Consider the following 56,129-nt stretch of genomic DNA (forward strand, 5'->3'; position numbering starts at 1 on the left):
GTGATCGAGGTGGAGGATTCCGGAGTGGGCATTCCGGAGGAACAGCTGCCGCAGATCTTCGACAAGTTTTTCCGTGCCGACCATGGCAAGGAAAGCATCAAGGGGGTGGGGCTGGGTCTGCACCTGGTAAAAAAGATCGTCGATCTGCACGAGGGCAGCATCACGGTGAGGAGCCAGGTGGGCGTGTCCACGACCTTCATCCTGGCCTTGCCGCTGCGTCCCGCCTTCGACTGACCGCCTCCCGGCAGGCCCGCGATCTCAGGCCGCGCCGGACTTGCCGTCCAGGTTGGCGGGCTTGCCGCGCATCGTGCGCAGGCGCAGCGCCAGCCAGGCCAGCGCCACGGTGCCGAGCAGGCCGACGACCAGCACGGGCGCGAGCGGAATGGCGGGGCCTTCGTCGTCGCGCGGCGGGTGTGCGAGCCGGGCGTCGAGCTTGAGGCGCAGCGGACCGGGGCGCGCTGCCGCCTTCATTTCCGCGCCGGCGGGACCGCGCAGCAGCTGCTGGGTCTGCGGATCGTTGAGCAGGGTCGCGAGGCGGGCGTTCAGGTCGTCCGCTTCCTTTGCAAGACGCTTTTCCGCGGCCAGTGCCTGGTCGAGTGCCTGGCGCAGCTCCGGGGAGGCCGGCCGGCGGCGCGCCGCATCCGCGGGACCCGGTTCTGGTGCCGGCGCGGGCGAATCGGAAAGCGGGAGCGTTGGAGAGTTGTCAGGCATCGGACTTAATCACTGGCAAGAATGTACGTCGTGGCAGATCCGCCCCGGTTGTTGCATGCCGTCATCGCATTGAGGCGATGGCGATGCGGCGGGTTTCCGGCAGGCGTTCGTCCGCGATGTGCGCCGCCAGCCGCGTGGCGAGGCAGAGCAGGGTCAGGGTTGGCGGCAAGCCCCATTCTCCCGGGATGACCGACGCGTCGCAGAGGTAGAGGCCGGGCGTGGCTGTCCGCAGGTCAGTGTCCACGACTTCGCCGATGGGGGCGCTGCCGCCGGGATGGGCCGCGAAATGCCAGGTGCGGAAGATCCGCCGCGCCCCGGCCTGCCTGAGGATGGCCTCGGCCAGCGCCACGCCCTTCCTGAATTTTTCCTTGTCGTCGGCGTGCAGCCGCTTGTTCACCCAGTGCGGACCGATGCGCCCGCCGATGCGGTCGCGGATCTTGACCATGATGGTCAGCGTGCGCGCGTGGGCTGAGTGCGAAAGAAGGTCGAGCCGCCCCACCTGCAGCGCGAATGCACGGTACATCGCCAGCGGCAGGCTCATGTCAGAAAGCATGACACCGTCCTGCGCGAGATGCAGGCCGGCCGCCATCGGCACCTCGGCGCCGCCGTCATGCATGTCGTCCACGCTGCCCATGACGGCGATCACCGGATCGCTGAAATGCGTGCCGTTGCCCGCCGGCAGGCCGGATCTCCGCAGCAGCCGCGGGCTGCCGATGCCGCCGCCGGCCAGGATCACGGTGCCGGCCCGGGCGACGCGCCGGCGGCCCGCCTGCATGAATGCAACGCCGCAGGCGCGGCCGTCTTCCACGATGACACGTTCCGCGCGGGCGCCCGTAAGCACGCGTGCGCCCGCCTGTGCTGCTTCTTCCGCCAGGTTGCGCGCGGTCCATTTCGCGCCGGTCGGACAACCGTACACGCAGCGCCAGCAACCCGCCTGGCACTTGTCGGCGTATATCGTCTTGTCCAGCTTGCGCCAGGGCAGGTCCATGCCGAGCGCGGCCTGCATGATGCGCCGCGCAGCGGGACCGACCAAGGCGTCTGGCAGGGGCGCGAGCGGCACCTGCCGCTTCACGTCTTCCAGCGCCGGCCGGAGGTCGATGCCCAGCCTGTCGAACATCGGCAGGGGCGGGGACAGGGCGGTGGCGAAGTTGATCGCCGAACTGCCGCCCGCGGTGAGACCGCGCACCAGCAGCGAGCCATCGAGGTTGAAGAATGCGCCCTTACCCGGGATGGCGGCCATGCCGGCCATCTGCAGCAGGCTGCCCTTGAACGGCGCCGCGCCGCCTTGTTCCAGCAGCAGCACGCGCCGGCCGCGCCGGGCGAGTTCGCGCGCCACCATCGCGCCGCCCGGCCCGGTGCCGACAACGATCGCCTCCATGGCATCGCCGTCCGGAAAGGATTGAGCTTCGTTGTTCAGCATGTGCAACCTCGCGATCTGCTTGCGCCACGTCAGCGACGGCCAGGGCAAATCCGTCAAAAGTACAAGTATTCACCGCAAAAGTGAATTCCAAAAAGCTTCGCCAGGACCGAACATGGTGCCACTGACATCCTCGAACAGGCAGGAGACCGCATGAAAACCAAGGTTGCGATCATTGGCGCCGGGCCGTCCGGGCTGCTGCTCGGCCAGCTGTTGCAGCGCCAGGGCATTGATAATGTCATTCTCGAAGCGAAAACGCCAGAGTACGTGCTCAGCCGCATCCGCGCCGGCGTGCTCGAACAGGGAACGACCGACCTGCTGCGCGAAGCTGGCGCCGGCGAGCGCATGGATCGGGAGGGCCATGTGCACGAAGGCTTCAGCCTGTCGTTCAATGGCCGCCGCGAGCGCATTGACCTCAAGGAACTGACGGGCGGCAAGACGGTGATGGTCTACGGCCAGACCGAAGTGACGCGCGACCTGATGGCGGCGCGCGAAGCCGCTGGCGGCCTGACGGTGTACGAGGCCGAGAACGTGCAGCCGCTCGACTTCCACGGCGACAGTCCGCGCGTCCGCTATACAAGGGATGGGGAAACGCACGAACTGGAATGCGAATACATCGCCGGCTGCGACGGTTTCCACGGCGTGACGCGCAAGTCGGTGCCCAAGGAAGCCATCACCTGCTTCGAGCGCGTCTATCCTTTCGGCTGGCTCGGCATCCTGTCGCGCACGCCGCCGGTAGCGCCGGAACTCATCTATGCCAACCATGAACGCGGCTTTGCCCTGTGCAGCATGCGCTCCGACATGCTGAGCCGCTACTACGTGCAATGTTCGCTTGCCGAACGCGTCGAGGACTGGTCGGACGAGCGCTTCTGGGAAGAATTGAAGTCCCGTCTGCCGGAGGACGTGGTCGCCAACCTCGTCACCGGGCCGTCGATCGAGAAGAGCATTGCCCCGCTGCGCAGCTTCGTCGCCGAGCCGATGAAGTTCGGCAGGATGTTCCTCGTCGGCGATGCCGCGCACATCGTGCCGCCGACCGGCGCCAAGGGGCTCAACCTTGCCGCCAGCGACGTGTACACCTTGTACCACCTGCTCCGCAAGCGCTACCAGGAAAACCGCGAGGCGCTGCTCGACCGGTATTCCGAGCTTTGCCTGCGCCGCATCTGGAAGGCGGAACGCTTCTCCTGGTGGATGACCTCGATCCTGCACAAGCTCGACGACGATGCCTTCGGCCGCCGCATCCAGATGGCGGACCTGGAATACTTCACCGGCTCGCATGCCGGCCGCACGACCATTGCCGAGAACTATGTCGGCCTGCCCTATGAAAGGATAGAGTGACGCCAGCGCAAAGCCGTGCGGTCACCGAACAGCCCGCCACCGCCGGCCGATGTTTGCAGCTATGATTGGAGCACGCGCTTTCCCCGCTGAAAGCCGCAACGAAGAAGAAACACATCAATGGAGACAACCATGAGCATCAAGAAGGTACTCGCATCCCTTGCCGCCGTCGGCACGATGAGCTTGACGGCAACCGTGGCGTACGCCGAAGACACCATCAAGGTCGGCCTCGTCGCCCCTTTCTCCGGACCCTTCGCCGACTACGGCCGGCAGATGGAAGGCGGCATCAAGGCCTACATGAAGGAACATGGCGACAAGGTCGCCGGCAAGAAGATCGAGATCATCACCAAGGACACCACGGGCCCGGTGCCGGAAGTCGCCAAGCGCCTCGCCCAGGAACTCGTGGTCCGCGACAAGGTGGATTTCCTCGCGGGCTTCGGACTCACGCCTGAAGCCCTGGCCGTGGCCCCGATCGCCGAGCAGGCGAAGAAGCCGATGATCATCATGAACGCGGCGACCTCGGTGATCACCACCAAGTCGAACTACATCGCCCGCTTCTCCATGACGCTGCCGCAGATCTCCGGCCCGATGGCGACCTGGGCGGTGAAGAACGGCATCAAGCGCGTGGTCACGCTGGTGGCCGACTACGGCCCCGGCATCGACGCCGAAACCACCTTCAAGACCCACTTCATCGGCGGCGGCGGACAAGTGCTCGAATCGATCCGCGTGCCGCTGCGCAACCCCGAGTTCGCACCCTTCATCCAGCGCATCAAGGACGCCAAGCCGGAAGCCGTCTTCATCTTCGTTCCCGCGGGCGAGCAGGGCATCGCCTTCATGAAAGGCTACCGCGAGCGCGGCCTGGCCGAAGCCGGCATCAAGGTCATCGCCACCGGCGACCTGACCGACGACCACGTGCTGCAGGCCATGGGCGATCCGGTGCTCGGCGTGATCACCAGCTTCCATTATTCCGCCGCGCACAACTCGCCGGAGAACAAGACCTTCCTGAAGAGCTACGCCGATGCCAACCCGAACGGCGGCCGTCCCAACTTCATGTCGGTCGCGGCGTATGACGGCATGCATGCAATTTACGAGGTGGCGAAGAAGCTCAATGGCAAGATCGAAGGCGACAAGGCGATGGCCGTCATCAAAGGCATGAAGATCAACAGCCCGCGCGGTCCGGTGATGATCGATCCGGCTACGCGGGATATCGTGCAGACGGTTTACATCCGCAAGGTGGAGAAGGTGAATGGAGAGTTGTTCAACGTCGAGTTCGACAAGTTTGCGGATGTGAAGGATCCGGGGAAGTAAGGGGCATTGCGGGATGGCGTTCCCGCTTGCCTTTGTCATTCGAGGTTATCTCTGTCATCCCCGCGAAGGCGGGGGTCCCATTTCCACGACGGTTGCGTACGCCTCTCCGGTGACCCGGTTGCGCTTCCCACTCCGTGGGGGCTTGCCGGGACTGGCCCCGGCGGGCCACTCACTTCTCTTGTCTCGCCAAGAGAAGTAAGCAAGAGAAGGCGACCCTGCTGCCGTCGCCCCTGCGGGGTTCCCGAAAGGGAGGACGGCCAAGCGGGAAGCGTGGAAACTCGCCTTCGGCTCAGACAGCCACGCTTCTTTTTCCGCTTGGCCGTCCTCCCTTTCGGCGACGTCAGAAGGGACACGGCAGGCTCGCCTTCGGCATTGCGCTCGTCGCAGCGCGCCTATCTCTGTCATTCCCGGGCAGGCGGGAATCTCATTTCGGCCGTCCGGAGAAACGCACAATAAACCCCGCAACGCAGAAACGCCTTCACGCCACCGCCACCAGACGATTCAGCCCCTCCGCATCATTCATCAAACTCGCGCTGTCGGAATCATGCACGATCCGCCCGCGATCCAGCACAATCGCGCGTTCGGTCATCGACAGTGCCAGCCGCGCATGCTGTTCCACCACGATCACCGCCATGCCGCTGGTGGCGATCAGCTTGCGGATGACGCGCACCAGTTCCTGCACGATGATCGGCGCAAGGCCTTCCATCGGTTCGTCCAGCAGCAGCAGGCTGGGATTGACCATCAGCGCCCGTGCAATGGCGAGCATCTGCTGTTCGCCGCCGGAGAGCTGGTTGCCCATGTTGCTGCGCCGCTCCTCGAGGCGCGGAAAAATCTCGTAGACCTTTTTCAGCGTCCACTCGCCGGGACGGGCGACGACGGTGAGGTGTTCCTCCACCGTCAGCGAAGGGAACATGTAGCGTTCCTGCGGCACCCAGCCGAGGCCCGCATGGGCGCGCTCATGGGTGTCGAGGCGCAGCAGGTCCTTGCCCCGCCAGTGGATGCTGCCGCGATGCAGGCGGGTAAGGCCCATGAGGCTGACGATGAGGCTGGTCTTGCCGACGCCATTGCGGCCGAGCAGCGCGAGGCTGCCGCCTTCCTGCAGCGAAAATGAAATGTCTTCCAGGACCACCGAGTCGCCGTAGCCGGCGGTGACATGCTCGACCCGCAGCAGTTCAGACATGCTCCGCCTCCCCCAGGTAAACTTCCTTCACGCGCGGATCGGCCGCGATCTCGGCCGGCGTGCCTTCAGTGAGAACCTTGCCGCCGACCAGCACCGTGATGCGTTCGGCAAAGCGGAACACCAGGCCCATGTCATGTTCGATGAAGAGAATGGTGACGTCGCGCGGCAACTGGGAAATCACGTCGAAGAGTTCGCGGCTTTCGGCGGATGGAATGCCGGCGGCCGGCTCGTCGAGGAGCAGGACCTTCGGCTTGGTCGCCAGCGCCAGTGCGATCTCGACAAGGCGCTGCTTGCCATAAGGCAGGTTGCTGGTGCGGGTGTTGGCATCCTGCGCGAGCTTGAGCAGGTGCAGCAGGTGCATGGCTTCCTCGATGGCGGCGGTCTGTTGCGCTACCGTGCGGGTCCAGGTGAAATGCGTCCCTTCGCGCTCCGAGATGGACAGCATGACCGATTCCAGCACCGTCAGGCCGCCGAACAGGGTATTGATCTGGAAGGTGCGCGTCATGCCGCGCTTGACCCGCTTGTGCTGCGGCAGCGCCGTGATGTCGTCGTCGCCGAAATAGACCTTGCCGCTGGTGGGCGGCAGGGCGCCGGTCAGCAGGTTGATGAAGGTGGTCTTGCCCGCGCCGTTCGGCCCGATCAGGGCATGGCGCGCGCCTGGCTGGAAGCGCAGGGTGATGTCGCTGTTCGCCTTGAAGGCGCCCCATTGCTTGGACAAGCCCTCGGTACGCAAGGTGGTGTTCATGGCTGTTCTCCCCGTGATTCCTGACTGGCCTTCCTGCCCTTGAGCCGGTCAGCCACCTTCTCCGCAACGCCAAGGATGCCGCCCTTGCCGAACATCACCACGATCACCAGGAACAGGCCGATCCAGAATTGCCAGTAGGCGGGGTTGAGCCCGGACAGGTAATCCTGCGCGAGCATGAACACCAGCGCCCCGACCAGCGCGCCATAGAGCCGTCCCGTGCCGCCGAGCACCAGCATGATGATCAGCTCCGCGCTGCGGGAAAAGCCGAGCGAATCCAGGCCGACGAACTGCGTGGTCTGGGCCAGCAGGGCGCCCGCCGCGCCCGCGATCGCCGCGCCCGCGGTGAACGCCGCCACCAGCCGCGCGTTGACGTCGGCGCCGATGGCGGGCATGCGTTTCGCACCCTCCCGGATGCCGGTCAGGCTCATGCCGAACGGCGACTTCACCAGCCTGCGCATCGCGACGAAGATCACGAACAGCACCGCCAGGCTGTAGAAATAGGCGGTCTGGCCGGCGAGGTCGAACTCGAACACGCCGAGCAGCTTGTCCATGGTGACGCCGGACAAGCCGTCCACGCCGCCCGTGATGAAGGCGGCCTTGTTCGCGGCTTCGTAGGTCATCAGCCCGATGCCGAGCGTGACCATCAGGCGCGTCAGGTCATGTCCGCGCACCACCAGGAAGCTGGCGACGAAGCCGAACAGGCCGGCCGCGGCCGTGGCCAGCAGCAGCCCGCTGACCGGCTCGCCCCAGCCATGCGCCGCGAGCAGGCCGGCGGCGTAGGCGCCGACGCCGAAGTAGGCGGCGTGGCCGAGCGACACGATGCCCGCATAGCCGAGGATGAGGTCGAGCGAGAGGGCGAACAGCCCGACGATCATGACCTGGCTGCCCAGGACGAGGTAGCCGGGAAAGAGAAAATAGATGGCAAGCGGCGCGAGCCAGAACACGATCTCCGCAGGCCGCCAGCGGTCGTTCGGAAGACGCGGCACAATGCGTGCAGGCATGCCCGCCTGCGCGGACGATGCCGGGCCGTCCGCCGCCCGTGGTGTGCTTGTCGCCTGTTTCATGTGCGCCTCCCGAGCAGGCCTGCGGGGAAGAGCAGCAGCAGGACCACCATCAATACGTAGATCACGAAGGCGCCGACGTCCGGCACGTAGTACTTGCCGGCCACGTCGAAGATGCCGAGGATGAGCGCGGCGAACAGCGGGCCGCGTATCGTGCCGGCGCCGCCGACCGCAACCACCAGCAGGAAGTAGACCATGTACTTGATGGGAAAGGTCGGGTCCAGGCCGAGCACGTCGATGCCGAGTCCGCCGCCGAGGCCAGCCAAGCCGGAGCCGAGCGCGAAGGTCAGGCTGAACACGCGGTTGACGTTGATGCCCAGGCCCGCCGATGCGACCTGGTTGTCCACCGAGGCGCGGATCTGGGCGCCGAAGCGCGTGCGTTCCAGCAGGTAGCCGAGCGCGCCGGTAATGATGACCACCACGGCAATCATGAACAGCCGGTACGATCCGAGGTCGAGCCCGAGCAGGGAGACTTGTCCGCGCAGCCAGTCGGGCAGCTGCACCGGCTGCTGCTGCGGCCCGAAGACATAGGTGGCGGCGGCCACCGCCATGAAGGTCAGGCCGATGGAGAACAGCACCTGGTCGAGGTGGCTGGCCTTGTAGAGGCGGCGGTAGAGCGTGCGTTCCAGGACCAGGCCCAGCACCGCGCTCGCCACGAAGGCCAGCGGCAGGGTGAGCAGGAAGGGCAGTCCCATCCGGGTCATCAGCGTGACACAGGCATAGCCGCCGACCATCGCGAACGCGCCATGCGCGAGGTTGACGAAATTCATCAGTCCCATCGTCACCGACAGGCCGACGCTGATGAGGAAGAGCAGGCTGCCATAGGCGAGCCCGTCGAAGAGGACGCCGATCAGGTTGCCGATCATGGCCGCCCCGGCTGGAACTGGTTCATGCGGTGGTCTCCAAAGTGAATGCGGTCGGACGGTCTTGCGCCGTCTTGAAGCTGGCTGGGAAATCAGGTCTTGGGGGCTTCGTCCATCTGGCGGAACACTTCCTCCGCCATGTGGAAGGCGGAGTTGGCCGCCGGCACGCCGCAGTAGATCGCGGCCTGCAGCAGGACTTCCTTGATCTCGTCGCGGGTGACGCCATTGTTGGCCGCCGCGCGAAGATGCAGCCGCAGTTCCGCTTCCCGGTTCAGGGCAACCATCGCCATGATGGTGAGCAGGCTGCGGGTATGGCGCGGCAGGCCGGGCCGGGTCCAGATCTCGCCCCAGGCATAGCGCGTGATCAGGTCCTGGAATTCGCCGTTGAGCGGGTTCAGGTTTTGCTGCGTGCGGTCGACATGGGCGTTGCCCAGCACCGCTCGGCGCACTTCCATGCCCTTGGCATGGCGTTCGCGTTCATCCATTCTTGTCTCCTTGCTCAAGGAAGCGGGTCAGCGCGGCGGTGAACATGTCGGCCTGTTCCCAGTTGGAGAGATGGGCGGCATCCAGTTCCACGTAGGCGGCGCCCTTGATCTGCCCGGCGAGCCAGCGGCCGTCTGCGGCGGGCGTGGCCAGATCATGCGTGCCCGCGATCACGAGCGCCGGATTGGCGATCGTTGCCGCCTCGCCGCGCTGGTCCATGTCGCGCACGGCGGCGCAATTGCCGACATACCCCTGCGGGTCGGTCTCGAGCAGCATGCGCCGCACCCGCTCGACCTCTTCCGGCGCGCGCTGCCGATAGGCGGGCGTGAACCAGCGTTCGATGACGGCCGGCACGATGGCTGCCATGCCTTCGTTCCTGACCTTGTCGATGCGTGCATTCCAGAGTTCCGGCGGTCCGATGTGGGCCGAGGTGTTGCACAGCACGAGGCGGTCGATGCGCGCACCGGCGTGGATGCCGAGCCAGATGCCCGTCATGCCGCCCATCGAGAGGCCGCAGAAATGCGCGCGTTCGATGCCGAGGTGATCCATCAGGGCCAGGACGTCACGGCCGAGTTGCTCCACGGCGAAGTCCTGCGCGGGAATGCCGGACTGGCCGTGTCCCCGCGTGTCATAGCGCAGCACGCGGAAGCGCTCGCGCAGCGCGGGCAGCTGCGGCTGCCACATGTCCATCGTCGTGCCCAGCGAATTCGACAGGATGAGCCATGGCGCACCCTCGCGTCCTTCGATGTCGTAATGCAGCCGGATGCCTGCCAGGTCGAGAAAAGGCATGGTGTCATCGCTCCTTATTGTCTGCGGCATGTGAGGACTGTCTCGCCAGCACGCGGTCGGTGAAGGCGGCAGCCTGGCCTAGGTATTGCGCCGGGTCGAGCAGGCGGTCCAGGTCGCCGGCGGCAATGATGTCCTTCAGGGCAGGCTCGCGGCCCAGGGCGTCCTTCAGGTCGAGTCCGTCCGCGACCGCGCGGCGGCAAGCCGCTTCGACCAGTTTGTGCGCCTCCATCCTGCCCATGCGGGCGCCGAGCGCCAGGGTGACGGCTTCCGCCATCACCAGTCCATGGGTGATGTCGACGTTGGCGCGCATGCGTGCGGCGTCGACCGACAGGCCGGCCATCGTGTCGGCCATTTGCGCCAGCGCACCGGCCGTCAGCTGCAGGATCTCGGGCAGGCTGTCCCATTCCGCCTGCCAGCCGCCGAGTGCCCGTTCATGCTCCTGGACCATGCCCGACAGCACGGTCGCCACCAGGCCGGGAACGCGCGCGGCGGCGGTCAGCGCTGCGGCGCAGGCGACCGGGTTGCGCTTGTGCGGCATGGTGGAAGAGCCGCCACGTCCTTGCGCTGCCGGTTCTGAGGCTTCCGCCACGTCCGTCTGCATCAGCAGGGAAACGTCCCGCGCCATCTTGCCGAGCGAGCCGGTCAGCATGCCGGCAATGGCCGCCACCTCGGCGATGCGGTCGCGCTGGGTATGCCATGGCATGGCGGGCAAGGCGAGTTGCAGCCGGTCGGCCAGGGCTTGCGCGACCCGCAGGCCTTCGCCGCCCAGGCTGGCGAGCGTGCCGGCCGCGCCGCCGAACTGCAGCGCGAGCACGCGGGCTCGCAAGGCGGAAAATCGTTCCTGGTGCCGCTGCACGCCGTCCAGCCAGCCCGCCGCCTTCAAGCCGAAGGTGGCCGGCAAGGCATGCTGCATCCAGGTGCGTCCGATCATGGTGGTATCGCGATGCGCCTGGGCAAGGGCAGCCAGGGCATCGCCAAGCCGGCGCAAATCCTGGTCGATCAGGTCCAGCGCTTGGCGAAGTTGCAGCACCAGGCCGGTGTCGATCGCGTCCTGGCTGGTCGCGCCCCAATGCACGTACTTGGCGGCTTCCTTGTCATGCGCGGCGACATCCGCGGTGAGTTGCTTGACCAGGGGAATGGCCAGGTTGCCGGCGGACGCGGCGGCGCGTCCGAGCGCGGGAAGGTTCAGGTGTTCCTGCCTGCAGCGCGCGGCGATCGGTTCCGCCGCGCTTGCGGGGATCACGCCGCATGCCGCTTCCGCATGTGCCAGCGCCGCCTCGAAGTCCAGCATGCCCTGCACGCAGGCTTCGGCGGAAAAGACGGCCCGCATGGCATCCGTGGAGAACATCGGGCCGGTGAGGCTGGAAAGCGGCGTGCTTGTCATGGATGGAGTGTCCGGGGTTGGCGTCGGCTTCTTTATACCCGTTCGATCACCATTGCGATACCCTGGCCGACGCCGATGCACATGGTGCACAGTGCGAAGCGGCCGCCGCTTCGATGAAGCTGGTACATCGCGGTGGTGACGAGGCGCGCGCCGCTCATGCCGAGCGGATGGCCGAGCGCGATGGCGCCGCCGTTCGGATTGACGCGCGCGTCGTCGTCAGGCACGCCGAGTTCGCGCAGCACCGCGAGGCCTTGCGCCGCGAAGGCTTCGTTGAGTTCGATGACGTCCATCTGGTCGATGCGCATGCCGAGCTGGTTCAGCAGCTTCTGCGTCGCCGGCGCCGGGCCGATGCCCATCACGCGCGGCGCGACGCCCGCGGTCGCCATGCCGACGATCCTTGCCTTGGGAGTCAGGCCGTGCCTGGCGGCGGTCTGTTCGTCGGCGAGGATAAGCGCGCAGGCGCCGTCGTTCACGCCCGAGGCATTGCCCGCGGTGACAGTGCCGTCCGGCCGCACCACGCCCTTGAGCTTCGCCAGCGCCTCCATGCTGGTGGCGCGCGGGTGTTCGTCCTTCTCGACCACGATCGGGTCGCCTTTCTTCTGCAGGATGCTGACCGGCGTGATTTCCTCGGCCAGCGTGCCGTTCGCCTGCGCCGCCGATGCCTTGTTCTGGCTCGCCATGGCGAACCGGTCCTGGTCCTCGCGGCTGATCTTGTAGTCGCTTGCCACGTTCTCCGCGGTCTCGGGCATGGAGTCCACGCCGTAGGCGGCCTTCATCTGCGGGTTGACGAAGCGCCAGCCGATGGTGGTGTCGAAGATGGCGGCATTGCGTGAAAACGCGTTGTCGGCCTTGCCCATCACGAAGGGCGCGCGGGTCATGGATTCGACGCCGCCTGCGATCATGAGGCCCGCTTCGCCCGCCTTGATGGCGCGGGCCGCGGTGCCGACCGCGTCCATGCCGGAACCGCAGAGGCGGTTCACGGTCGAGCCGCCGATCTGCAGCGGCAGGCCCGCCAGCAGCAGCGCCATGCGCGCGACGTTGCGGTTGTCTTCGCCGGCCTGGTTGGCGCAGCCATAGATCACATCCTGTACCGCTTCCCAGTCCACCTTGCCGTTGCGCTGCATGAGGGCGCGCAGGGGAATCGCGCCGAGGTCGTCCGCGCGCACGTCCCTGAGGGCGCCGCCGTAGCGGCCGATGGGGGTGCGGATGGCATCGCAAATGAAGGCTTGGGTCATGGTCTTGTCCTTTGGTGGTTCTTAGCTGTTGTCGGGGTTTGCCGCGCTGGCATCGATCAGGGTCACGCCGCTCAGGCGCTGCAGTTCGGCGAAGCCGAGTCCGGGAACGATCTCCCGCACGGCGAGGCCGTCCGCGGTCACGTCCAGCACCGCAAGGTCGGTATAGATGCGGTTGACGCAGCCGATGCCGGTCAGGGGATAGGTGCAGCGCTCGACGATCTTGCTTTCGCCGCTCTTGGTCAGGTGCTCCATCATCACGAATACCTGCTTGGCGCCGACGGCGAGGTCCATCGCGCCGCCGACCGCCGGGATCGCGTCCGGCGCGCCGGTATGCCAGTTGGCGAGGTCGCCGGTCACGGACACCTGGAAGGCGCCGAGCACGCAGATGTCCAGGTGGCCGCCGCGCATCATCGCGAAGGAGTCGGCATGGTGGAAGTAAGACGCGCCGGGCAGGGCGGTCACCGGCTGCTTGCCAGCGTTGATCAGGTCTTCGTCTTCCTCGCCGGCGGCCGGCGCGGGGCCCATGCCCAGCAGGCCGTTCTCGGTGTGCAGCAGGATTTCCTTGTCCCTCGGCAGGTGGTTGGCCACCAGCGTCGGCAGGCCGATGCCGAGGTTGACGATGGCGCCTTCCTCGATGTCGCGGGCGACGCGCGCCGCCATCTGGTCGCGGGTAAGCTTGTTCATGGGCGCTGCTCCAGTCCTTCTTGTCTTGCCTGCTTGCCGATCGTGACCACCCGCTGCACGAAGATGCCGGGCGTGACGATGGTTTCGGGATCGAGTTCGCCGAGGCCGACGACATCGTTCACCTGGGCGATGGTGCACTTGGCCGCCATCGCCATGATGGGTCCGAAGTTGCGTGCCGTCTTGCGGTAGACCAGGTTGCCCCAGCGGTCGGCGCGCAGCGCCTTGATCAGGGCGTAGTCGGCGTGGATGGGCAGTTCGAACACATAGTGCTTGCCATCGATCTCGCGGGTTTCCTTGCCCTGCGCCAGCAGCGTGCCGTAGCCGGTCGGACTGAAGAAGCCGCCGATGCCGGCGCCGGCGGCGCGGATGCGCTCGGCGAGATTGCCTTGCGGGGTCAGTTCGAGTTCGATCTCGCCGGCGCGGTAGAGGCCGTCGAACACCCAGGAGTCGACCTGTCGCGGGAAGGAGCAGATGATCTTGCGCACCCGCCTGGCCTTGAGCAGGGCGGCGAGCCCGGTGTCGCCGTTGCCGGCATTGTTGTTCACGATGGTCAGGTCGCGCGCGCCCTGGGCGATCAGGGCATCGATGAGTTCGGAGGGCATGCCGGCGTTGCCGAAGCCGCCGATCATGACGGTGGCGCCATCGTGGATGTCAGCCAGCGCGTCTTCCAGCGAGGCGCTTATCTTGTTGATCACGGCAATCCTTTTCGATTGAACGGGAAGATCATGAATGTGCTTGTTCGCTTACCGAACATGGCTTCCCTTTCGGGATTGACCGTGTGCGATTAACGCACTATTGTTCGGAATGCATGGTGCCGACCAGTGTAGCGAGCGCGAAATTGCAGCGTCAAGCCGGTGTCCGGGATTCTGTGCGATCACCGAACAATTTCCGGAGTGTTGCAATGCCGCCTTCCGTCGAGCAAGAAGAGAACGATCAGCGCAATGGCAGGAAGGCGGGGCGCAAGGCCGGCATGACGATCGCCGAGGAAATCGGCGCGCTGGCCGATCCCGATTTCATGACCTCGCTGGCGCGCGGTCTGGCCGTCATCCGCGCATTCAGCGACCAGCGCCGCAGCCTGACCATCGCGCAGATCAGCCACAAGACCGGCATTCCCCGCGCGGCGGTGCGGCGTTGCCTTCATACCCTGCGACAGCTGGGTTACGCGGATGCGGAAGCGAATCACTTTTCCCTCAAGCCCAAGGTGCTCACGCTGGGGTACTCCTATCTATCCTCCACGCCGCTGACCGTCTCCGCCTTGCCCTTCCTCAACCAGATCAGCCGCACGCTGAATGAATCCTGCTCGCTGGCGGTGCTGGATGACAACGAAATTCTGTACGTCGCCCGGTCCGCGACCTCGCGCATCATGTCCGTGGCCCTGAACACGGGCAGCCGCCTGCCGGCGTATTGCACTTCGCTCGGGCGAGCCATCCTCGCCTACCTGCCGGAAGACGTGCTTGACGATTACCTTTCCCGCGTGGAATTGAAGGCCTACACCAACAAGACGATCGTTTCCACCGCCCGGCTGCGGGAGATCCTGGCCGAGGTGCGGGAAAAGGGGTATGCCCTCGTCGAGGAAGAACTGGAGATAGGCCTGCGCTCGATCGCGGTGCCGGTGCGCGGCGCGTCCGGGGAAGTGGTTGCCGCGCTCAACGTCGGCGCGCAGGCTGCGCGGGTCACGAGTCGCCAGATGCGCGACGACATCTGCCCGGTGCTGCTGCGCGGCGCGCAAGAGCTGGCCGTCCTGCTTCCATAACCGGAAGTGATGACATTGCGGGCGATATTTCAATTTACATGCGTTTTCTTGAAGAATACAGTGCGACTTGAGACGAACTCCGGCGCGGCAACCCGTTATCTCGCGCCGGCCAACCGGCATGAATCCACACGAACGGAAGACCATGAGCGATCAATACGAATTCCTGCAGCGCGACCGCGGCGTGCACCCGCCGGCCTATGCGCCGGACTACAAGACCAGCGTGCTGCGCTCGCCGCAGAACGCCCTGATCTCGATCGAGAACACACTGTCCGAGCTGACCGGCCCGGCATTCTCGCGCGACGAACTGGGCCCGCTGGACAACGACCTCATCATGAACTACGCGAAGGATGGCTTGCCGATCGGCGAACGCATCGTGGTGCATGGATTCGTGCTGGATGAAAACGGCCAGCCGGTGCGCAACGCCTTGGTCGAGGTCTGGCAAGCCAATGCAGGCGGTCGTTACCGCCACAAGAAGGACCAGTACCTGGCGCCGATCGATCCGAACTTCGGCGGCTGCGGCCGCACGATGACCGACGACAATGGCTATTACTTCTACCGCACCATCAAGCCGGGACCTTATCCCTGGCGCAACCGCATCAACGACTGGCGTCCGGCGCACATCCACTACTCCATCTCGGGTGATGGCTGGGCGCAGCGCCTGATCACGCAGATGTATTTCGAGGGCGATCCGCTGATCGCGACCTGCCCGATCGTGCGCACGATCAAGGACGAGGAAGCGGTGCGCAGCCTGATTGCGCCGCTCGACCGTTCCTCGGCGATCCAGCTCGACAGCCTCGCCTACCGATTCGACATCGTCCTGCGCGGCAAGCGCGCCACGTTGTTCGAGAACCGCCTCCAGGGAGCACGATAATGCTGAAGGTCAACCAGTTGAGCCAACTCCGCGAAACCACGTCGCAGACCGCCGGCCCGTACGTGCATATCGGCCTGGCGCCGAAGTTCGCGGGCTTCGACATCTTTGAAAACAACTTCGACAACGTGGTGGCGGGGCCGGAAGCGAAGGGGCAGCGCATCCGCATCGAAGGCCGCGTGATCGATGGCTCTGGCACGCCGCTGCGCGACGTGCTCATCGAATGCTGGCAGGCGAATGCCGCCGGCAAGTACCGCCATCCCGCCGACCGCCAGGACAAGGACGTCGATCCGGCATTCCGCGGCTGGGGCCGGGCCTGCTCCGATTTCGAAAGTGGCGTCTTCACCTTCGAGACCATCAAGCCAGGCGCGGTGGAAGGCCGCAACGGCAGCGTCATGGCGCCGCACGTGAACCTGTGGATCGTGGCGCGCGGCATCAACATCGGCCTGAACACGCGCATGTATTTCTCGGACGAGCGCGCGGCGAATGCCGCCGATCCCATCCTCAACATGATCGAGTGGGAAGTCCGGCGCCAGACCCTCATCGGGCAACGCGCGGAATCCGGCGCGCAGGAAGGCGCGGCGGTGTACCGCTTCGACATCCACCTGCAGGGACCGCAGGAAACCGTATTCTTCGACATCTGAACTGCCCATCGGGAGCGCATCATGGAACATCCGGCCGCCTTTCAGGTCATTCGCGTCATCCAGCACGAGCACCAGTCGCTGGCGGCGGTCATCAAGGGCATGCGCCATTTCGTGCGCGTGATCGCCGAGGGCGGAAAGGCGCCGGACCTCAAGGTGTTCCGCGCGATGCTGCTGTACATCAGCGAATATCCGGAGCAGGTGCATCATCCCAAGGAAGACATGTACCTGTTCGCGCCGCTGCGCAAGCGGACCAACGAGGTGGAGATCACGATCACCACCCTGGAGGCCCAGCACCAGCTCGGCGAACAGCAGCTGCGCGACCTGTCGCTTGCGCTGATGCGCTACGAGTTCTTCGGCGACGAAGCGTTCAAGAGCTTCCATGACAAGGTGGAAGCGTATGCCAGCCAGTATTTCGAGCACATGACGCTGGAGGAAAAGATCATCTTGCCGGCAGCGCAGCAGTCCTTCACCGAGCAGGACTGGCAGGCGGCCGCTGCGGCGTTTTCCAGTAACGCCGATCCCCTGGCCGACATCCACAACGAAAGCCTGGAGAAGTTGTTCACGCTGATCTGCCGCATTACACCCGCGCCGCTCGGCCTGGGCGAGCCGGTCTGAGGCATCCGGGCCTCCTGGACTTTCCCGAAAATCCGGGAGGCTTGCCAAACGGCGCGGTTTCCTGCACTATTAGCCCGACCAATACGCAGGAACCGACGACGCCATGTCTTTCGCACGCTTTTATTTTTACTTTTACTTTAGCTATTCCAGCCCAAAGGCGGTGGAGAAGCGGTAAGCGCACGAAGATAAAAGCCAAACCGAATTCCGAAAAAAACCGCCAGAGATGGCGGTTTTTTTTTAGCCCCGTTTTCACGACGCCCCGAATTGCCCCTTTTTCAATATTGACCGGAGAACACGCCATGCCACGCACCGATGACCTTCGCATCCGCGAAATGAAAGAACTCATGCCGCCGTCCCACCTGATCCGCGAGTTCGCCTGCACGGAGAAGGTCTCCACGACGACGGCCAATGCGCGCCTGGCCCTGCATCGCATCCTGCATGCCCAGGATGACCGGGTGATGGTGGTGATCGGACCTTGCTCGATCCATGACACGAAGGCCGCCATGGAGTATGCCCGCCGGCTCGTCGAGCAGCGCGAGCGCTTCAAGAACGAGCTCGAAATCGTGATGCGGGTGTATTTCGAGAAGCCGCGCACCACGGTGGGCTGGAAAGGGCTGATCAACGATCCCTACATGGACAACAGCTTCCGCATCAACGAAGGCCTGCGCCTGGCACGCGAGCTGCTGCTGAACATCAATGAACTGGGCTTGCCGGCCGGCACGGAATTCCTCGACGTGATCAGCCCGCAATATGTCGCCGACCTGATCAGCTGGGGCGCGATCGGCGCCCGCACCACCGAATCTCAGGTGCACCGCGAGCTCGCTTCCGGACTGTCCTGCCCGGTGGGTTTCAAGAACGGCACCGACGGCAACGTGAAGATCGCCATCGACGCCATCAAGGCCGCCTCGCAGCCCCACCATTTCCTGTCGGTGACGAAGGGCGGCCACTCCGCCATCGTTTCGACCAGCGGCAACGAGGATTGCCACATCATCCTGCGCGGCGGCAAGACGCCGAACTATGACGCCGCCAGCGTCGAGGCCGCCACGAAGGACATCTCCGCCGCCGGCCTGGCGTCGCGCCTGATGATCGACGCATCCCATGCCAACAGTTCGAAGAAGCCGGAAAACCAGGTGCCGGTATGCGCCGAGATCGGCCGCCAGATCGCCGGCGGCGACACGCGCATCGTCGGCGTGATGGTCGAGTCCCACCTCGTGGCGGGGCGCCAGGACCTCGTGCCCGGCAAGGAATTGACCTACGGCCAGTCGGTGACCGACGGCTGCATCGACTGGGAAACGAGCGTGAAGGTGCTGGAAGGGCTGGCGGAATCGGTGAAGCAGCGCCGGCTCGCCGACGTGGAGTAAGCGCCGCGCTTGATGGAAGTCCTGTTGCAATGCCCTGTTCCCGACTATAACGAACTCAGGAAGGGTAGGGGCATCCGCAGGAGGCCATCATGCGACGCAGACTGTACTTCATGTTGCCCGATGTGCCCAGCGCACGCGGCTTGCTGGACGAGCTGCTGCTGGCGCGCATCGATGAAAGACATATCCATTTCTGGGCCAAGGACGGAACGCCCTTGCCCGACATGCCCGAAGCCAGTTTCCTGCAGAAGACCGACTTCGTGCATGGCATCGAGACCGGCATGATCGTCGGCGGCGCCACCGGGGTCATCGTGGGCGGGCTGCTGGTGCAGTTTCCGCCGGCCGGCCTGCAGATCTCGACCTTCGCCGTCCTCGTCGGCGGACTGGCGGGCACCCTGTTCGGCGCCTGGGCATCCGGCATGGTGGCGGCGGCGATTCCGAACTCCCGGCTCAAGGGCTTCCAGGACAGCATCGAACACGGCCAGGTTCTGCTGATCGTCGACGTCCCGGCCCGCCGGGTGGAAGACATCGAGGAAATGGTGGAAAGACGCCATCCGGATTACCGCTTCGGCGGCGTGGAACCGCACGTACCGGCGTTTCCGTAGGAAGCCGGCAGGATTCAGTCGCGGAAGTTGTTGAAGTCCAGCGGCAGGTCCTTGACGTCCTTGCGCAGCATGGCGATCGCCGCCTGGAGATCGTCGCGCTTGGCGCCGGTGACCCGCACCGCGTCGCCCTGGATGCTGGCCTGCACCTTCATCTTGCTGTCCTTGATCAGCTTGACGATCTTTTTCGCATCCTCGGACTCGATGCCGTTGCGGATCTTGATCACCTGCTTGACCTTGTCGCCGCCGATCTTTTCGATCTTGCCGATGTCGAGGAAGCGCACGTCGACGTTGCGCTTGACCATCTTGCCGGTCAGGACGTCGCGCACCTGGGTAAGCTGGAAATCGCTGTCGGCATAGGCGGTGATTTCGCGTTCCTTCTGTTCGACGCGGGCATCGGTGCCCTTGAAATCGAAGCGGGTGGTGATTTCCTTCATCGATTGATCGACCGCGTTCTTGACTTCCACGAGGTTGGCTTCGCAAACGACATCAAAGGAGGGCATGGCTGTTCTTTCTACGGAAATAATGGTCGGAAAATGCACGCAAGGCCCGCGGCGGGTCTTGCGATTCGTACAAGCGGCAATTTTAGCGGACTAAAATCGGACCGGCTAGACGAGGCGCAGAGTCTTCTCGGACTATAATCTGCGCCCTATGAGCGCATCTCCTTCCTCCCTTCCCATCCAGTCCGGCATCTCGCTGCGCCAATGCAATACCTTCGGCATCGACGCCAGCGCGCGCGCCTACCTCAGGGTGGATGGGCCGGACGTCCTGCAACAACTCCGGCAACTGCGGCAAGACGCCCGTTTGATGGCCATGCCGCGCCTGGTGCTGGGCGGCGGCAGCAACATCCTGCTCACCGGCGACGTCGACGGGCTGGTGCTGCACATGGCAAACCGGGGTATCGACGTGGTCGGCGAGGATGATCAGGCTACCTACGTGCGGGCGGCCGCCGGGGAAAGCTGGGATGGTTTTGTGCAGGAAACACTGCGCCGCGGACTGGGCGGCCTGGAAAACCTGTCGCTGATTCCCGGCAGCGTCGGCGCCTCGCCCATCCAGAACATCGGTGCCTACGGTATCGAGGTCAAGGATACCTTCCACAGCCTGACGGCCTTCGACCTGCTGACCGGCGACCTGCTGGTGCTTGACAAGCCTGCCTGCGGATTCGGCTACCGGGACAGCGTTTTCAAGCATGCCTTGCGCGATCGCGCGGTGATCGTCGATGTCACCTTCGCCTTGCCCAAGAGGTGGCAGGCCAACACCCGCTATGCCGACGTCGCGCAGGAACTCGCGTCGCGCGGCATCGACGCCCCGGCACCGCGCGACATTGCCGACGCGGTCATCGGCATCCGCACCCGCAAGCTGCCCGATCCCGCGAAGATCGGCAATGCCGGCAGCTTCTTCAAGAACCCCGTGGTCCCGGCCGAGCGGCGCAATGCCTTGCTGGAATCGCATCCGGCGCTCGTGAGTCATGTCCAGCCTGACGGCAGCTACAAGCTCGCGGCCGGCTGGCTGATCGACCAGTGCGGATGGAAGGGAAAGACGCTGGGCGCGGCCGGGGTGTACGAGAAGCAGGCCCTAGTGCTGGTGAATCGCGGTGGTGCGACCGGGAAGGATATTGCCGACCTGGCGGCGGCGATACAGCGGGATGTGATGGTGAAATTTGGCGTGATGCTGGAACCGGAACCGGTGTTTGTTTGACGGCCGCAGGCCGCAGATAACTCCCTCCCTTTCAAGAAACCTCTGCCATTGTTCCCACCCCTTCAAGGGGAGGGTTGGGGTTGGGATGGGTTTCCGGCGCGAGCAAAGGACGTCGTTGCCATCGCTAGCGAACTAAATGCCGTTTGTTGAACACGACCGAACCCCATCCCCACCCTAACCTCCCCTTGAAGGGGAGGGGATTTTACGGAGGGAATTTGAAAAGGAGAGGGTTTGGCGGACGAAACTTCAAGGGATGGAGATTAATCCTTTCACCCCGCCACAAAGTGGCAAACGTAATCCAGCGTCTCCAGCGTCTCGATATCAAAGCTCGAATTCCCCGGCACCTCGAAGCGTTGCCCTCCCTCGAAGCTCTTCCACTCAGTCTCGCCCTTGAGACGAATCCTGCACTTACCCGCATTCAGCTCCATGATTTCCGGCGCGCCGGTGTTGAAGGTCAGGGAGGACGGGAAGATCACGCCGATGGTTTTCTTCGTGCCGTCGGCGAAGAGGACGGTGTGGGAAACGCACTTGCCGTCGAAGTAGAGGTTGGCCTTCTTGACGACGGAAACGTTGTCGAATTGTGTGGTCATGATGATTGTCGATGAGGGTTATTTGGATTCGTCCTTGTTGCCGAGACGGGGCAGGCCGACCGAGGAGCCGCCGCCGAGCAGGCCTGAGCTGGTGTAGATGCCGAGCTTGTCGCGCGTGTCGGCGATGTCGAGGTTGCGCATCGTGAGCTGGCCGATGCGATCCTGCGGCGTGAACGCGCCTTCGCCTTTTTCCATCGTCAGGCGGTCGGGGTGATAGGTCAGGTTGGGCGAATCGGTGTTCAGGATGCTGTAGTCGTTGCCGCGGCGCAGTTCGACCGTGACTTCGCCGGTGATGGCGCGCGCCACCCAGCGCTGCGAGGCTTCGCGCAGCATGATGGCCTGCGGGTCGAACCAGCGGCCCTGGTAGAGCAGGCGGCCGAGCTTGCGGCCGTTCTCGCGGTATTGCTCGATGGTGTCTTCGTTGTGGATGCCGGTCACGAGGCGCTCGTAGGCGATGAACAGCAGCGCCAGTCCCGGGGCTTCGTAGATGCCGCGGCTCTTGGCTTCGATGATGCGGTTCTCGATCTGGTCGCTCATGCCCAGGCCGTGGCGGCCGCCGATGCGGTTGGCTTCCATCATGAGCTCGACCGGGCTGGCGAAGGTGACGCCGTTCAGGGCAACCGGGCGGCCTTCCTCGAAGCGCACGGTGACTTCCTCGCGCTTTACCTCGACGTCGTCGCGCCAGAAGGCCACGCCCATGATGGGCTCGACGATCTTCATGCCGCTGCTCAGGTGCTCCAGGTCCTTCGCCTCGTGGGTCGCGCCGAGCATGTTGGAATCGGTGGAGTAGGCCTTCTCGACCGACATCTTGTAGTCGAAGCCGGACTTGATCAGGAACTCCGACATTTCCTTGCGGCCGCCGAGTTCTTGGATGAAGGTCTGGTCGAGCCAGGGCTTGTAGATGCGCAGCGCGGGGTTCACCAGCAGGCCGTAGCGGTAGAAGCGCTCGATGTCGTTGCCCTTGAAGGTGGAACCGTCGCCCCAGATGTCGACCTGGTCTTCCTGCATCGCGGCCACCAGCATGGTGCCTGTGACGGCCCGGCCCAGCGGCGTGGTGTTGAAGTAAGTGATGCCGGCGGTGGAGATGTGGAAGGCGCCGCTCTGCAGGGCGGCGATGCCTTCGGCCACCAGCTGCTCGCGGCAGTCGATCAGGCGGGCCTGTTCCGCGCCGTACTGCTTCGCCTTCCTGGGGATGGCGTCGTAATCCGGTTCGTCGGGCTGGCCGAGGTTGGCGGTGTAGGCGTAGGGAATCGCGCCCTTCTGGCGCATCCAGTGCAGGGCTGCGCTGGTATCGAGGCCGCCGGAAAAGGCGATGCCGACTTTCTGGCTGACGGGAACGGACTGGAGAATGGTGGACATGGTGTGAGCTTCGGTACTTGGGGGGATAAGGGTGGCGCGGCGATCGGCGCCTATTCGTCGAGCTTGCCGCGAACCAGGTATTCGAGCAGCGCCTTCTGGACGTGCAGGCGGTTTTCCGCCTCGTCCCAGACGACCGACTGCGGACCGTCGATGACTTCGGCCGCCACTTCCTCGCCGCGGTGCGCGGGCAGGCAGTGCATGAACAGGGCGTCGGGTTCGGCGCGGCGCATCTTGGCGGCGTCCACGATCCAGCCGTCGAATGCTTTCAGGCGGGCGGCGTTCTCTTCCTCGAAACCCATGCTGGTCCAGACATCGGTCGTCACCAGATGGGCGCCGGCGCAGGCTTCGGCGGGTTCGGGGAAGAGGGTGAAATTCTTGTTGTCGGCTGCGACGAGCGCGGGGTCGATGTCGTAGCCCTTGGGCGTGGACACGTTGACGTGGAAGCCGAACAGTTGCGCGGCCTGCAGCCAGGAGTACAGCATGTTGTTGGCATCGCCGATCCAGGCCACGGTCTTGCCGGCGATGGAGCCGCGATGCTCGATGAAGGTGAAGACGTCGGCCAGCACCTGGCAGGGATGGTGCTCGTTGGTGAGGCCGTTGATCACCGGCACGCGCGAATGCTGCGCGAAGCGCTCGATGATGTCCTGGCCGAAGGTGCGGATCATGATGATGTCGCACATGCGGGAGATGACCTGCGCCGCATCTTCGACAGGCTCGCCGCGGCCGAGCTGGCTGTCGCGGGTGTTGAGGTAGATGGCGGCGCCGCCGAGCTGGTGCATGCCGGCTTCGAAGGACAGGCGGGTGCGCGTCGAGTTCTTCTCGAACACCATGACCAGCGTACGGTCCATCAGGGGATGGTAGGGCTCGTAGTTCTTGAACTTGCGCTTGATGACCCGGGCGCGCTCGATGACGTACTCGTACTCGGCCAGCGTGAAGTCGGAAAACTGTAGGAAATGTTTGATCGCCATAAATGGAAACGGCGGCCAGGTGGCGCCCGCCGCCGACGTTTGTAAGTTGTTCAATTATAAGGGTTTTGGGGCCGGATGGACAACTTTCCGCGCGGCGAGGCGGTGCGGGCCTCAGTATCCGATGGTCTGCGACGCCTCGTGCAGCAGCTGGCGGTAGAGGTCGTGCCGCATCGCATTGACCTCGCCGGCTTCCACCGCGGCAAGCACGCCGCAGCCCGGTTCCGCCAGGTGATGGCAGTTGTAGAAGCGGCAGGTCCCGAGATAGGGGCGGAACTCCACGAAGGCCCGCTCGAGCATGCCTTCGCTCAAGTGGTAGAGCCCGAATTCCTGGAAGCCCGGGGAATCGATGATGGCGGTCTCTCCGCCCATGTCGTACAGCCGGGTGAAGGTGGTGGTGTGCTTGCCGGAATCGAGCGCGGCGGAAATCTCGCGGGTGGCGATGTCGGCGTCCGGCACCAGCAGGTTGATCAGCGAGGACTTGCCCATGCCCGACTGGCCGATCAGGATGGTGGATTGTCCCTGCAGCAAGGACAGCAGGAGGGCGCGCGTGTCATCGGGCGACTTGCGCACCGAGACCTCGTGCACCGGGTAGCCGAGGCTGGCATAAAGCGCGGCGCGTTCGCGCGCCTTGGGCAGGGAGGCCTCGACGTCGATCTTGTTGAGCAGGAGATGGGCCTGGATGCCCGCCGCCTCGGCGGCCACGAGCGAGCGCGATACCAGGTCGTCGGAAAACCCCGGTTCGGTGGCGATCACCACGAAGAGCTGGGTCACGTTGGCGGCCAGCAGCTTCGACTTGTACTGGTCGGAGCGGTAGAGCAGGGTCTTGCGCTCGTCGATCTTTTCGATCACCCCCTGGTCGGGCGAGGTCTGCTTGAAGCGCACGATGTCGCCCACCGCGACGTCGCTCTTCTTGCCGCGCGTGACGCAGTTCAGCCTCTCCCCGCCCGCCTGCACCAGGTAATGCCTGCCATGCGCCGCGATGACGAGGCCCTTGCCGAGTTCCTTGCTCATGCCTGGATCATTTCCGGTTAGAGCCTCAGCGCTGGCGGTAGATCGCATCGACCTTGGCGGCGGCGATGAAATCGTTTTCCGAAATGCCGCCCTTGCCGCCGTTGACCGAGTGGGTATCGAAGCGGGCAACGACGCGGTTGTAGGTGACGGTCAGCTCGGGATGATGGTCGTCCGCGTGGATCACCCAGGCGATGGCGTTCACGAAGGCCAGGGTCTCGTAGTAATTCTTGAAATCGAAGCTGCGGACGATCTTGCCGTCCTGCAGCGTCCAGCCTTCGACCGCGGCGAGGTATTGGGAGATCTCGGCGTCGGACAGGCCTTGTTCGAGATGGCGTCCTTTTTTCTGGATGAGTTCTGCGGCGGTGACCATGTCAGGGGATGTCATTGTTGGGCAAGCAGGTGGTGGATCCGCACGCTGGCCGGCGGATGCGAATCATAGAAGGCGGAATGCACCGGATCGGGCGTCAGCGTCGAGGCGTTGTCTTCGTAGAGCTTGACCAGCGCCGAGACCAGGTCTTGCGGATCGGTATGCTTCGCGGCGAAGGCGTCGGCTTCGAATTCATGCTTGCGCGAGGTCAGCGAGGCGATAGGCGACAACAGGAAGGTGAAGACCGGCAGCGTCAGCATGAACAGCAGCAAGGCCATGGCGTCGTTGTTCCCGAGCAGCATCGGATCGACGCCGAGGCCGGTATAGAACCAGACCTGCGTCTTGAGATAACCAAGCAGGGCAAGAAAGCCGAGCGACATCGCGAACATCACGCCGATGCGCTTGATGATGTGCTTGAGCTTGAAGTGGCCGAGTTCGTGCGCCAGCACCGCCTCGATTTCCGACGGCGCCAGGCGCGCCAGCAGGGTGTCGAAGAAGACGATGCGCTTGGCGGCGCCGAAGCCGGAAAAATAGGCATTGCCGTGGGCGCTGCGCTTGGAGCCATCCATTACGAACAGGCCTTTCGACGCGAAGCCGACGCGGCTCATCAGGCTTTCGATGCGGGCGCGCAGTGACTCGTCCTGCAGCGGCGTGAACTTGTTGAACAGCGGCTGGATGACGGTCGGGAAGATCACCAGCATCAGCAGCTGGAAGCCGGTCCAGACCACCCAGGCGTACAGCCACCACAGGTCGCCCGCCTTGCCCATCAGCGACAGGATCACCCACAGCAGCGGCAATCCGATCACCGCGCCGATCAGGGTCTGCTTCACCAGGTCGGAAACGAAGAGCTTGATGGTCATCTTGTTGAAGCCGAAACGGGCTTCGAGCTTGAACTGGCGATGGTAGTCGAAGGGCAGTTCGATCAGACCGGAAATCAGGGCGAAGGCGGCGATCAGGGCGATCTGGTAGGTCATGCCGGGGCCGGTCAGGCGGTGGATGTGCACCGACAGCCACTGCAGCCCGCCGAGCAGGGTGAAGCCCATGAGCACCGCGGTGTTCACCGCCAGATGCACCAGCGAGAGATGGGTGCGCGCGACGGTATAGTCGGCCGCCTTCTGGTGCGCCGACAAGGGAATCTTTTCCGCGAACTCAGCCGGCACCGCGTGGCGGTGCGCCAGCACGTGCCTCACGTGGCGCGAGGCGAGCCACAGGCGGACCAGGAGGGTCGCGGCCACGAAACCGATGAACAACACTGAAAATGCGAAGGGGGTCATCCTGAAGCTGTGAGAAAATGGCGGCTTGCCAAGGAAATCAATTATGTCACAAGCTACCGAATCCATTCCTTCCAACGCCGCCGCGACGAATCAGGAGGACGCCCGCACGGCCATCCGCCCCAATGAATTCAATCTCGTCTGGGTCGATATGGAAATGACCGGCCTCGACCCCGACAACGACCGCATCATCGAAGTGGCCGTTGTTGTCACGGATTCATCGTTGAACGTGCTCGCCGAAGGACCGGTGTTTGCGATCCACCAGCCGGACGAGGTGCTTGACCGCATGGATGCCTGGAACAAGGGCACCCACGGCCGCTCCGGCCTGATCGACCGCGTCAAGGCATCGACGGTAAGCGAGGCGGATGCGGAAGCGGCGCTAATCGATTTCCTCAAGACCTACGTGCCGTCCGGCAAATCGCCGATGTGCGGCAATTCCATCTGCCAGGACCGTCGCTTCATGGCGCGCGGCATGCCGAAGCTGGAGGAGTTTTTCCACTATCGCAACCTCGACGTGTCCACGCTCAAGGAACTCGTGAGGCGCTGGAAGCCGGAAATCGCCGGCGGCTTCAAGAAGGCGCAGAAGCATACCGCGCTGGCCGACATCATGGAATCCATCGACGAGCTGCGTTACTACCGCGAACATTTCCTGAAGGTATAAGCCCCGGCCGCGCGACCGCCTGCCCGTTTGACCGCTTTCCCGGACTTCGCCGGCATGGGAACGTCCGCCTTGCCGGCATGACAGCGTGGTGACGGGCGGCGCATAACGCTGTACACTTCTGCCCCTTCTTTTCCGCACCCATTTTTCAAGGCGCAACATGGCCTCCGACGACCTCCCCCAGACCGACATCATCGACGCGCAGCAGGACGCCGCCGAACCGCGCAAGGTATCCACCGACCTGATCACCAGGGAAGTGGCGCGCCGCCGCACCTTCGGCATCATCTCCCACCCCGACGCCGGCAAGACCACGCTGACCGAGAAGCTCCTGCTGTTCTCGGGCGCGATCCAGCTCGCCGGCACGGTGAAGGCGCGCAAGAGCGGCCGGCACGCCACCTCGGACTGGATGGAAATCGAAAAGCAGCGCGGCATCTCGGTCGCCAGCTCGGTCATGCAGTTCGAATACCGTGACCACGTGGTGAACCTGCTCGACACCCCGGGCCACCAGGATTTCTCGGAAGATACCTACCGCGTGCTGACCGCCGTCGACTCGGCGCTGATGGTGATCGACGCGGCAAAGGGCGTGGAAGAGCAGACCATCAAGCTGCTCAACGTCTGCCGCATGCGCGCCACACCCATCCTGACCTTCATGAACAAAATGGACCGCGAGACCCGCGATCCGCTGGAGCTGCTAGACGAAGTCGAATCGGTGCTCAAGATCCAGTGCGCGCCGGTCACCTGGCCGATCGGCATGGGCAAGAATTTCCGCGGCGTTTACCACCTGCTGCGCGATGAAATCCTGCTGTTCCGCGCCGGCGAGGAACGCGCGGACCAGGAATTCGAAGTGGTGAAGGGCATCGACAATCCGCGCCTGGCGGAAATGTTCCCGATGGAAATCGAACAGCTCAAGATGGAAGTCGAGCTGGTCCATGGCGCCTCGCATCCCTTCGACCTCGACGCCTTCCTCGCGGGAACCCAGACACCCGTGTTCTTCGGTTCCGCGATCAACAACTTCGGCGTGCGGGAAATCCTGAATGCGCTGCTCGACTGGGCGCCCGCGCCGCGCCATCGCGACGCCAGCGTGCGCGCGGTGGAGCCCGTGGAAGCACCGTTCACCGGCTTCGTCTTCAAGATCCAGGCGAACATGGACCCCGCGCACCGCGACCGCATCGCCTTCCTGCGCGTCTGTTCCGGCCGCTTCGAGCGCGGCATGCGCATCAAGCACCTGCGCCTGAACCGCGACATCAAGGTCTCTAGCGTGGTGACCTTCATGGCCTCGAGCCGGGAGCAGGTGGAAGAAGCCTATGCCGGCGACATCATCGGCCTGCCCAACCACGGCAACATGCAGATCGGCGACAGCTTTTCCGAGGGCGAGGTGCTGCAGTTCACCGGCATCCCGTATTTCGCGCCGGACTTTTTCCGCATCGTGCGCATCCGCAACCCGCTCAAGATCAAGCAGCTCCACAAGGGCTTGCAGCAGCTGGGCGAGGAGGGCGCGGTGCAGGTGTTCAAGCCGGTGCACGGCGGCGACCTGATCCTCGGCGCGGTCGGCGTGCTGCAGTTCGAAGTGGTGGCGAGCCGCCTGATGAACGAGTACGGTGTCGACGCGGTGTTCGAGACCGCCAGCATCAGCAGCGCGCGCTGGGTTTCCAGCGACGACAAGAAGGCGCTCGCCGATTTCGAGCGCTCGTCCGCCGGGGCGAACATCGCCTTCGACGCCGCCGGCAACATGGCTTACCTGGCAAGTTCCGGCGTGAACCTGAGGCTGACCCAGGAGCGCTGGCCGCAGATTACCTTCCATGCTACCCGCGAGCACGCCGTCAAGATCGGCTGAGGCCCGCGCCCGGCGCCTCCTGAGCGGGGCGCGTCCCCACGGACGGCGGTTTGCGGCGCTGCGTGATCGCATGCGTTCATAGCGTTTTCGTGAGATTAGGAAGAAGTTTCGCCGATCTCCAAAAACGCGATTGATAAAAATCAAAGGGTGTTTCCTTGGTGAGCATATACTCACCTGACGCCCTTTTTCCGCTCTTCTTCCAATCCACTTTCCGTACGGTAGCTACCGAACGGCGGAGGGCTGTTTTCGTTTTTCAGGAGTGTTCATGCTGACCGCCACGTATTCTCTCGTCGCCATTTCCGCCGAACAGGACACCGCACGCAGCATTCTTCATCGCCTCCAGCAGCACATCCAGAACGTCTGGCACAGCGTTCACAACATCGATCTCGCCTTCCTGGGATCGTGCTTCGAGAAGGTTTTTCAGTTCGACGACTTCTGCCGCCGGCGCAAGCTGGAAGTCCATGTGATCCCGGCTCTCAAGCGCGTTACGCGCGAAGCCGACGATCTCATCGACCAGCTTGACGCGCTCGGCGCCGCCAGTCTCGTCTTCGTCCGCTCGACTTTCGAACATTTCAAGAAGGTCGTGGACCTGGGTACGGCGCGCGCTCACGAGATGGTCACCGCCATGGAGCTATACACCGGTGAAATGGCGACCCGGCTCAAGCGTGAAGAGGAAGAATTGTTTCCTCTGATGCGCCGCAGTTTCTCGGTGGAAGACTGGTTCGCCATCGCTTCCTGCTTCCTGGCGGAGGATGGCGGCCCGCACAAGGGACGCCAGATTTCCCGCAAGCCGCAGCGCGGTTCCGTGAAGAACAACTCGCGCTACACGCTCAACTGAGGCCGTTTCGGGGACATGCCGCAATGGCATGTCCATTCCCCCGGCATGCCGTGGCATTCTCTGCCAAGGCGGTTGCCGACACTTGCATGCCACGGCCTTTCTTGGCATGGTGTCGCCCATGTTCAAGATCAAGCCCCACATGCCGCGCGTGCTCAAGTTCACGCGCTTTTCCCTCCGCGACTTCCTCGTCGCCGCCGGTCCGGCCGCGCTGGCCCTCGTCCTAACGGGCATTCTGGCCTACTGGCTGGTCGATCCGTCCCCGCCGTCGACGGTTACCCTCGCAACCGGGCAGGACAACAGCGCCTACCAGGAATTCGGCCGCAAATACGAAGCCGCCCTGGCAAAAAGCGGCATCCAGGTCGGACTCGCCCCATCCATGGGATCGCAGGACAACCTGCAGCGCTTGCAGGATGACAATTCCAAGGTCGACATCGCCTTCGTGCAGAGCGGCTCGACCGAGCATGATGCAGCGCAGAAGCAGGGCCTCGTTTCGCTGGGAAGCCTCTTTACCGAGCCGGTCTGGCTCTTCATGCGAACGCAGAAGGCGGTTGGCCAGTTGAGCCAGCTGCACGGCATGAAGATCAATGTCGGGCCCGAGGGTAGCGGCGTGCCCGGGCTGTTCCGCCGCATCCTGTCGGTAAATGGCATCGAGCCTTCCGCCCTGCGGCTCGGCGACCTGGAAAACACGCCCGCCACCGTCGAGCTGCTTGCCGGGCGCATCGACGGCCTGGTCTTCAGTTCCGCGCCGGACGCGCCGCTTATCCAGATGCTGCTGCAGACGCCGGGCATCAAGCTGTTCGATTTCGCGCAGGCGGAAGCGTACACGCGGCGCTTTCCCTTCCTGACCCACGTCATCCTGCCGCGCGGGATCGTGGACCTCGGGCGCGACCTGCCGCCCAAGGATTACCATCTCATCGCGCCGACGGCGACGCTGGTGGCGCGCGCGGACCTGCATCCGGCGCTGGTCAACCTGTTCGTGCAAGCGGCTGCCGACATCCACGGCGGCGCGGGCTGGTTCCAGCGACGCGGCGAATTTCCAACCGCGAGCTACACCGAGATACCGGTGTCGCCCGCCGCCAAGAAATTCTACGAAAGCGGTCCGCCCCTGCTGCAGCGCTACCTGCCGTTCTGGGTCGCGAATTTCCTGGAGCGGATGTGGGTCGTGGTGGTGGCGCTCGGCGCCCTCATCCTGCCGCTGTCGCGCATCATTCCGCCGCTGTATGTCTGGAAGGTGCGTTCGCGCGTCTATCGCTGGTATGGGCAGCTCCGGGCGGTGGAGCAGGCGGTCGAGGACGTGCCGGCGGAGCGGCGAAGGGAAGTCTTTGCCGCCCAGCTCGACCGGCTCAACGACATCGAGGAGCGCGTCAACCGCATTTCCATTCCCTTGTCGTTTGCCGACGAGCTCTACGGCCTGCGCAGCCACATCAACTTCGTCCGCCGCAGGATCGCCGAGCTGATGGGCGGCGAAGGTCCGGCCACGCCGCCGCCCTGACCATGCCGGTCGCGGACCTCAGGCGCCGACCCAGGGCAGGTTAGCCTTGCACCAGCCGCCGATGGTCTTGCGGTGGCCCTGCGCGTCCTTGTCGCCCTCGAAGCCCTCGAGAATGTCGAAGCAGTTTGCATAGCCCTGTTCAGTCGCCGCCTTGGCGGCATGGCGGGAACGTACGCCCGAGCGGCACAGGAACAGCAGCACGTCGTCCTTGCCGGCCGCGCCGGCGAGCTCTTCCAGGAAGCGCGGATTGGGGGTTCCGCCCGGGTAGACGCTCCATTCCACGGCGACGTGCCTGTCGGCCGGGATGGCGACGCGGCCGACCCAGTCCCGCTCGGCATTCGTGCGCACGTCGACCAGCTTGGCTGCGGGGTGGCGCTGCAGCAGTTCATAGGCTTCCGCCGGCGTCACCGCCCCTGCGTAAGGTAGTCCCTGCAAATCGCGGCGCTGCCGCGCCGTCTCGATGATGTCCATCTCTCGTCCTTTCGATTGAAGAATGATTACGGTGATCCTTGGAATTATAGTGATTTGCCGTGAGCCACAATGCACCAAAAAAGTGCTTAAATTTATTTTCCTGTCAAGCATATGCACCATAATGGCTCATATGCGCGGAATTGCACTTTTTAGGTGAACCGCTGTCGAACGCGACTTTGTGCAAAATGGCCGCGTTCTGTGCGTTATTCAGCCCATTTCGCATGCTTCATGACAGTGCGCAAAAACATTTTTCGCGGATGTTGATGGCATGGAATCTGCTATCATTCCGCGCTGAGTTTTGAACACAACAATCCTGGCGGCGCTCCGGAATCAGGCACAGGCGATGGCATGTGCGCGGGACGCAAGCACCGGCAGAACAGGCTCAATCACTCTCGCAGCAACCTACCGTATCACTTTGCTCACATTTTAGGAGATTCGCATGGCAAGAACGGCCGCAGAGGTCTTGAAGATGGCGAAAGAAAACGAAGTCAAATTCGTTGATTTTCGTTTTGCTGACACCCGAGGCAAGGAACAGCACGTCACCGTACCCGTTTCGCAGTTCGGTATGGACAAGTTCGATTCCGGCCATGCCTTCGACGGCTCCTCGATCGCCGGCTGGAAGGGCATCGAAGCCTCCGACATGCTGCTCATGCCGGACCCCAACACCGCCAACATCGATCCGTTCATGGAAGAGACCACCCTCTTCATGCAGTGCGACGTGATCGAGCCGTCCGACGGCAAGGGCTATGACCGCGACCCGCGTTCCATCGCGAAGCGCGCGGAAGCCTACCTCAAGTCCTCCGGCATCGGCGACACCGCCTACTTCGGTCCCGAGCCCGAGTTCTTCATCTTCGACAGCGTGCGCTGGAAGATCGACATGTCCGGCTGCTTCGTGAAGATCGATTCCGAAGAAGCTTCCTGGACCACCGGCGAGAAGCTCGAAGGCGGCAACACCGGCCACCGTCCGACCGTCAAGGGCGGCTACTTCCCGGTTCCCCCGGTCGACAGCTTCCAGGACATGCGTTCCGAAATGTCCCTGATCCTCGAAGCCATGGGCATCCCCGTCGAAGTGCACCACCACGAAGTGGCTGGCGCCGGCCAGAATGAGCTCGGCACCAAGTTCTCCACGCTGGTCGAGCGCGCCGACTGGACCCAGAACCTGAAGTACGTGATCTGGAACGTCGCCCACACCTACGGCAAGACCGCGACCTTCATGCCCAAGCCCCTGGTTGGCGACAACGGCTCCGGCATGCACGTGCACCAGTCCGTCTGGAAGGACGGCCAGAACCTGTTCGCCGGCGACGGCTATGCCGGCCTGTCCGACTTCGCGCTGTACTACATCGGCGGCATCATCAAGCACGCCCGCGCGCTCAACGCCATCACCAACCCCGGCACCAACTCCTACAAGCGCCTGGTGCCCGGCTTCGAAGCCCCGGTGAAGCTGGCCTACTCGGCACGCAACCGCTCCGCGTCCATCCGCATTCCGCACGTCGCGAATCCGAAGGGCCGCCGCGTCGAAGCGCGCTTCCCGGATCCCCTGTCCAACCCGTACCTGTGCTTCTCCGCCCTGCTGATGGCAGGCCTGGACGGCGTGCAGAACAAGATCCACCCGGGCGAGGCAGCGACCAAGGACCTGTACCACCTGCCGCCGGAAGAAGACGCGCTGATCCCGACCGTGTGCTCCTCGCTCGACCAGGCGCTCGAGTACCTGGACAAGGACCGCGAGTTCCTCACCCGCGGCGGCGTGTTCAGCGACACCATGATCGATGCCTACATCGAGCTGAAGATGCAGGAAGTCCAGCGCTTCCGCATGACGACGCACCCGATCGAGTTCGACATGTACTATTCGCTGTAATCAGCGGCGCCTGATCCAGGCTTGAGGACGGGAGGGGCTTCGGCTTCTCCCGTTTTTATTTTGGGAAACCTTGTCCGCCGGATGCAATCCAAGGGCGTTGACGCTGTTTGTAAAGCCCGGCTTTCTATCCTAAACTATAGGCGCCATGAAGTTTCTCAAAAGTAACATTATGAAGACGATCATTCTTGGCGGCTTGCTCGCCGCTGCCACCACCGGCGCATTCGCGCAAAGCGCGATCTTTAAATGCACGAACAAGAATGGCACCGTGGAATACACGAACATCGGTGACAACAAGGGATGCGTGAAGCCGAACCTGGAAAACACGACCATCATCCCCGCGCCGGCCTCGGTGAAGAAGGCCCAAGCCCAGCAGACCGCCAGCGCGAAGCAGGCGAGTTCTCCCGCCGATTTCCCCAAGGTCGACAGCAGCACGCAGAAGGCCCGCGACACGGACCGCAAGCAGATCCTGCTGGACGAAATGCGCGCCGAGGAACAGAAGCTCGCCGGCCTGAAGAAGGAATTCAACAACGGCGAACCCGAACGCCGGGGCGATGAGCGCAACTACGCGAAATACCAGGAGCGGGTAGCCCTGATGAAGCAAGACATCGAGCGCTCGGAAAAAAACATTGAAGCCCTCAAGCGTGAATTGGGCAACATGAAGTGAGGCCATGCCTTCCGGCGCTTTGCCCGGGTACAACACTTGCATGGAAAAGCCGCATCATGCGGCTTTTTTTTCGTCCCGCGAATCTGCGATTGTGCGGCGAAGGCTTGGGGCACACAATGCATAATGAACTTTCCATGAACGTCACCACCGGCTCCACGTGAAAACGACATCAGTTCCCCTCGACGGCCTGGACCTGCTTTCCTCGGCCGTGCTCATCCTCGATGCGGAAAGCCGTGTCGCCTACGCCAACGCCGCCGCGGAAAACCTCTTGGAGGCATCGTTCAAGATGCTGTCCAGCCAGACCCTCGGCAAGCTCTTCCTCAACGGCGAGGAACTCTCCGACGTCATCCGCCAGGCCACGGCCAACCAGTTCGCCGACAAGCGCCTCGACCTCACGCTCGAACGCCACGGCCGCGAACCCCTGCATGTGCACGTGGTCGTGACGGCGCTCGACCGGCACGACCTGCCGGTGCTGATCGAATTGCGCGAGAACGTGCAGCAGCTCAAGCTCGACCGCGAGGAACGCCTGCTGGACCAGAGCCAGGTCAACAAGGAACTCATCCGCAACCTGGCCCACGAGATCAAGAATCCGCTCGGCGGCATCCGCGGCGCGGCGCAGCTGCTCGAATTCGAGTTGCCCGAGCGGCACCTGAAGGAACTGCGCGAATACACCCAGGTGATCATCAAGGAAGCCGACCGCCTGCAAACCCTCGTCGATCGCCTGCTCGCGCCGCACAAGCGGCCGCACATCGTCGGCGACGTCAACATCCACGAGGTGTGCGAGCGCGTGCGCAGCCTGATCATGGCCGAATTCCCCCATGGCCTTGCGCTCAAGCGCGACTACGACCTGTCGGTGCCCGAATTCCGCGGCGACAAGGAACAGCTCATCCAGGCGGTGCTCAACATCACGCACAACGCCGCGCAGGCGCTCAAGGAACGCATCGCGCAGGGCGACGCCCAGATCACGCTGCAGACGCGCGTCGCCCGCCAGGTCACCCTGGCGAAAGTACGTTACAGGCTGGCATTAGACTTGCATATCATTGACAACGGACCGGGCATCCCGCCAGAGATCCGCGACCGCATTTTCTACCCGCTCGTGTCGGGCAGGGAGGGTGGCAGCGGACTGGGCCTGACGCTTGCGCAAACCTTCGTGCAGCAGCACCTCGGCGTGATCGAATGCGAAAGCAGGCCGGGATGCACCGACTTCCGGATACTGATCCCGCTGCCCTGAGCCCACAACGCACGGGGACGGACCCACCGAACGCCACACGCCTCGGAATACTAGAAAACGATGAAGCCAATCTGGATTGTTGACGACGACGAATCAATTCGCTGGGTGCTTGAAAAGGCGCTGGCCCGTGAAAACCTCGCCACCCGGAGTTTCGCCAATGCGCGGGACGCCATGGATGCGCTTCAAACCAGCATGCCGCAGGTCCTGGTGTCGGACATCCGCATGCCGGGAGAATCCGGCCTGGAACTGCTCCAGATGGTCAAGGAGAAGCATCCCGGCCTGCCCGTGATCATCATCACCGCCTTCTCCGACCTCGACTCGGCGGTCGCTGCCTTCCAGGGCGGCGCCTTCGAATACCTTGCCAAGCCCTTCGACATCGACAAGGCGGTCGAGCTGATCCGCCGCGCCCTCGAGGAAAGCCTGCGCGAGGCCGACATCGAGCAGGCGGTGGCCGATACGCCCGAAATCCTTGGCCAGGCGCCGGCGATGCAGGATGTATTCCGCGCCATCGGCCGGCTGTCGCAATCGAACGTCACCGTGCTGATCACCGGCGAGTCCGGCACCGGCAAGGAACTCGTCGCGCGCGCGCTCCACAAGCACAGCCCGCGCGCGGCCCAGCCCTACATCGCGCTCAATACCGCGGCGATCCCCAAGGACCTGCTGGAGTCGGAGCTCTTCGGCCACGAGCGCGGCGCCTTTACCGGCGCCCAGGCCACGCGGCGCGGCCGCTTCGAGCAGGCCGAGAATGGCACGCTCTTCCTCGATGAAATCGGCGACATGCCCTTCGATCTGCAGACGCGCCTGCTGCGGGTGCTGTCGGACGGACACTTCTACCGGGTCGGCGGACACCAGCCCCTGAAGGCCAACGTGCGCGTCATCGCCGCCACCCACCAGAACCTGGAGCAGCGCGTCAAGGAGGGATTGTTCCGCGAGGACTTGTATCACCGGCTTAACGTGATCCGCCTGCGCCTGCCCAGTTTGAGGGAGCGGCGCGAGGATATCCCCATTTTGGCGCGCCACTTTTTGGCGCAGAGCGCCAAGCAGCTGGGCGTGGAAGCCAAGCGGTTGTCCGACAGCGGGATGCAGTTCCTCAGCGGCCTCGAACTGCCGGGCAACGTGCGCCAGCTTGAAAACCTCTGCAACTGGATCACGGTGATGGCCCCGGGGCAGACGGTCGAGGTCAAGGACCTGCCGCACGACCTGACCCATGGGCAGGAATTCACGCCGCCGATGACCGCCGGCATGCCGTCCCGTCCCGTCCCGGCTTTCGCGGCAGCCGATGGCGTATCCGGCGGCGCCGCGATGCCCGGGGCGTCCATCGTGTCGGGCGCGGCCGCGCCGGTCAACGGCAGCGCTTCCGCCGGTCCGAACGGCCTCAACGGCCTGCACGGCAGCCTGTCCTCGTCGCTGAACGCGGCGTCGGCGACCGACAAGTCCAACTGGATCGCACTGCTCGAATCGGAAGCCGCGCAAATGCTCGCCGCCGGCCAGCCCGAAGTCATGGATGCGCTGGGCAGGCAATTCGAGTCCGCCCTGATCAAGACCGCGCTCCGGCACACCCACGGCCGCAAGAACGATGCGGCAGTACGCCTGGGCATCGGGCGCAACACGATCACGCGCAAGATTCACGAGCTCGGCATCGACGGCGCCAAGGAGGAGTGAAAAACGAGCGGATGAGCCCGGTCGCCCGCGCACCAGGCTTCATCCTGCTCAATGCGCGCTGGCGGCATTCGCCCTAGCATGGTGGAGTTCAACTCTCATGCCGCCAGCCCTTGCGATTCCGACTCCGCCACCTGCTTTTTGCCGTTGCCGCCACCCTGGCGCTGACCCTGCTCGTCTCCAACCTGACGACCGACGACAAGAAGATCGAAGTCGAGGTCCGCAGTCCCTACGCCGCCCGCGACCCACAATTCCTGCGCAGCATGGGCGTGCTGCTGGGCCCCAGCATCGTCCGCGGCAACCAGGTAAGGCACCTGGAGAACGGCGACGAGATCTTTCCCGCCATGCTCGACGCCATCCGCGCGGCCCGCACCACCATCACCTTCGAGACCTATATCTACTGGTCGGGCGAGGTCGGCCGCCGTTTCGCCGACGCGCTGCGCGAACGCGCCCGCGCGGGCGTGAAGGTGCATGTGCTGCTCGACTGGGTCGGCAGCAGCAAGATGGACGATTCCCTGCTGCAGGCGATGCGCGCCGACGGCGTCCAGGTGGCGCGCTATCACCAGCCGAAGTGGTACAACCTCTCGCGCCTCAACAACCGCACCCACCGCAAGCTGCTGGTGGTAGACGGACGGGTCGCCTTCACCGGCGGCGTCGGCATCGCCGACAAGTGGTCCGGCAACGCGCAGGACGAAAACCACTGGCGGGACTCGCATTTCCGCGTGGAAGGCCCGGTGGCGCTGCAGTTCCAGGCGGTGTTCATGGATAACTGGGTCCAGGCGACCGGCAAGGTGCTGCACACGCCGGACTACTTCCCGGAGATCGAGAACGCCGGGGACAAGGCGGCGCAGATGTTCAGCAGCGGCCCGTCCGGCGGCAGCGAAAGCATGCACCTGATGTACCTGCTGGCGATCGCTTCGTCACGCGAAAGCATCCTGCTGTCGAGTTCCTATTTCGTGCCGGACGAACTCGCGATCGGCGCGCTGGTCGAGGCCGCGAAGCGCGGCGTGCGCATCCGCATCATCACGCCAGGCGACAAGATCGATACCGAGGTGGTCCGCCGCGCCTCGCGCGCGCGCTGGGGCGACCTGCTCAAGGCAGGCATCGGCATCTACGAATACCAGCCGACGATGTTCCATTGCAAGGTGATGATCGTGGATGGCTTTCTCGTCTCCACCGGCTCGACCAATTTCGACAACCGCTCGTTCCGCCTGAACGATGAAGCCAACCTGAACGTCTATGATCCGGCGTTCGCGGCCGAGATGGCGAAGGTGTTCGAGGACGATGTGAAGCACGCGCGGCAGGTCACGCTGGAGCAATGGGAAGGGCGTCCCTGGCATGAAAAGCTGCTGGAGCAGGCGCTGTCCCTGATCGGCCAGCAGCTTTGACGGCGTCGCGCGCGGAGATTGCGGATCAGCCCTTGCGACGCGGATAGCCTTCGGCCGTGATGCGGCGCCAGACCGCTTCCTTCTCGTCTTCCGTCATGAACACCCAGTTCGCCACTTCGGCAACGGTGCGGCCGCAGCCGCGGCATACCTCGTCGAAGGTGGTGGAACAGACGGCAACGCAGGGCGTATCGGGACGGCTGGGACGGGAATTCTGCATAATGGAGGCCTTAAAACGACAATGATAGGCGAGATTCCATGCTCAAGCTCTACTACAACCCCGGCAGCGCGAATCTTGCGCCGCACATGTTGCTGAATGAACTCAAGCTGCCGCACGAACTGATCTTCGTCGACCAGGAAAAGGGCATGCACCGCCAGCCCGAGTACATGAAGCTCAACCCCACGGGGCGCATTCCGGTGCTGGTCGACGGCGACATGGTGCTCTTCGAGACCGCCGCGATCTGCCTGCACCTCGTCGATACCCATCCCGAGGCCGGCCTGGCCCCGGCGCCCGGCACGAAGGAGAGGGCGGAGTTCTACAAGTGGCTGGTCTACCTGACCAATACGCTGCAGGCCGAGCTGATCACCTACTTCTATCCCGACCGGCTGGTGGATGACGCGGCGCAGGCGGCGGTCGTCAAGCGCCATGCGGAAGAGCGCGTGGGAAGCATGCTGGACCTGATGGAATCGCATCTCGCCGACAAAGCCGCGGCGGGGCAGGGCCCGTTCTTCCTCGGCGACCGCCTCTCCGTCGTCGATCACTATGCCTTCATGCTCAGCCGCTGGACGCGCGGCATGCAAAATCCGGCGCGCAATCGGCCCCAACTCTCGCGTTTCCAGCAGATGATGCTGGCCCGCCCGGCGGTCAAGAAGACCTTCGAGGCGGAAGGATTGGGCGAACCCTACGTCTGACTTTCCTGGCCCGCTTCCTTCAGCTTGCGCCACAGCGTCGTGCGGCTGATGCCCAGGTGGCGCGCGGCGGCTTCCCGGTTGCCCTTGAAGCGCGCCAGCACGCCGGCGATGTCCTCGACCTCCGCGTCGGGCGGCAGCAGGACCGCGGGCGCTGCGCCTGACGCTAGTTCCGGCGCGATCTTCAGCAGGAGGCTGGGCGTGAGCGCCTGCAGCGGCTCGGCGGCCAGGAACAGCGCCAGCCTTTCCATCAGGTTACGCAACTCGCGCACGTTGCCCGGCCAGGCGTGCGCGCCGAGCAAGGGCGCGCAGGCGACGACCTCCGCATGCAGGTTGGCATGCGGCCGCGTGCCGAGGTCGGCAAGAGCATTCTTCAGGCACCACTCCGCCAGGGTGACGAGGTCGTCGGCGCGCTCGCGCAGGGGCGGCAGGCGCAGCCTGAGCACGCAGAGGCGATAGAATAGGTCGGCGCGGAAACGGCCTTCCTTCACGCGCTGGTCGAGGTCGCAATGGGTGGCGCTGATGACCCGCACGTTGACCGGCACCGGCCGCGTGCCGCCCACCCGCATCACTTCCCTTTCCTCGAGCACCCGCAGCAGGCGCGTCTGCAAAGGCAGAGGCATCTCGCCGATCTCGTCCAGGAACAGCGTGCCGCGGCTGGCCGCCTCGAACAGGCCGGCGCGGCCGCCCCGCCGCGACCCGGTGAACGCTCCTTCCTCGTAGCCGAACAGTTCCGACTCGAGCAGGGACTCCGCCACCGCCCCGCAATTGATCGCCACGAAGGGAAAGCGCGCGCGCTGGCTTTCGCGGTGGATCGCCTGCGCCGCGAGTTCCTTGCCGGTGCCGGTTTCGCCCTGGATCAGCACGGTCGCCGAGGACTTGGCGAAAAGCTCGATGGATTGCCGCACCGCCTGCATCGGCTGCGAATCGCCGCGCAGGCTGCCGATGCCGTGCCTGGCACGCGGGCGGTCGTCGGCAGCAGGCGCCACCCTGCCGCTCTCGAGGCGGGTGTAATGCGCCAGTTCCAGCGCATCCTCGAAGGCTTGCCGGATCGACGCCGCCGAATAGATGAAGATGCCCGCCAGGCCAGCCTCCTCGGCGAGGTCGACCACCGAGCCCGCGCCGACGATCGCCTTGATGCCCGATGCCTTGAGCTCGCTGATCTGCGCCCGCGCATCCTCGGCGGTGACGTAGGTGCGCTGGATGATGCGCAGGCCGAAGGTGTTCTGGAAATCGACCAGCTCGGGCATGGTCTGCTGGTAGGTGATGAGGCCGATGTCCGGCGTGATCTTGCGCGCCTTGGCGAGCGCCTGCATGACGTCGAAGCCGCTCGCCTTGGCCACCACCACCGGCAGGCTCAGGCGGCTTTTGAGGTAGGCGGCGTTCGAGCCTGCGGCGATGACCGCGTCGCAGCGCTCGGTTTCCAGGCGTTCCCGGATGTGCCGGACCGCGTCCTCGAAGCCGAGGGTGATGGGTTCGATGTCGGCGCGGTCATCGAATTCCGGGATGATGTCCCGGAACAGGTCTTGCAGCCGGGAAATGGCAACCGTCCAGATGACGGGCTTGTGATCGGCGGTCGCAGTCGGTTCAGCGGGGCGTCGCATGTTTCATCGTATGCTTGAAATGTTTCATTGTAACGCCATCTGAAGCGAATGAAACGCCTATCGTTGTTTCAATTCGGTGTCCAGCAAAGGTAAGCGCTTGAAAACACAACGTTTTTAGGTAGGGCTTTCCCGGATGCAGTCCGTGGCATACCGCTTGCAATACTGCTGGGCCATTCAAACACTGCAACGCCTTACCGAAGAGGGAACCCATGAGCATGCAATCCGCCGGCGCGAAATTCCGCCAAGCCATCAAGGAAGAATCACCATTGCAGGTCGTCGGCGCCATCAACGCCAACCACGCCCTGCTTGCCAAGCGCGCCGGCTACCGGGCCATCTACCTGTCCGGCGGCGGCGTCGCGGCCGGTTCGCTCGGCCTCCCCGACCTCGGCATTTCCAACCTCGACGACGTCCTGACCGACGTGCGCCGCATCACCGACGTCTGCGACCTGCCGCTGCTGGTCGACGTCGATACCGGCTTCGGTTCGTCGGCCTTCAACGTCGCCCGTACCGTCAAGTCGATGATCAAGTTCGGCGCGGCCGCGATGCACATCGAAGACCAGGTCGGCGCCAAGCGCTGCGGCCATCGTCCCAACAAGGAGATCGTTTCCAAGCAGGAGATGGTGGATCGCATCAAGGCGGCCGTGGACGCCCGTACCGATGAAAACTTCGTCATCATGGCCCGCACCGACGCGCTCGCGGTGGAAGGCCTCGAAGCCGCGCTCGACCGCGCCCAGGCCTGCGTCGAAGCCGGCGCCGACATGATCTTCCCCGAAGCCATCACCCAGCTCGACATGTACAAGACCTTCGCCGACGCGGTGAAGGTGCCGGTACTCGCCAACATCACCGAGTTCGGCGCCACGCCGCTGTACACCGTGGAAGAACTCAAGGGCGTCGACGTGGGCCTGATCCTGTACCCGCTGTCCGCGTTTCGCGCCATGAACAAGGCTGCGGAAAACGTCTACAACGCCATCCGCCGCGACGGCACGCAGAAGAGCGTCGTCGATACGATGCAGACCCGCATGGAGCTTTACGACCGCATCAACTACCACGACTTCGAGCAGAAGCTCGACGCACTGTTCGCCCAGCAGAAGGGGAAGTGAGCAAAAGTTTAGGTTCATTCCCGCCAGGGCTCCCTCCCCTTGAAGGGGAGGGAGTTCGAACGGAGCACGAGATCCAACCATTCCAAGAGGAGCCACCATGAGCGAACAACAAACCACCACCGGCCCGAAGCCGAAGAAATCCGTTGCCCTGTCCGGCGTCACCGCCGGCAACACCGCGCTGTGCACCGTCGGCCGCACCGGCAACGACCTGCACTATCGCGGCTATGACATCCTCGACGTCGCCGACACCTGCGAATTCGAGGAGATCGCTCACCTGCTGGTCCACGGCAAGCTGCCGACCGTGTCCGAACTCGTCGCCTACAAGGCCAAGCTCAAGGCGCTGCGCGGCATTCCCGCCAACGTCAAGGCGGTGCTCGAAGCCTTGCCGGCATCGTCCCACCCGATGGATGTCATGCGTTCCGGCGTCTCGGCGCTGGGCTGCGTGCTGCCCGAGAAGGATGACCACAACACGCCCGGCGCGCGCGACATCGCCGACCGCCTGATGGCATCCCTCGGCTCGATGCTGCTCTACTGGTATCACTTCAGCCATAACGGCAAGCGCATCGAGGTCGAGACCGACGACGACTCCATCGGCGGACACTTCCTGCACCTGCTGCATGGCGTGGCGCCGTCCGAGCTGTGGGTGAAGTCGATGCATACCTCGCTCATCCTGTACGCCGAGCATGAGTTCAACGCCTCCACCTTCACCGGCCGCGTGGTCGCCGGCACGGGTTCCGACATCTACTCCGCCATCACCGGCGCGATCGGCGCGCTGCGCGGCCCGAAGCACGGCGGCGCGAACGAAGTCGCCTTCGAAATCCAGAAGCGCTACGACAACGCCGACGAAGCCGAAGCCGACGTCCGCAAGCGCGTGGAAAACAAGGAAGTGATCATCGGCTTCGGCCATCCGGTGTACACCATCTCCGATCCGCGCAACAAGGTCATCAAGGAAGTGGCGCGAACGCTGTCGCAGGAAGCCGGCTCGATGAAGATGTTCGACATCGCCGAGCGCCTGGAAAGCGTGATGTGGGACATCAAGAAGATGTTCCCCAACCTCGACTGGTTCTCCGCCGTGTCGTACCACATGATGGGCGTGCCGACCGCGATGTTCACGCCGCTGTTCGTGATCGCCCGCACTTCCGGCTGGTCGGCGCACATCATCGAGCAGCGCATCGACAACAAGATCATCCGCCCGAGCGCCAACTATGTTGGTCCGGAAGACCTGAAGTTCGTGCCGATCAAGGAACGGAAGTAAGGGAAGAAACCTGGTAGTCAGGCGAAGGTTTCTCCATCGATGCAGGCAGCCAAACCCTCTGTCATTCCCGCCCAGGCGGGAATCCCATTGTGCGTTTCTCCGGACGACCGAGATTAGATTCCCGCCTTCGCGGGAATGACAGAGAAAGCCTGCCAATCTCACACACTCATCACTACCGATCATGAATACCGCCTACCGCAAGAACCTTCCCGGCACGAAACTGGACTACTTCGATGCGCGCGCCGCCGTCGAGGCCATCCAGCCGGGCGCATGGGAAAAGCTGCCCTATACCTCGCGCGTGCATGCCGAAAACCTGGTGCGCCGCTGCGATCCGACCATCCTCGTGGACTCCCTGAAGCAACTCATCGAAGTCAAGCGCGAGCGCGACTTCCCGTGGTTCCCGGCGCGCGTGGTATGCCATGACATCCTTGGCCAGACAGCGCTGGTGGACCTCGCCGGCCTGCGCGACGCCATCGCCTCGCAAGGCGGCGATCCCGCGAAGGTCAACCCGGTGGTGCCGGTCCAGCTCATCGTCGACCATTCGCTCGCCGTCGAATGCGGCGGCTTCGATCCGCAAGCCTTCGAGAAGAATCGCGCCATCGAGGATCGCCGCAACGAAGACCGCTTCCACTTCATCGACTGGACCAAGCACGCGTTCAAGAACGTCGACGTGATCCCCGCCGGCAACGGCATCATGCACCAGATCAACCTGGAAAAGATGTCGCCGGTGATCCACGCGATTGATGGCGTCGCCTTCCCGGATACCTGCGTCGGCACCGACAGCCATACCCCGCACGTCGACGCGCTCGGCGTGATCGCGGTGGGAGTCGGCGGCCTCGAGGCCGAAAACGTCATGCTCGGCCGCGCCTCCTGGATGCGCCTGCCCGAAATCGTCGGCGTGGAGCTCAGCGGCAAGCGCCAGCCCGGCATCACCGCCACCGACATCGTGCTGGCACTGACCGAATTCCTGCGCAAGTCCAAGGTGGTCGGCTCCTATCTCGAGTTTTATGGCGAAGGCGCCGCCTCGCTGACGCTGGGCGACCGCGCAACGATCTCCAACATGGCGCCGGAGTATGGCGCGACCGCGGCGATGTTCTCCATCGACCAGCAGACCCTCGATTACCTCACGCTTACCGGCCGCCCGGCGGAGCAGGTCAAGCTCGTCGAGACCTATGCGAAGGAAGCAGGCCTCTGGTCCGACACCCTCAAGAACGCGCAGTATGAACGCGTGCTGAAGTTCGACCTGTCCTCGGTCGTGCGCAACATGGCCGGTCCGTCGAATCCGCACGCCCGCGTCGCCACCACCGACCTCGCCGCCAAGGGCATCGCCGGCAAGTGGGAAGAAGTGCCCGGCCAGATGCCGGACGGCGCGGTGATCATCGCCGCCATCACAAGCTGCACCAACACCTCCAACCCGCGCAACGTGATCGCCGCCGGCCTGCTGGCGCGCAACGCGAATCGCCTCGGCCTGACGCGCAAGCCCTGGGTCAAGTCCTCGCTCGCCCCGGGATCGAAAGCCGTCGCGCTTTACCTCGAGGAAGCCGGCCTGAAGGAAGAACTGGAACAGCTCGGCTTCGGCATCGTCGCCTTCGCCTGCACCACCTGCAACGGCATGTCTGGCGCGCTCGATCCCAAGATCCAGCAGGAAATCATCGACCGCGACCTGTACGCGACCGCCGTGCTGTCCGGCAACCGCAACTTCGATGGCCGCATCCATCCCTATGCCAAGCAGGCTTTCCTTGCCTCGCCGCCGCTGGTGGTTGCCTATGCACTGGCCGGCACGGTGCGCTTCGACATCGAGCGCGATGCCTTCGGCGTCGACAAGGATGGCAAGCCCGTCACGCTGAAAGACTTGTGGCCTTCCGACGACGAGATCGATGCCATCGTGAAGTCCAGCGTGAAGCCGGAGATGTTCAACAAGGTCTACTTCCCGATGTTCGAGCAGCGCGCCGCTTCCACCGAAAGCGTCAGCCCCCTGTACGACTGGCGGCCGATGTCGACCTACATCCGCCGTCCGCCGTACTGGGAAGGCGCGCTGGCCGGGGAACGCACGCTCAAGGGCATGAGGCCGCTGGCTGTGCTGCCGGGCAACATCACCACCGACCACCTGTCGCCATCCAATGCCATCATGATGAACTCTGCCGCCGGCGAGTACCTGGCAAAGATGGGCTTGCCGGAGGAAGACTTCAATTCCTACGCCACCCATCGCGGCGACCACCTCACCGCGCAGCGCGCCACCTTCGCCAATCCGACGCTGAAGAACGAGATGGTGCGCGACGCGGACGGCAAGGTCATTCCCGGGTCGCTGGCCCGCGTGGAACCGGACGGCAGGGTCATGCGCATGTGGGAAGCCATCGAAACCTACATGGAACGCAAGCAGCCGCTGATCATCGTCGCCGGCGCGGACTACGGTCAGGGTTCCTCGCGGGACTGGGCGGCCAAGGGCGTGCGCCTCGCCGGCGTTGAAGCGATCGTCGCGGAAGGCTTCGAGCGCATCCACCGCACCAACCTGATCGGCATGGGCGTGCTTCCGCTCGAGTTCAAGCCGGGCACCACGCGCCTGACGCTGGGACTCGATGGCACCGAGACCTACGACGTCGCCGGCGAACGCAAGCCGCGCGCCGACCTCACCCTGGTGATCCATCGCCTCAATGGGGAGCGCGTCGAGGTGCCGGTGACCTGCCGCCTCGACACCGCGGAGGAAGTGTCGATCTATGAGGCGGGCGGCGTGCTGCAGCGCTTTGCCCAGGATTTCCTGGCGTCCGAGAAGCAGGCGGCTTGAGGAGAACGGCATGGCACATGTAGCGCAAATCAAGATCCCCGCCACCTACATCCGCGGCGGCACATCCAAGGGCGTATTCTTCCGCCTGCAGGACTTGCCGCCTGCCGCGCAGGTTCCCGGCGAGGCCCGCGACAAGCTGCTGTTGCGCGTGATCGGCAGCCCCGACCCGTACGGCAAGCAGATCGACGGCATGGGCGGCGCGACCTCGAGCACCAGCAAGACGGTCATTCTCTCGAAGAGCGGCCGCGACGGGCATGACGTCGATTACCTGTTCGGCCAGGTCTCCATCGACAAGCCTTTCGTGGACTGGAGCGGCAACTGCGGCAACTTGTCGGCCGCCGTGGGATCGTTCGCGATCGCGAGCGGCCTGGTCGACCGCGAGCGGGTTCCGCAGAACGGCACCGCCACGGTGCGCATCTGGCAAGCCAACATCGGCAAGACCATCATCGCGCACGTGCCGATCACCAATGGCGAGGTACAGGAAACCGGCGATTTCGAGCTCGACGGCGTGACCTTCCCGGCTGCGGAAGTCCAGCTCGAATTCATGGACCCGGCGGCCGAAGAAGAGGGCGCCGGAGGCTCCATGTTCCCGACCGGCAACCTGGTCGACGACCTCGACGTGCCCGGCGTCGGCGTGCTCAAGGCAACGATGATCAATGCGGGCATTCCCACGATCTTCATCAATGCCGAAGCCATCGGCTTCACCGGCACCGAGCTGCAGGAGGACATCAACAGCCGCGCCGAAACGCTGGTGATGTTCGAAACCATCCGCGCCTACGGCGCGCTGCGCATGGGCCTCATCAAGAGCATCGATGAAGCGGCCAAGCGGCAGCACACGCCGAAGGTGGCCTTCGTCGCGCCGCCTGCCAGCTATGTCGCGTCCAGCGGCAAGAAGGTCGAGGCGGCAGAGATCGACTTGCTGGTGCGTGCGTTGTCGATGGGCAAGCTGCACCACGCGATGATGGGCACGGCGGCGGTAGCGATCGGCACCGCGGCGGCAATTCCGGGCACGCTGGTCAACCTCGCGGCCGGCGGCGGCGAGCGGACGGCGGTGCGCTTCGGGCATCCGTCGGGCACGCTGCGCGTCGGCGCGGAAGCGGCGAAGGTCAATGGCGAATGGAGCGTCACCAAGGCCATCATGAGCCGCAGCGCGCGCGTGCTGATGGAAGGCTGGGTGCGCGTGCCGGGGGATGCGTTCTAAGGCTTTCTTTCGTGCAGGAAAAAGCGCATCTGCCTTTTGGGGATGCGCTTTTTTTATGCATTGCGAGGCTTGACGTAAGCTCATCGTCAGCGTGGCTGGCGATACTTGGCGCATGAGAGAAATGGGATTTCCGCCTTCGCGGGAATGACAACGGCAGTCGCGCCAATGAGGCTGTCATCCCCGCGAAGGCGGGGATCCCATTCATCACCGGCCTTCAAGCGCAATCACAAGAAATCGAGACATCTCTTCCCCAGGAGACAACATGAACTATCACGACTTCCACCAGCAATCCATCCGCGATCCGCAAGGCTTCTGGGCGAAGGAAGCAGAGCTCATCGACTGGCAGCGCCCCTTCGACAAGGTACTCGACTACAGCAATCCGCCCTTCACGAAATGGTTCGTCGGCGGCACCACGAACTTGTGCCACAACGCCGTCGACCGCTGGGTGGAATCGCAGGGCGACAAGCCGGCGCTGATCGCGATCTCGACGGAAACGAACACAGAAAAGGTATATACCTTCCGCGAGCTGCAGCAGGAAGTCATGCGCGCCGCCGCGATCATGCAGGCGCTGGGCGTGCGCAAGGGCGACCGCGTCATCCTCTACATGCCGATGATCGCCGAGGCGGCATTCGCGATGCTGGCCTGCGCGCGCATCGGCGCCATCCATTCGGTGGTCTTCGGCGGCTTCGCGTCGCACAGCCTCGCCACCCGCATCGACGATGCCAAGCCTAAGCTGATCATCTCTGCGGATGCCGGTTCGCGCGGCGGCAAGAGCGTGCCGTACAAGCCGCTGCTCGACGAAGCCATCCAGCTTGCCGCCCACAAGCCCGAGCATGTGCTGCTCGTGGACCGCGGCCTCGTGCCGATGGAAATGGCCCCCGGACGCGACCTGCGCTACGACGCGCTGCGCGAAGAGCGCATGCATGCCGAAGTGCCGGTCACCTGGCTGGAATCGAACGAATGCTCCTACGTGCTCTACACCTCGGGCACGACCGGCAAGCCCAAGGGCGTGCAGCGCGACGTGGGCGGCTATGCGGTGGCGCTGGCATCGTCGATGAAAACCATCTTCTGCGGCAAGCCCGGCGACACCTATTTCTCGACGTCGGACATCGGCTGGGTGGTGGGCCATTCCTACATCGTGTACGGTCCGCTGATCGCCGGCATGGCAACGATCATGTATGAGGGCCTGCCGATCCGTCCCGATGCCGGCATCTGGTGGAGCATCGTGGAGAAGTACCGGGTGACGGGCATGTTTTCCGCGCCGACGGCGGTGCGCGTGCTGAAGAAGCAGCCGCCCGAGCTGATGAAGAAACACGACCTGTCGTCGCTGAAGGCTTTGTATCTTGCGGGCGAACCGCTCGACGAAACCACCTCGTCGTGGATTGCCAATGAGCTGAACGTTCCCATCATCGACAACTACTGGCAGACCGAAACCGGCTGGCCCATCCTGACGGTTGCCCGCGGCGTGGAAAACACGCCGACCCGCCTCGGCAGCCCCGGCCTGCCGATGTACGGCTACGACGTCAAGCTGCTCAATGAATCGACGGGCGAGGAGTGTGGCGCGAACGAGAAAGGCGTGCTTGTCATCGAAGGCCCGCTGCCGCCGGGCTGCATGCAGACGGTGTATGGCGACGACAAGCGCTTCATCAACACCTACTGGTCCAACTTCGCGAACCGGCAGGTGTACTCCACCTTCGACTGGGGCATACGCGACGGTGACGGCTATTACTTCATCCTCGGCCGCACGGACGACGTGATCAACGTCGCGGGACACCGGCTTGGTACGCGCGAAATCGAGGAAAGCCTGTCCAGCCATCCGAACGTGTCCGAAGTGGCGGTGGTCGGCGTGGAAGACAAGCTCAAGGGCCAGGTCGCAGTGGCGTTCGCGGTGCTGAAGAATGCCGAGGCCGCATCGACGCCGGAGGGAAGGAAGACCCTGGAGGCGGAAATGATGGCGGTGGTGGACAAGCAGCTCGGCGCGGTGGCGCGGCCGTCGCGGGTGCACTTCGTGACGCTGCTGCCCAAGACGCGCTCGGGCAAGCTGCTGCGGCGGTCCATCCAGGCGCTGTGCGAAGGGCGCGATCCGGGGGACCTGACGACGATCGAGGATCCGGCGTCGCTGCAGCAGGTGAGGGAGGCGTTGGCGGGGTAGTCGCGCCAGAGGCTCCATGGATTGAGAACTACTTCAAATCATTGCCCTCGCCAAGAAAGATGGAATAAGCCTGTTTAAACCGTGTGAGCAATTCATCCGCATGCTTGAGATTCGACCTAAGCTTTTGCTTTAGTTCGGTTGCGTCCGGAGCTGGGTGGTTGTTCCTGTCCAAGTGGGTCAACATGGCTTCGGACTGCGCCTTGATGTGCATGAGACTGCTTTCTGCCAACGTAATTTTTGCCACGAATTTTGGATCGTTGCCGATGCCTTGCTTGTACAAGCTTGTCGTGTTTGCGAAAAAGAAAGTCAAGACGGTAATGCTGTCATTCTCTAGTTGACCCGCGTGTTCGTACGCCGCCTTTTTGTATAGTTCGATATTGGGAGCGACCTGCTTGTCAGATGTTTTCGGTTTCGCTTCTAAGTTTTTTATCGCTGTTTCGAAATGCAATATCTTTTCATTCAATTCGCTTATTTGCGCCGAATGGCCTGTCGGATCGGGATTGTCGCGTGAGGCATTTTGCATTTCTGCCTTTTTGCTCCTTATTTCCTCGAGCGACGTCTTCATCAAATCCAAAGCGTATTTATCGTTAAACTGCTGCTTTTCAGGTCTTTCGCGCGGAGTGAAAGGACCCGAATTTTGATTTTCTTGATCGACCAAGCCTGGTGAGCAGGCCGTGGTTCTCATGCCGGGATTGGCTTCTTCTTTCTCCTTGGCTGTTGGATTTCTCAAGCTTCCATTTTCAAGAATCCAAAGTGGCCGATTTGAAGATGTTTTGCTTACCCGACCTTCGGTGTTTGGAGACGAATTGAATAGCGGTGGTGGCGCCGAGCGCGGGCCCACAGTATAGGGGGGCGGTTGCGGAGGCTCCCGGCCTAGACTTTTCAAAGGGACAGAACCGTTTTCTACCGAGTGACTTGACACGGCTTGATTGCCGTTCCTGCGAAAAGGACTGCCCTCGCTGGCACGGTATGAAATTGTCGGAGTTGTTGCAGTGATCGAATTTTGCGTTGCGTTGAGGCCTGAACGGCCACCCGGTGGGCGCTCAGACAAAGGATTCGATTTTCCTTGTCCAGTCACGCCGATTCCGCTGGAATGGGGGCCACTTGGCGCAATGACGATCTTGTTCTCGCTGCTGTTTTGACTTTGACTAGAGTTCGCGCTCGACTCGGGGACGTCATTAGCTAGTATCGTCCCAACGATTGGCTTTGTCATGTTGGACCACCTCGATTGACCTGTTAAATATCGATCCTTGTCCAGGAGAGCGACAGATTTACAGTGGAGTGTTTCCCACTGTTGTCAGCCACCACAGAGTTATTAACCGCGACTAATTGAGTTGCGAAAATGGAATGAGCCAGGTTGGTTCGCGCATACCTCCGTCATTCCCGCGCAGGCGGGAATGACAGGAGGTGGCTGGGACGACGGAGATGTTAGAGGACGATGGAGACGACAGAGGTCGAAGGAAATATTAGCGGCAGGCGGAAATAACAGCGTTGAACCGATAGCCTACCTGCAATGTGTAATGACATCCAGCACACCTGCCTCGCATGATGGCTACGAGGCAGGCAACCCGCCGATGCTTACTTGTACGCCCCCGACGTCACGATCAAATCCCCGGACCGCTCGATGTACAGCACCTTCGGCTCGATGTTCTTCGTGACGGGGTTGGTGAACTTGTAGTTCTGCCAGCCCGAGCCCTTGGTCTTGGCGATCTCGATGCGGTCGCGGATGAAGGGCACGCCGTCCACGTCCTTCAGTTCGATGAGATCCTTGCCGATCATCTTGGGATTCGCGCCATGGGCAAGGTTCTTGCCGTTCATGTCGTAGATCATGATGTATAGGTCGCGGTCGACGAACTTGCCGCTGGGGTTGTTGACCTCGCTGACGGTCTTGTCGATGCCATTGGTCTTCATGAAGGCGATAGCTCTCTTGACGAGGGCCATTGCCTCGTCGGGCGTGCCCTTGTCGGAGGCGCCGAAGGCATGCGAGCAGAAGGCGAGGGCAGCGGCGGCGAGGAGGGCGCGGCGGGACGGAGAGGGCATGGCGGGTTTCCTTGTCTGAGGTTTTGCCGGGACGGCGCGGCCGGGCGCGAGGCGCGGAAACACGGCGGCCAAGGTTCAGCATAGGAAACGATTTTCCTAACAGCAAGAAAAATCGTCATGCACGAAAGCGGTGAAGCGGGGATCGACCTCGCCTTTGAGTCGTTCAGGCCAGTTCGGCAATCACGGGGGTATGGTCCGACGGCTGCTCCCACTTGCGCGGAAGCTTGTCGATCACGCAGCCGGTGCAGCGCGCGGCGAGCATTGGCGACAGCAGGATGTGGTCGATGCGCAGCCCCATGTTGCGGCGGAAGGCCATCATGCGGTAGTCCCACCAGCTGTAGATTTTTTCCGGCTGCTCGAACAGGCGGAACGCATCCTTGAAGCCGAGATCCACCAGGCGGCGGAATTCGGCGCGCTCCGGATCGGACACCAGCACCGAGCCAGCCCAGGCGGCCGGGTCGTGCACGTCGCGGTCGTCGGGCGCGATGTTGTAGTCGCCCAGCAGGGCAAGCTGATCGTGGGACTTCAGTTCGTCGGCGAGCCAGTCATGCAGGGCATCGAGCCAGCGCAGCTTGTACTGGTATTTGTCCGAGCCCACCGCCTGGCCATTCGGAATGTAGGCGCAAACCACGCGGATGCCCTCGATGGTGGCGCTGATGACACGCTGGCTTTCGTCCGCGAAGCGCGGATTGTTCTTGACCACGTCGTGCAGGGGAAAACGCGAGAGGATGGCAACGCCGTTGTAGGTCTTCTGTCCGGTGAAGGCGACCTGGTAGCCCGCCGCTTCCAGCTCTGCGACCGGGAACTTGTCATCGGTGAGCTTGGTTTCCTGCAGGCAGAGCACGTCGATAGGGTTGGCTTCCAGCCATTGCAGGACGTGGGGGAGACGGACCTTGAGGGAGTTGACGTTCCAGGTGGCGAGTTTCATGGATGGGAGGGGAATGACCGTAAGTGGCCGGGTTGGACGAAGCGGAAATGATTCTACCTTACCAGCACTTCGCCAGCCCCGTTTTCTTGGCAACGCGTAGCGTAGGCCAAACCCCTGTTCATTTGCTTAAATCTGTTCGTTGCAATGCCGTTTCGAAGTCCGAGACGTCACTTTGTTTTCCTGAAGATGCAGGCTTTGCTTCCTTTGGTGCAGGCGCGCCTCTTCTGACGACGACAGTGCCGATAAGCTCGTCTTGCGCATCATCCGCTTCTGCTGCAACTGATCCAGTTGCAAGGGAGGAGGTCGTAATGGCTGACGACGGGCTGCTCCCCTGTCCGTCTTCCAAAGCATTGAAAAATTCCAGGCAATCGGTTGCCCGCTCAAGGAGCCTCTGCGTCTGTTTCAGGATTGGTGTATCCAATGCACCCGAGCTGGCCATGGCATTGTAATGGTGCTCGCAGTTCTTGATAGCGTCTTTCAGGAGTGGAATGGCGTCTTGAAGGCTTTTCGACTTCGCATCATCTAACGTGTGTGTATGTAGAGCAAGAAGGTCATTTTCAATCTCTTCGACCCATGGAAGAAGCTTTTGATTGAAATCACTGATCTTTCCAAGGTCTACCCCTCCTTGACGATTTAGCTCAGCCTTGGGGCCCGCAGCTGATTCGGCCGTGATATCGCCCACTGCGACGACTCGCGAACCGCTATATTCTGCCGCGACGCTTCTCAGAAAAGCGTCGTCATCCTCTTTGGATTGCTGCGTCGGTCTTGCTGGCGGTTTGCGGAGTGGCATGGGAGGCCGCGCACTACTTTTCGCTTCTTCCTTGACAGGATCAACCGCCCGTATTTCAGAAACATCTGCCGCGCTGCTCGGCCAATGCTCGGACTCGTTCTCGCCAATCTGGCGAGCGGGGATATGGATTGTATGAGAGGTATCGTCGGACAACGACTCGGAGGTGTTGAAGTAACGGATGGACCGGCCAGTTATGGCCATTGACTCCCAGTCGACTTCCTGGCCGGAACCAAACGCCGGCACGGCATCGTCATCAGTTTCAACGCAGATTTCCACTGGGGCGTCCTGGCCTTGAGGAATGATTGGACCGGGTTGCGCCGTGGGTTCGAACTGTACGTGAGATTGCATGACAGGAGATGAGGCGGGTGCTTGTTCCGCTTTCGTCACTCCTTTCAATTCTTCAAGCTTGAGTTGCGCCGCTTCCAGATGATGGTGCAGGACTTTTTGAATGTCTTCCAGATCAGAGTTGGTTTGTTTCTGCTCGCTAAGACCAGCCTGGACTTGTTCCCGTTCCGATATCAAGCCGCGGATTCTCTCTTCGAGCAACGCTACCTTTTCTTCTTTTGACGTGCCGTTGTCTTCCGTCGGCGCGAAATTCGGACTCCTCACCTCGTGGTCGTAATACAGTGCGCTCAGGATCGCATTCCGCTCTGTGTCACGAATGACATGGCGCGCTTCCTTTACGTCGTTTCCTTCGATTTTCGAAAACAGGGCATGCGATCCATGGATGTGGCCGTACGATTTGAAGTTGCGTTCGATGACGATCACGGTGGTGCCGACCTTGATGGTGATGGCTTTCCAGGGCGGTTCCTTGAAATGTTCATTGGCGTAGGCTTCGATATTGAAGGCCGCCGATGTGGGAACGTCGATCTTCTTCCATTTTCCGTCACCGTTCCTCAGGCTTTGCTCCATCTGATTGCGGATGGCGAGGACTTTATCGGCGTTCGCCTTGTAATGCTGCTGCACGTCCGGAGCAATGGCGCTCTCGGAAAGAGGATTGCTGCGGCTGATCGGGAGGGTAGCCATGTGGTCGTCCTATCAAGATCACGGTACAGGGAAATTCTGCGGAATCAGTGCCAAGCGCCAGCATTCGGTTCATCGATAACAAACTGGGGGGCTTGTCCGGCGCTCCGCGCCGGCATGCCGGAATGGGATTCCTTCCTGCGCGGTCATGCCTTTCGGGACAGCATGGCGGCAATCGTCGCCTTCAAGTCACGGCCGGCTTGCTTTGGAAAACAGATGCGCAGGCGCAGCTTGCCCATTGCAGCGATCCTGAAAGTGTCCCGCAGCCAGATGGCGGAGAATATTTTTATTAATCAACCCTAAGCCTGTTATCGACCTGCCATTGCCTGGATGTGTCGATGCGTGGCCGAGTGCAATGAAGCGACAGGTTGACCGTGTGAGCGAGAAGGCGGAAGTTGGCCGCCGGGAGGGGATGCAGGGCGACGCGAAGGGAATGAATGCGGAGGTACGCGCAACCGGCTCGACGGCCGCGCGTGAATGGATGACGATGCGGCGCGGAGCAGGGAGCCCCGCGCCGGAAGGAAGCCGAAAGAGATCAGCCCTTCTTTCCAGCCTTCGCCGTCGTGTTCACGGCAGGCGCGGCAGTCAGAACCGCCGAGCCATTCCTGCCATTCGCCCGGTTGATCAGGAAGGTCGTCAGCAAGGGCACCGGCCTGCCGGTCGCGCCCTTGGCCGCGCCGCCCTTCCACGCCGTCCCCGCGATGTCCAGGTGCGCCCAGGTATAGGCGCGGGTGTAGCGCTCGAGGAAGCAGGCCGCGGTGATGCTGCCGCCCGGCGGGCCGCCGATGTTAGCCATGTCGGCGAAGTTGGACTTCAGCTGTTCCTGGTAGGCGTCCTCGATCGGCATGCGCCATGCGGTGTCGCCGGTTTCCTTGCCGGCGGCGAGCAGGTCGCCGGCAAGCTGGTCGTGGGCCGCGTCGTCGCGGGTGAACAGGCCGGTGTTGTGGTGGCCGAGCGCGGTGACGCAGGCGCCGGTGAGGGTGGCGATGTCGATCACCGCGGCCGGCTTGAAGCGCTCGGTGTAGGTGAGGGCGTCGCACAGGATCAGGCGGCCTTCGGCGTCGGTGTTAAGGATCTCGATGGTCTGGCCGGACATGGAGGTGACGATGTCGCCCGGCTTGGAGGCGCGGCCGGAAGGCATGTTTTCGCAGGCCGGGATCACGCCGATGACGTTGAGCTTGAGGTTGAGCTCGCCGATGGTGCGGAAGGTGCCGAGCACCGAGCCCGCGCCGCACATGTCGTATTTCATTTCATCCATGTTCGCGCCGGGCTTGAGCGAGATGCCGCCGGTGTCGAAGGTGATGCCCTTGCCCACGAGCACGACCGGCGCATCCTTGCCCTTGCCGCCGTTGTGCTTGAGCACGATGAACTTGGCCGGCTCGTCGCTGCCTTTCAGGACCGACAGGAAGCTGCCCATCTTGAGCGCTTCGATCTGCTTGCGGTCGAGGATCTCGACGCCGAACTTGTAGTCGCGCGCGAGCTGCTTGGCGGTGTTGGCGAGGTAGGTCGGGGTGCAGATGTTGGGGGCGAGGTTGCCAAGGTCGCGGGTCAGGTCCATGCCGTTGGCGATGGCCGCGCCTTCGGCGATGGCGTTCTTGAGCTCGGCGGCATTGGCGGCCATGCCGGCGAAGGCGATCTTTTTCACGCCGGTCGGCTGCGGATCCTTCTTGCTCTTGGTTTCGTCGAAGCGGTAGGCGCCGTCGCGCAGGGCGATGACCGCGGCGCGGGCGCCCCAGGCGGCGTCGCGGTTCTTGAATTTGTCCAGCGGCAGGGCCAGCACCGCGTCGGCGGCGCCGAGGGTGGCGAGCACGCGGCCCACGGCCTGGATGGCGGAGGTGAAGCTCTTGTCGGCGATGTCCTCGTCGGCGCCGAGGCCGACCAGCAGCACGCGCTCGGCGGCCATGTCGGGCAGGCCGCGCAGCAGCAGGGTGCTGCCGGGCTTGCCGCTGATGTCGCCGGACT

The 56,129-nt window shown here is 63.5% G+C and carries 52 protein-coding genes (1 of these 52 running past the window's edge); 25 read left to right on the top strand and 27 right to left on the bottom strand.

Annotation, left to right across the window (positions count from 1 at the left end):
- A partial coding sequence (locus G3574_RS13060) for a sensor histidine kinase (RefSeq protein ID WP_163963792.1) occupies positions 1-234 on the top strand: 234 nt, incomplete at its 5' end.
- Between the two features lie 24 nt (positions 235-258).
- On the opposite strand, the gene G3574_RS13065 is transcribed toward G3574_RS13060, so the two are convergent.
- Together G3574_RS13065 and G3574_RS13070 are read right to left on the bottom strand one after the other, a co-directional pair.
- Positions 259-711 (bottom strand): hypothetical protein, encoded by a 453-nt coding sequence (locus G3574_RS13065; RefSeq protein WP_163963794.1) that lies wholly within the window; start codon positions 709-711, stop codon positions 259-261.
- A 61-nt stretch (positions 712-772) separates the two neighbouring features.
- The gene (locus tag G3574_RS13070; RefSeq protein WP_163963796.1) at positions 773-2,131 is read right to left on the bottom strand and encodes a GMC family oxidoreductase N-terminal domain-containing protein; all 1,359 of its coding nucleotides are present in this window, start codon (positions 2,129-2,131) and stop codon (positions 773-775) included.
- A 150-nt stretch (positions 2,132-2,281) separates the two neighbouring features.
- Here G3574_RS13070 and pobA point away from each other — a divergent pair, with 150 nt between their 5' ends.
- The gene (gene pobA, locus G3574_RS13075; RefSeq protein ID WP_163963798.1) at positions 2,282-3,463 is read left to right on the top strand and encodes a 4-hydroxybenzoate 3-monooxygenase; all 1,182 of its coding nucleotides are present in this window, start codon (positions 2,282-2,284) and stop codon (positions 3,461-3,463) included.
- A 129-nt stretch (positions 3,464-3,592) separates the two neighbouring features.
- Complete coding sequence (locus G3574_RS13080; RefSeq protein ID WP_163963800.1) at positions 3,593-4,768, top strand: ABC transporter substrate-binding protein; 1,176 nt, start codon at positions 3,593-3,595, stop codon at positions 4,766-4,768.
- Between the two features lie 478 nt (positions 4,769-5,246).
- Here G3574_RS13080 and G3574_RS13085 read toward each other — a convergent pair whose 3' ends face one another.
- The 10 genes from G3574_RS13085 to G3574_RS13130 all read right to left on the bottom strand — a co-directional run bounded on the left by G3574_RS13085 (position 5,247) and on the right by G3574_RS13130 (position 13,887).
- The gene (locus G3574_RS13085) at positions 5,247-5,948 is read right to left on the bottom strand and encodes an ABC transporter ATP-binding protein (RefSeq protein WP_163963802.1); all 702 of its coding nucleotides are present in this window, start codon (positions 5,946-5,948) and stop codon (positions 5,247-5,249) included.
- A complete protein-coding gene (locus G3574_RS13090; RefSeq protein ID WP_163963804.1) occupies positions 5,941-6,693 on the bottom strand; it encodes an ABC transporter ATP-binding protein in 753 nt (250 codons plus the stop codon). Before G3574_RS13090 ends, G3574_RS13085 begins: the two co-directional genes overlap by 8 nt.
- Positions 6,690-7,694 carry a branched-chain amino acid ABC transporter permease gene (locus tag G3574_RS13095; protein WP_163963934.1) on the bottom strand — a complete coding sequence of 335 codons (1,005 nt, stop codon included), beginning with the start codon at positions 7,692-7,694 and terminating at the stop codon, positions 6,690-6,692. Before G3574_RS13095 ends, G3574_RS13090 begins: the two co-directional genes overlap by 4 nt.
- A gap of 59 nt (positions 7,695-7,753) precedes the next feature.
- Positions 7,754-8,620: a branched-chain amino acid ABC transporter permease gene (locus tag G3574_RS13100; RefSeq protein ID WP_163963806.1), complete on the bottom strand. Its 867-nt coding sequence runs from the start codon at positions 8,618-8,620 to the stop codon at positions 7,754-7,756.
- Positions 8,621-8,709: 89 nt separating this feature from the next.
- Positions 8,710-9,102, bottom strand: a complete 393-nt coding sequence (gene pcaC, locus G3574_RS13105; protein WP_163963808.1) for a 4-carboxymuconolactone decarboxylase — start codon at positions 9,100-9,102, stop codon at positions 8,710-8,712.
- Entirely contained in the window at positions 9,095-9,889 is a 795-nt protein-coding gene (pcaD, locus tag G3574_RS13110; protein ID WP_163963810.1) for a 3-oxoadipate enol-lactonase, read from the bottom strand. Before pcaD ends, pcaC begins: the two co-directional genes overlap by 8 nt.
- A gap of 4 nt (positions 9,890-9,893) precedes the next feature.
- A complete protein-coding gene (locus tag G3574_RS13115; protein ID WP_163963812.1) occupies positions 9,894-11,273 on the bottom strand; it encodes a 3-carboxy-cis,cis-muconate cycloisomerase in 1,380 nt (459 codons plus the stop codon).
- 32 nt (positions 11,274-11,305) lie between these two features.
- On the bottom strand, positions 11,306-12,508 hold the full coding sequence (pcaF, locus tag G3574_RS13120; RefSeq protein ID WP_163963814.1) for a 3-oxoadipyl-CoA thiolase: 1,203 nt from the start codon (positions 12,506-12,508) through the stop codon (positions 11,306-11,308).
- A gap of 21 nt (positions 12,509-12,529) precedes the next feature.
- Complete coding sequence (locus G3574_RS13125; RefSeq protein ID WP_163963816.1) at positions 12,530-13,192, bottom strand: CoA transferase subunit B; 663 nt, start codon at positions 13,190-13,192, stop codon at positions 12,530-12,532.
- Positions 13,189-13,887: a 3-oxoacid CoA-transferase subunit A gene (locus G3574_RS13130; RefSeq protein WP_163963818.1), complete on the bottom strand. Its 699-nt coding sequence runs from the start codon at positions 13,885-13,887 to the stop codon at positions 13,189-13,191. The genes G3574_RS13125 and G3574_RS13130 overlap by 4 nt, the downstream gene beginning before the upstream one ends.
- A gap of 275 nt (positions 13,888-14,162) precedes the next feature.
- Between G3574_RS13130 and G3574_RS13135 the strand changes: the two genes are divergently transcribed.
- From G3574_RS13135 to G3574_RS13160, 6 genes are all read left to right on the top strand, one after another.
- Complete coding sequence (locus G3574_RS13135; protein ID WP_163963936.1) at positions 14,163-14,945, top strand: IclR family transcriptional regulator domain-containing protein; 783 nt, start codon at positions 14,163-14,165, stop codon at positions 14,943-14,945.
- A gap of 142 nt (positions 14,946-15,087) precedes the next feature.
- Positions 15,088-15,816, top strand: coding sequence for a protocatechuate 3,4-dioxygenase subunit beta (gene pcaH / locus G3574_RS13140; RefSeq protein WP_163963820.1), 729 nt, complete (start codon positions 15,088-15,090; stop codon positions 15,814-15,816).
- Positions 15,816-16,457, top strand: coding sequence for a protocatechuate 3,4-dioxygenase subunit alpha (gene pcaG, locus G3574_RS13145; RefSeq protein ID WP_205609779.1), 642 nt, complete (start codon positions 15,816-15,818; stop codon positions 16,455-16,457). Before pcaH ends, pcaG begins: the two co-directional genes overlap by 1 nt.
- Before the next feature lie 21 nt (positions 16,458-16,478).
- A complete protein-coding gene (locus G3574_RS13150) occupies positions 16,479-17,072 on the top strand; it encodes a hemerythrin domain-containing protein (protein ID WP_163963822.1) in 594 nt (197 codons plus the stop codon).
- A 299-nt stretch (positions 17,073-17,371) separates the two neighbouring features.
- Positions 17,372-18,433: a 3-deoxy-7-phosphoheptulonate synthase AroG gene (gene aroG / locus G3574_RS13155; RefSeq protein ID WP_163963824.1), complete on the top strand. Its 1,062-nt coding sequence runs from the start codon at positions 17,372-17,374 to the stop codon at positions 18,431-18,433.
- 89 nt (positions 18,434-18,522) lie between these two features.
- The gene (locus G3574_RS13160) at positions 18,523-19,035 is read left to right on the top strand and encodes a DUF1269 domain-containing protein (protein WP_205609780.1); all 513 of its coding nucleotides are present in this window, start codon (positions 18,523-18,525) and stop codon (positions 19,033-19,035) included.
- Positions 19,036-19,049: 14 nt separating this feature from the next.
- Here G3574_RS13160 and G3574_RS13165 read toward each other — a convergent pair whose 3' ends face one another.
- Positions 19,050-19,535 (bottom strand): YajQ family cyclic di-GMP-binding protein, encoded by a 486-nt coding sequence (locus G3574_RS13165; protein WP_163963826.1) that lies wholly within the window; start codon positions 19,533-19,535, stop codon positions 19,050-19,052.
- A 148-nt stretch (positions 19,536-19,683) separates the two neighbouring features.
- Between G3574_RS13165 and murB the strand changes: the two genes are divergently transcribed.
- On the top strand, positions 19,684-20,730 hold the full coding sequence (murB, locus tag G3574_RS13170) for a UDP-N-acetylmuramate dehydrogenase (RefSeq protein WP_163963828.1): 1,047 nt from the start codon (positions 19,684-19,686) through the stop codon (positions 20,728-20,730).
- Between the two features lie 269 nt (positions 20,731-20,999).
- On the opposite strand, the gene ppnP is transcribed toward murB, so the two are convergent.
- The 6 genes from ppnP to G3574_RS13200 all read right to left on the bottom strand — a co-directional run bounded on the left by ppnP (position 21,000) and on the right by G3574_RS13200 (position 26,299).
- A complete protein-coding gene (ppnP, locus tag G3574_RS13175; RefSeq protein WP_163963830.1) occupies positions 21,000-21,320 on the bottom strand; it encodes a pyrimidine/purine nucleoside phosphorylase in 321 nt (106 codons plus the stop codon).
- Between the two features lie 18 nt (positions 21,321-21,338).
- The gene (gene argG, locus G3574_RS13180) at positions 21,339-22,679 is read right to left on the bottom strand and encodes an argininosuccinate synthase (protein ID WP_163963832.1); all 1,341 of its coding nucleotides are present in this window, start codon (positions 22,677-22,679) and stop codon (positions 21,339-21,341) included.
- Between the two features lie 50 nt (positions 22,680-22,729).
- Positions 22,730-23,647, bottom strand: coding sequence for an ornithine carbamoyltransferase (gene argF / locus G3574_RS13185; protein WP_163963834.1), 918 nt, complete (start codon positions 23,645-23,647; stop codon positions 22,730-22,732).
- A gap of 111 nt (positions 23,648-23,758) precedes the next feature.
- Positions 23,759-24,658 (bottom strand): ribosome small subunit-dependent GTPase A, encoded by a 900-nt coding sequence (rsgA, locus tag G3574_RS13190; RefSeq protein ID WP_235953400.1) that lies wholly within the window; start codon positions 24,656-24,658, stop codon positions 23,759-23,761.
- Between the two features lie 25 nt (positions 24,659-24,683).
- Positions 24,684-25,028 (bottom strand): 4a-hydroxytetrahydrobiopterin dehydratase, encoded by a 345-nt coding sequence (locus tag G3574_RS13195; RefSeq protein WP_163963839.1) that lies wholly within the window; start codon positions 25,026-25,028, stop codon positions 24,684-24,686.
- Positions 25,029-25,039: 11 nt separating this feature from the next.
- Complete coding sequence (locus G3574_RS13200; RefSeq protein WP_163963841.1) at positions 25,040-26,299, bottom strand: M48 family metallopeptidase; 1,260 nt, start codon at positions 26,297-26,299, stop codon at positions 25,040-25,042.
- Between the two features lie 43 nt (positions 26,300-26,342).
- Between G3574_RS13200 and orn the strand changes: the two genes are divergently transcribed.
- The 4 genes from orn (at position 26,343) to G3574_RS13220 (ending at position 31,118) form a co-directional block, all read left to right on the top strand.
- Positions 26,343-26,957: an oligoribonuclease gene (gene orn / locus G3574_RS13205; RefSeq protein WP_163963844.1), complete on the top strand. Its 615-nt coding sequence runs from the start codon at positions 26,343-26,345 to the stop codon at positions 26,955-26,957.
- A 157-nt stretch (positions 26,958-27,114) separates the two neighbouring features.
- On the top strand, positions 27,115-28,788 hold the full coding sequence (locus G3574_RS13210) for a peptide chain release factor 3 (protein ID WP_163963846.1): 1,674 nt from the start codon (positions 27,115-27,117) through the stop codon (positions 28,786-28,788).
- 265 nt (positions 28,789-29,053) lie between these two features.
- The gene (locus G3574_RS13215) at positions 29,054-29,626 is read left to right on the top strand and encodes a hypothetical protein (protein ID WP_163963848.1); all 573 of its coding nucleotides are present in this window, start codon (positions 29,054-29,056) and stop codon (positions 29,624-29,626) included.
- Positions 29,627-29,765: 139 nt separating this feature from the next.
- Positions 29,766-31,118 (top strand): TAXI family TRAP transporter solute-binding subunit, encoded by a 1,353-nt coding sequence (locus tag G3574_RS13220; RefSeq protein ID WP_163963942.1) that lies wholly within the window; start codon positions 29,766-29,768, stop codon positions 31,116-31,118.
- 18 nt (positions 31,119-31,136) lie between these two features.
- On the opposite strand, the gene G3574_RS13225 is transcribed toward G3574_RS13220, so the two are convergent.
- Complete coding sequence (locus G3574_RS13225) at positions 31,137-31,589, bottom strand: rhodanese-like domain-containing protein (RefSeq protein WP_163963850.1); 453 nt, start codon at positions 31,587-31,589, stop codon at positions 31,137-31,139.
- 439 nt (positions 31,590-32,028) lie between these two features.
- On the opposite strand from G3574_RS13225, the gene glnA reads away from it, so the two are divergent.
- The 5 genes from glnA to cls all read left to right on the top strand — a co-directional run bounded on the left by glnA (position 32,029) and on the right by cls (position 38,386).
- Positions 32,029-33,444: a type I glutamate--ammonia ligase gene (gene glnA, locus G3574_RS13230; RefSeq protein ID WP_163963852.1), complete on the top strand. Its 1,416-nt coding sequence runs from the start codon at positions 32,029-32,031 to the stop codon at positions 33,442-33,444.
- Positions 33,445-33,613: 169 nt separating this feature from the next.
- A complete protein-coding gene (locus G3574_RS13235; RefSeq protein ID WP_163963855.1) occupies positions 33,614-34,108 on the top strand; it encodes a DUF4124 domain-containing protein in 495 nt (164 codons plus the stop codon).
- A 157-nt stretch (positions 34,109-34,265) separates the two neighbouring features.
- Positions 34,266-35,339, top strand: a complete 1,074-nt coding sequence (gene glnL / locus G3574_RS13240) for a nitrogen regulation protein NR(II) (protein WP_163963857.1) — start codon at positions 34,266-34,268, stop codon at positions 35,337-35,339.
- A gap of 60 nt (positions 35,340-35,399) precedes the next feature.
- Complete coding sequence (ntrC, locus tag G3574_RS13245; RefSeq protein WP_163963859.1) at positions 35,400-37,001, top strand: nitrogen regulation protein NR(I); 1,602 nt, start codon at positions 35,400-35,402, stop codon at positions 36,999-37,001.
- A gap of 110 nt (positions 37,002-37,111) precedes the next feature.
- Positions 37,112-38,386 carry a cardiolipin synthase gene (cls, locus tag G3574_RS13250; protein WP_163963862.1) on the top strand — a complete coding sequence of 425 codons (1,275 nt, stop codon included), beginning with the start codon at positions 37,112-37,114 and terminating at the stop codon, positions 38,384-38,386.
- A gap of 25 nt (positions 38,387-38,411) precedes the next feature.
- On the opposite strand, the gene G3574_RS13255 is transcribed toward cls, so the two are convergent.
- Positions 38,412-38,603 carry a DUF1289 domain-containing protein gene (locus G3574_RS13255; RefSeq protein ID WP_163963863.1) on the bottom strand — a complete coding sequence of 64 codons (192 nt, stop codon included), beginning with the start codon at positions 38,601-38,603 and terminating at the stop codon, positions 38,412-38,414.
- A 38-nt stretch (positions 38,604-38,641) separates the two neighbouring features.
- Between G3574_RS13255 and G3574_RS13260 the strand changes: the two genes are divergently transcribed.
- On the top strand, positions 38,642-39,295 hold the full coding sequence (locus G3574_RS13260) for a glutathione S-transferase family protein (protein ID WP_163963866.1): 654 nt from the start codon (positions 38,642-38,644) through the stop codon (positions 39,293-39,295).
- Here the strand turns inward: G3574_RS13260 and prpR are convergent.
- On the bottom strand, positions 39,286-40,896 hold the full coding sequence (gene prpR / locus G3574_RS13265; RefSeq protein WP_163963868.1) for a propionate catabolism operon regulatory protein PrpR: 1,611 nt from the start codon (positions 40,894-40,896) through the stop codon (positions 39,286-39,288). The two genes, G3574_RS13260 and prpR, sit on opposite strands and share 10 nt — an antisense overlap.
- A gap of 209 nt (positions 40,897-41,105) precedes the next feature.
- On the opposite strand from prpR, the gene prpB reads away from it, so the two are divergent.
- From prpB to G3574_RS13290, 5 genes are all read left to right on the top strand, one after another.
- On the top strand, positions 41,106-41,996 hold the full coding sequence (prpB, locus tag G3574_RS13270; protein WP_163963870.1) for a methylisocitrate lyase: 891 nt from the start codon (positions 41,106-41,108) through the stop codon (positions 41,994-41,996).
- A gap of 97 nt (positions 41,997-42,093) precedes the next feature.
- Entirely contained in the window at positions 42,094-43,251 is a 1,158-nt protein-coding gene (prpC, locus tag G3574_RS13275) for a bifunctional 2-methylcitrate synthase/citrate synthase (protein ID WP_163963873.1), read from the top strand.
- A gap of 181 nt (positions 43,252-43,432) precedes the next feature.
- Positions 43,433-46,033 (top strand): Fe/S-dependent 2-methylisocitrate dehydratase AcnD, encoded by a 2,601-nt coding sequence (gene acnD, locus G3574_RS13280; RefSeq protein ID WP_163963875.1) that lies wholly within the window; start codon positions 43,433-43,435, stop codon positions 46,031-46,033.
- 10 nt (positions 46,034-46,043) lie between these two features.
- Positions 46,044-47,234 carry a 2-methylaconitate cis-trans isomerase PrpF gene (gene prpF / locus G3574_RS13285; protein WP_163963879.1) on the top strand — a complete coding sequence of 397 codons (1,191 nt, stop codon included), beginning with the start codon at positions 46,044-46,046 and terminating at the stop codon, positions 47,232-47,234.
- A gap of 223 nt (positions 47,235-47,457) precedes the next feature.
- A complete protein-coding gene (locus G3574_RS13290; RefSeq protein ID WP_328804783.1) occupies positions 47,458-49,386 on the top strand; it encodes a propionate--CoA ligase in 1,929 nt (642 codons plus the stop codon).
- 28 nt (positions 49,387-49,414) lie between these two features.
- Here G3574_RS13290 and G3574_RS13295 read toward each other — a convergent pair whose 3' ends face one another.
- The 5 genes from G3574_RS13295 to G3574_RS13315 all read right to left on the bottom strand — a co-directional run.
- The gene (locus G3574_RS13295) at positions 49,415-50,599 is read right to left on the bottom strand and encodes a hypothetical protein (RefSeq protein ID WP_163963883.1); all 1,185 of its coding nucleotides are present in this window, start codon (positions 50,597-50,599) and stop codon (positions 49,415-49,417) included.
- A gap of 365 nt (positions 50,600-50,964) precedes the next feature.
- Positions 50,965-51,426, bottom strand: a complete 462-nt coding sequence (locus G3574_RS13300) for a cache domain-containing protein (protein ID WP_163963885.1) — start codon at positions 51,424-51,426, stop codon at positions 50,965-50,967.
- Between the two features lie 163 nt (positions 51,427-51,589).
- Positions 51,590-52,354, bottom strand: a complete 765-nt coding sequence (gene xth, locus G3574_RS13305) for an exodeoxyribonuclease III (RefSeq protein ID WP_163963887.1) — start codon at positions 52,352-52,354, stop codon at positions 51,590-51,592.
- A gap of 118 nt (positions 52,355-52,472) precedes the next feature.
- Positions 52,473-54,170, bottom strand: coding sequence for a hypothetical protein (locus tag G3574_RS13310; RefSeq protein WP_163963889.1), 1,698 nt, complete (start codon positions 54,168-54,170; stop codon positions 52,473-52,475).
- Positions 54,171-54,702: 532 nt separating this feature from the next.
- On the bottom strand, positions 54,703-56,129 hold the 3' portion of the coding sequence (locus tag G3574_RS13315; protein ID WP_163963891.1) for a leucyl aminopeptidase. It continues 148 nt past the right edge of the window; the window shows 1,427 of its 1,575 coding nt (coding positions 149-1,575); its start codon lies off the right edge, out of view; the stop codon is at positions 54,703-54,705.

The sequence above is a fragment of the Noviherbaspirillum galbum genome, from assembly GCF_010974945.1.
In the GTDB taxonomy this organism is placed as follows: Bacteria; Pseudomonadota; Gammaproteobacteria; order Burkholderiales; family Burkholderiaceae_D; genus Noviherbaspirillum; species Noviherbaspirillum galbum.

Excerpts from the sequence above, each read along its gene's own strand:
- G3574_RS13065 (WP_163963794.1), bottom strand. The coding sequence starts at position 711 with ATGCCTGACAACTCTCCAACGCTCCCGCTTTCCGATTCGCCCGCGCCG.
- G3574_RS13070 (WP_163963796.1), bottom strand. The coding sequence starts at position 2,131 with ATGCTGAACAACGAAGCTCAATCCTTTCCGGACGGCGATGCCATGGAG.
- pobA (WP_163963798.1), top strand. The coding sequence starts at position 2,282 with ATGAAAACCAAGGTTGCGATCATTGGCGCCGGGCCGTCCGGGCTGCTG.
- G3574_RS13080 (WP_163963800.1), top strand. The coding sequence starts at position 3,593 with ATGAGCATCAAGAAGGTACTCGCATCCCTTGCCGCCGTCGGCACGATG.
- G3574_RS13085 (WP_163963802.1), bottom strand. The coding sequence starts at position 5,948 with ATGTCTGAACTGCTGCGGGTCGAGCATGTCACCGCCGGCTACGGCGAC.
- G3574_RS13090 (WP_163963804.1), bottom strand. The coding sequence starts at position 6,693 with ATGAACACCACCTTGCGTACCGAGGGCTTGTCCAAGCAATGGGGCGCC.
- G3574_RS13095 (WP_163963934.1), bottom strand. The coding sequence starts at position 7,694 with ATGCCTGCACGCATTGTGCCGCGTCTTCCGAACGACCGCTGGCGGCCT.
- G3574_RS13100 (WP_163963806.1), bottom strand. The coding sequence starts at position 8,620 with ATGATCGGCAACCTGATCGGCGTCCTCTTCGACGGGCTCGCCTATGGC.
- pcaC (WP_163963808.1), bottom strand. The coding sequence starts at position 9,102 with ATGGATGAACGCGAACGCCATGCCAAGGGCATGGAAGTGCGCCGAGCG.
- pcaD (WP_163963810.1), bottom strand. The coding sequence starts at position 9,889 with ATGCCTTTTCTCGACCTGGCAGGCATCCGGCTGCATTACGACATCGAA.
- G3574_RS13115 (WP_163963812.1), bottom strand. The coding sequence starts at position 11,273 with ATGACAAGCACGCCGCTTTCCAGCCTCACCGGCCCGATGTTCTCCACG.
- pcaF (WP_163963814.1), bottom strand. The coding sequence starts at position 12,508 with ATGACCCAAGCCTTCATTTGCGATGCCATCCGCACCCCCATCGGCCGC.
- G3574_RS13125 (WP_163963816.1), bottom strand. The coding sequence starts at position 13,192 with ATGAACAAGCTTACCCGCGACCAGATGGCGGCGCGCGTCGCCCGCGAC.
- G3574_RS13135 (WP_163963936.1), top strand. The coding sequence starts at position 14,163 with ATGACGATCGCCGAGGAAATCGGCGCGCTGGCCGATCCCGATTTCATG.
- pcaH (WP_163963820.1), top strand. The coding sequence starts at position 15,088 with ATGAGCGATCAATACGAATTCCTGCAGCGCGACCGCGGCGTGCACCCG.
- pcaG (WP_205609779.1), top strand. The coding sequence starts at position 15,816 with ATGCTGAAGGTCAACCAGTTGAGCCAACTCCGCGAAACCACGTCGCAG.
- G3574_RS13150 (WP_163963822.1), top strand. The coding sequence starts at position 16,479 with ATGGAACATCCGGCCGCCTTTCAGGTCATTCGCGTCATCCAGCACGAG.
- aroG (WP_163963824.1), top strand. The coding sequence starts at position 17,372 with ATGCCACGCACCGATGACCTTCGCATCCGCGAAATGAAAGAACTCATG.
- G3574_RS13160 (WP_205609780.1), top strand. The coding sequence starts at position 18,523 with ATGCGACGCAGACTGTACTTCATGTTGCCCGATGTGCCCAGCGCACGC.
- G3574_RS13165 (WP_163963826.1), bottom strand. The coding sequence starts at position 19,535 with ATGCCCTCCTTTGATGTCGTTTGCGAAGCCAACCTCGTGGAAGTCAAG.
- murB (WP_163963828.1), top strand. The coding sequence starts at position 19,684 with ATGAGCGCATCTCCTTCCTCCCTTCCCATCCAGTCCGGCATCTCGCTG.
- ppnP (WP_163963830.1), bottom strand. The coding sequence starts at position 21,320 with ATGACCACACAATTCGACAACGTTTCCGTCGTCAAGAAGGCCAACCTC.
- argG (WP_163963832.1), bottom strand. The coding sequence starts at position 22,679 with ATGTCCACCATTCTCCAGTCCGTTCCCGTCAGCCAGAAAGTCGGCATC.
- argF (WP_163963834.1), bottom strand. The coding sequence starts at position 23,647 with ATGGCGATCAAACATTTCCTACAGTTTTCCGACTTCACGCTGGCCGAG.
- rsgA (WP_235953400.1), bottom strand. The coding sequence starts at position 24,658 with ATGAGCAAGGAACTCGGCAAGGGCCTCGTCATCGCGGCGCATGGCAGG.
- G3574_RS13195 (WP_163963839.1), bottom strand. The coding sequence starts at position 25,028 with ATGGTCACCGCCGCAGAACTCATCCAGAAAAAAGGACGCCATCTCGAA.
- G3574_RS13200 (WP_163963841.1), bottom strand. The coding sequence starts at position 26,299 with ATGACCCCCTTCGCATTTTCAGTGTTGTTCATCGGTTTCGTGGCCGCG.
- orn (WP_163963844.1), top strand. The coding sequence starts at position 26,343 with ATGTCACAAGCTACCGAATCCATTCCTTCCAACGCCGCCGCGACGAAT.
- G3574_RS13210 (WP_163963846.1), top strand. The coding sequence starts at position 27,115 with ATGGCCTCCGACGACCTCCCCCAGACCGACATCATCGACGCGCAGCAG.
- G3574_RS13215 (WP_163963848.1), top strand. The coding sequence starts at position 29,054 with ATGCTGACCGCCACGTATTCTCTCGTCGCCATTTCCGCCGAACAGGAC.
- G3574_RS13220 (WP_163963942.1), top strand. The coding sequence starts at position 29,766 with ATGCCGCGCGTGCTCAAGTTCACGCGCTTTTCCCTCCGCGACTTCCTC.
- G3574_RS13225 (WP_163963850.1), bottom strand. The coding sequence starts at position 31,589 with ATGGACATCATCGAGACGGCGCGGCAGCGCCGCGATTTGCAGGGACTA.
- glnA (WP_163963852.1), top strand. The coding sequence starts at position 32,029 with ATGGCAAGAACGGCCGCAGAGGTCTTGAAGATGGCGAAAGAAAACGAA.
- G3574_RS13235 (WP_163963855.1), top strand. The coding sequence starts at position 33,614 with ATGAAGACGATCATTCTTGGCGGCTTGCTCGCCGCTGCCACCACCGGC.
- ntrC (WP_163963859.1), top strand. The coding sequence starts at position 35,400 with ATGAAGCCAATCTGGATTGTTGACGACGACGAATCAATTCGCTGGGTG.
- G3574_RS13255 (WP_163963863.1), bottom strand. The coding sequence starts at position 38,603 with ATGCAGAATTCCCGTCCCAGCCGTCCCGATACGCCCTGCGTTGCCGTC.
- G3574_RS13260 (WP_163963866.1), top strand. The coding sequence starts at position 38,642 with ATGCTCAAGCTCTACTACAACCCCGGCAGCGCGAATCTTGCGCCGCAC.
- prpR (WP_163963868.1), bottom strand. The coding sequence starts at position 40,896 with ATGCGACGCCCCGCTGAACCGACTGCGACCGCCGATCACAAGCCCGTC.
- prpB (WP_163963870.1), top strand. The coding sequence starts at position 41,106 with ATGAGCATGCAATCCGCCGGCGCGAAATTCCGCCAAGCCATCAAGGAA.
- prpC (WP_163963873.1), top strand. The coding sequence starts at position 42,094 with ATGAGCGAACAACAAACCACCACCGGCCCGAAGCCGAAGAAATCCGTT.
- acnD (WP_163963875.1), top strand. The coding sequence starts at position 43,433 with ATGAATACCGCCTACCGCAAGAACCTTCCCGGCACGAAACTGGACTAC.
- prpF (WP_163963879.1), top strand. The coding sequence starts at position 46,044 with ATGGCACATGTAGCGCAAATCAAGATCCCCGCCACCTACATCCGCGGC.
- G3574_RS13295 (WP_163963883.1), bottom strand. The coding sequence starts at position 50,599 with ATGACAAAGCCAATCGTTGGGACGATACTAGCTAATGACGTCCCCGAG.
- G3574_RS13300 (WP_163963885.1), bottom strand. The coding sequence starts at position 51,426 with ATGCCCTCTCCGTCCCGCCGCGCCCTCCTCGCCGCCGCTGCCCTCGCC.
- xth (WP_163963887.1), bottom strand. The coding sequence starts at position 52,354 with ATGAAACTCGCCACCTGGAACGTCAACTCCCTCAAGGTCCGTCTCCCC.
- G3574_RS13310 (WP_163963889.1), bottom strand. The coding sequence starts at position 54,170 with ATGGCTACCCTCCCGATCAGCCGCAGCAATCCTCTTTCCGAGAGCGCC.